The 43,871-nt window shown below is 67.7% G+C and carries 38 protein-coding genes and 1 pseudogene (1 of these 39 running past the window's edge); 22 read left to right on the forward strand and 17 right to left on the reverse strand.

The features are described from left to right. A protein-coding gene (locus BN976_RS30345; protein WP_036377128.1) for an alpha/beta fold hydrolase crosses the window boundary here: on the forward strand, window positions 1–777 show its 3' portion. Its footprint begins 45 nt before the window's first position; only the last 777 of its 822 coding nucleotides appear in the window; its start codon lies off the left edge, out of view; its stop codon occupies window positions 775–777. Between the two features lie 95 nt (window positions 778–872). Here the strand turns inward: BN976_RS30345 and BN976_RS30350 are convergent, their stop codons facing one another. The 6 genes from BN976_RS30350 to BN976_RS30375 all read right to left on the reverse strand — a co-directional run bounded on the left by BN976_RS30350 (window position 873) and on the right by BN976_RS30375 (window position 5,720). Continuing rightward, complete coding sequence (locus tag BN976_RS30350) at window positions 873–1,871, reverse strand: Rv1681 family radical SAM protein (protein ID WP_036377130.1); 999 nt, start codon at window positions 1,869–1,871, stop codon at window positions 873–875. Further along, window positions 1,865–2,689, reverse strand: a complete 825-nt coding sequence (locus BN976_RS30355) for an Rv1680 family SBP-like protein (RefSeq protein ID WP_036377132.1) — start codon at window positions 2,687–2,689, stop codon at window positions 1,865–1,867. Before BN976_RS30355 ends, BN976_RS30350 begins: the two co-directional genes overlap by 7 nt. A gap of 11 nt (window positions 2,690–2,700) precedes the next feature. Next, complete coding sequence (fadE16, locus tag BN976_RS30360) at window positions 2,701–3,828, reverse strand: Rv1679 family acyl-CoA dehydrogenase (RefSeq protein WP_036377134.1); 1,128 nt, start codon at window positions 3,826–3,828, stop codon at window positions 2,701–2,703. Window positions 3,829–3,831: 3 nt separating this feature from the next. Next, window positions 3,832–4,743, reverse strand: a complete 912-nt coding sequence (locus tag BN976_RS30365; protein WP_036377255.1) for an Rv1678 family membrane protein — start codon at window positions 4,741–4,743, stop codon at window positions 3,832–3,834. Between the two features lie 177 nt (window positions 4,744–4,920). Further along, window positions 4,921–5,388: an SRPBCC family protein gene (locus BN976_RS30370; protein WP_036377137.1), complete on the reverse strand. Its 468-nt coding sequence runs from the start codon at window positions 5,386–5,388 to the stop codon at window positions 4,921–4,923. Window positions 5,389–5,390: 2 nt separating this feature from the next. Continuing rightward, window positions 5,391–5,720, reverse strand: a complete 330-nt coding sequence (locus BN976_RS30375; protein ID WP_011783007.1) for an ArsR/SmtB family transcription factor — start codon at window positions 5,718–5,720, stop codon at window positions 5,391–5,393. A gap of 146 nt (window positions 5,721–5,866) precedes the next feature. On the opposite strand from BN976_RS30375, the gene BN976_RS30380 reads away from it, so the two are divergent. The 8 genes from BN976_RS30380 (at window position 5,867) to BN976_RS30415 (ending at window position 16,637) form a co-directional block, all read left to right on the forward strand. Then, entirely contained in the window at window positions 5,867–6,874 is a 1,008-nt protein-coding gene (locus BN976_RS30380; protein WP_051558661.1) for a molybdopterin-dependent oxidoreductase, read from the forward strand. Beyond that, the gene (locus tag BN976_RS30385) at window positions 6,865–8,106 is read left to right on the forward strand and encodes an erythromycin esterase family protein (RefSeq protein WP_051558662.1); all 1,242 of its coding nucleotides are present in this window, start codon (window positions 6,865–6,867) and stop codon (window positions 8,104–8,106) included. The genes BN976_RS30380 and BN976_RS30385 overlap by 10 nt, the downstream gene beginning before the upstream one ends. Before the next feature lie 11 nt (window positions 8,107–8,117). Beyond that, window positions 8,118–9,722: a GMC family oxidoreductase gene (locus tag BN976_RS30390; RefSeq protein ID WP_036377141.1), complete on the forward strand. Its 1,605-nt coding sequence runs from the start codon at window positions 8,118–8,120 to the stop codon at window positions 9,720–9,722. A gap of 122 nt (window positions 9,723–9,844) precedes the next feature. After that, a complete protein-coding gene (locus tag BN976_RS30395; RefSeq protein WP_036377144.1) occupies window positions 9,845–11,347 on the forward strand; it encodes a serine hydrolase domain-containing protein in 1,503 nt (500 codons plus the stop codon). A 149-nt stretch (window positions 11,348–11,496) separates the two neighbouring features. After that, window positions 11,497–11,850: a VOC family protein gene (locus BN976_RS30400; protein WP_036377147.1), complete on the forward strand. Its 354-nt coding sequence runs from the start codon at window positions 11,497–11,499 to the stop codon at window positions 11,848–11,850. A gap of 176 nt (window positions 11,851–12,026) precedes the next feature. Then, window positions 12,027–14,069 carry a toprim domain-containing protein gene (locus tag BN976_RS30405; protein ID WP_036377150.1) on the forward strand — a complete coding sequence of 681 codons (2,043 nt, stop codon included), beginning with the start codon at window positions 12,027–12,029 and terminating at the stop codon, window positions 14,067–14,069. 20 nt (window positions 14,070–14,089) lie between these two features. Beyond that, window positions 14,090–16,234, forward strand: coding sequence for a DNA gyrase subunit A (locus BN976_RS30410; protein WP_036377153.1), 2,145 nt, complete (start codon window positions 14,090–14,092; stop codon window positions 16,232–16,234). A gap of 52 nt (window positions 16,235–16,286) precedes the next feature. Continuing rightward, window positions 16,287–16,637: a cupin domain-containing protein gene (locus BN976_RS30415; protein WP_011783015.1), complete on the forward strand. Its 351-nt coding sequence runs from the start codon at window positions 16,287–16,289 to the stop codon at window positions 16,635–16,637. Here BN976_RS30415 and BN976_RS30420 read toward each other — a convergent pair. Next, window positions 16,634–18,082, reverse strand: coding sequence for an MFS transporter (locus BN976_RS30420; protein ID WP_109489693.1), 1,449 nt, complete (start codon window positions 18,080–18,082; stop codon window positions 16,634–16,636). The genes BN976_RS30415 and BN976_RS30420 overlap by 4 nt on opposite strands. Beyond that, a complete protein-coding gene (locus tag BN976_RS30425; RefSeq protein ID WP_109489694.1) occupies window positions 18,079–19,416 on the reverse strand; it encodes an FAD-dependent monooxygenase in 1,338 nt (445 codons plus the stop codon). Before BN976_RS30425 ends, BN976_RS30420 begins: the two co-directional genes overlap by 4 nt. A gap of 60 nt (window positions 19,417–19,476) precedes the next feature. Here BN976_RS30425 and BN976_RS30430 point away from each other — a divergent pair, with 60 nt between their 5' ends. Continuing rightward, window positions 19,477–20,118: a TetR/AcrR family transcriptional regulator gene (locus BN976_RS30430; protein ID WP_235622185.1), complete on the forward strand. Its 642-nt coding sequence runs from the start codon at window positions 19,477–19,479 to the stop codon at window positions 20,116–20,118. Window positions 20,119–20,175: 57 nt separating this feature from the next. Here BN976_RS30430 and BN976_RS30435 read toward each other — a convergent pair whose 3' ends face one another. The 4 genes from BN976_RS30435 to BN976_RS30450 form a co-directional block, all read right to left on the reverse strand. Beyond that, the gene (locus BN976_RS30435) at window positions 20,176–20,613 is read right to left on the reverse strand and encodes a hypothetical protein (RefSeq protein WP_036377160.1); all 438 of its coding nucleotides are present in this window, start codon (window positions 20,611–20,613) and stop codon (window positions 20,176–20,178) included. A gap of 31 nt (window positions 20,614–20,644) precedes the next feature. Next, window positions 20,645–21,124, reverse strand: coding sequence for a glucose-6-phosphate dehydrogenase (locus BN976_RS30440; protein ID WP_036377163.1), 480 nt, complete (start codon window positions 21,122–21,124; stop codon window positions 20,645–20,647). 70 nt (window positions 21,125–21,194) lie between these two features. Further along, complete coding sequence (gene trxA, locus BN976_RS30445) at window positions 21,195–21,629, reverse strand: thioredoxin (protein WP_036377166.1); 435 nt, start codon at window positions 21,627–21,629, stop codon at window positions 21,195–21,197. Window positions 21,630–21,842: 213 nt separating this feature from the next. Further along, window positions 21,843–22,559 (reverse strand): FadR/GntR family transcriptional regulator, encoded by a 717-nt coding sequence (locus tag BN976_RS30450; protein ID WP_036377169.1) that lies wholly within the window; start codon window positions 22,557–22,559, stop codon window positions 21,843–21,845. A 122-nt stretch (window positions 22,560–22,681) separates the two neighbouring features. On the opposite strand from BN976_RS30450, the gene BN976_RS30455 reads away from it, so the two are divergent. Both BN976_RS30455 and BN976_RS30460 read left to right on the forward strand, forming a co-directional pair. Beyond that, window positions 22,682–23,191 carry a gluconokinase gene (locus BN976_RS30455; protein ID WP_036377172.1) on the forward strand — a complete coding sequence of 170 codons (510 nt, stop codon included), beginning with the start codon at window positions 22,682–22,684 and terminating at the stop codon, window positions 23,189–23,191. Between the two features lie 39 nt (window positions 23,192–23,230). After that, on the forward strand, window positions 23,231–24,655 hold the full coding sequence (locus tag BN976_RS30460; protein ID WP_011783027.1) for a GntP family permease: 1,425 nt from the start codon (window positions 23,231–23,233) through the stop codon (window positions 24,653–24,655). Between the two features lie 7 nt (window positions 24,656–24,662). On the opposite strand, the gene BN976_RS32270 is transcribed toward BN976_RS30460, so the two are convergent. Further along, window positions 24,663–27,854 (reverse strand): cadherin-like domain-containing protein, encoded by a 3,192-nt coding sequence (locus BN976_RS32270; protein WP_051558663.1) that lies wholly within the window; start codon window positions 27,852–27,854, stop codon window positions 24,663–24,665. A gap of 166 nt (window positions 27,855–28,020) precedes the next feature. Between BN976_RS32270 and BN976_RS30470 the strand changes: the two genes are divergently transcribed. Next, window positions 28,021–29,211 (forward strand): lycopene cyclase family protein, encoded by a 1,191-nt coding sequence (locus BN976_RS30470; protein WP_235622187.1) that lies wholly within the window; start codon window positions 28,021–28,023, stop codon window positions 29,209–29,211. A 604-nt stretch (window positions 29,212–29,815) separates the two neighbouring features. Continuing rightward, window positions 29,816–30,748, forward strand: a complete 933-nt coding sequence (locus tag BN976_RS30475; protein ID WP_036377177.1) for a serine hydrolase — start codon at window positions 29,816–29,818, stop codon at window positions 30,746–30,748. A 10-nt stretch (window positions 30,749–30,758) separates the two neighbouring features. Here BN976_RS30475 and BN976_RS30480 read toward each other — a convergent pair whose 3' ends face one another. Then, the gene (locus tag BN976_RS30480; RefSeq protein ID WP_011783031.1) at window positions 30,759–31,379 is read right to left on the reverse strand and encodes a TetR/AcrR family transcriptional regulator; all 621 of its coding nucleotides are present in this window, start codon (window positions 31,377–31,379) and stop codon (window positions 30,759–30,761) included. Window positions 31,380–31,579: 200 nt separating this feature from the next. Here BN976_RS30480 and BN976_RS30485 point away from each other — a divergent pair, with 200 nt between their 5' ends. The 7 genes from BN976_RS30485 (at window position 31,580) to BN976_RS30515 (ending at window position 40,461) form a co-directional block, all read left to right on the forward strand. Continuing rightward, the gene (locus tag BN976_RS30485; RefSeq protein WP_011783032.1) at window positions 31,580–32,374 is read left to right on the forward strand and encodes an SDR family oxidoreductase; all 795 of its coding nucleotides are present in this window, start codon (window positions 31,580–31,582) and stop codon (window positions 32,372–32,374) included. 499 nt (window positions 32,375–32,873) lie between these two features. Then, entirely contained in the window at window positions 32,874–33,146 is a 273-nt protein-coding gene (locus BN976_RS30490) for a hypothetical protein (protein ID WP_036377180.1), read from the forward strand. Window positions 33,147–33,194: 48 nt separating this feature from the next. Further along, a complete protein-coding gene (locus BN976_RS30495; RefSeq protein WP_036377183.1) occupies window positions 33,195–34,799 on the forward strand; it encodes a S53 family peptidase in 1,605 nt (534 codons plus the stop codon). A gap of 63 nt (window positions 34,800–34,862) precedes the next feature. After that, window positions 34,863–36,782, forward strand: coding sequence for a GumC domain-containing protein (locus tag BN976_RS30500; RefSeq protein ID WP_036377186.1), 1,920 nt, complete (start codon window positions 34,863–34,865; stop codon window positions 36,780–36,782). Window positions 36,783–36,865: 83 nt separating this feature from the next. Further along, on the forward strand, window positions 36,866–37,540 hold the full coding sequence (locus BN976_RS30505) for a TetR/AcrR family transcriptional regulator (protein WP_445739065.1): 675 nt from the start codon (window positions 36,866–36,868) through the stop codon (window positions 37,538–37,540). Window positions 37,541–37,664: 124 nt separating this feature from the next. Next, entirely contained in the window at window positions 37,665–39,545 is a 1,881-nt protein-coding gene (locus tag BN976_RS30510; RefSeq protein WP_036377189.1) for a S9 family peptidase, read from the forward strand. A gap of 154 nt (window positions 39,546–39,699) precedes the next feature. Further along, window positions 39,700–40,461: a DUF1906 domain-containing protein gene (locus BN976_RS30515; protein ID WP_199559036.1), complete on the forward strand. Its 762-nt coding sequence runs from the start codon at window positions 39,700–39,702 to the stop codon at window positions 40,459–40,461. A gap of 16 nt (window positions 40,462–40,477) precedes the next feature. Here BN976_RS30515 and BN976_RS30520 read toward each other — a convergent pair whose 3' ends face one another. Both BN976_RS30520 and BN976_RS34535 read right to left on the reverse strand, forming a co-directional pair. Then, window positions 40,478–41,590: a coiled-coil domain-containing protein gene (locus BN976_RS30520; RefSeq protein WP_011783038.1), complete on the reverse strand. Its 1,113-nt coding sequence runs from the start codon at window positions 41,588–41,590 to the stop codon at window positions 40,478–40,480. A gap of 121 nt (window positions 41,591–41,711) precedes the next feature. Next, complete coding sequence (locus BN976_RS34535) at window positions 41,712–43,319, reverse strand: carboxypeptidase-like regulatory domain-containing protein (protein WP_036377195.1); 1,608 nt, start codon at window positions 43,317–43,319, stop codon at window positions 41,712–41,714. A gap of 10 nt (window positions 43,320–43,329) precedes the next feature. Here BN976_RS34535 and BN976_RS34540 point away from each other — a divergent pair, with 10 nt between their 5' ends. Next, a complete protein-coding gene (locus BN976_RS34540) occupies window positions 43,330–43,587 on the forward strand; it encodes a hypothetical protein (protein ID WP_036377198.1) in 258 nt (85 codons plus the stop codon). Between the two features lie 27 nt (window positions 43,588–43,614). Here the strand turns inward: BN976_RS34540 and BN976_RS34825 are convergent. Next, a pseudogene (locus BN976_RS34825) lies at window positions 43,615–43,788 on the reverse strand (Ig-like domain-containing protein); the annotation flags it as partial. Window positions 43,789–43,871 lie beyond the last annotated feature (83 nt).

Here is a 43,871-nt window from a genome sequence, read left to right on the forward strand (position 1 = left end):
CGCGGTTCAGGACCCACGGTGGTGCTGCTGCCCGCTGCCCTGCACGACCATCACGATTTCGACGCGGTCTCGGCCGATTTGGCGCGGCACCACCGGGTCGTGGCCGTGGACTGGCCCGGCTGCGGCGACTCGCCCCCGGCGCCCGACCCGCACGCGGTGACCGCACCGGTGCTCGCCGACGGACTCGAAGACCTGGTGGCCGGCCTCGGCGAGGAGCCTGTCGTCCTGATCGGCAACTCCGTCGGCGGATTCGCCGCCGCTCGGTTGGCGATCCGCCGGCCGCACCGGGTTGCGGGACTGGTGCTGGTCAACACGGGTGGCTTCCTTCCGATGAATCCGATCATGAGGCTGTTCTGTCGCACGCTGGGCACGCCGCAGGTGGCCCGCCGGATCCTCCCGGCCTTCATCAGGCTCTACATGCAGGCAGACAACGACCTGGCCCGCGCGGCGCGCGACCGCGCCGTGACCCGGGCGAAAACGACGAGCGGTGTGGCCATGACCGCAGCGCTGTGGCGCAGCTTCGCCACCGACGCACACGACCTACGCCGTGACGCCGACAAGCTGACCGCCCCGGCACTCATCGTGTGGGGAAGCCGCGACACCGCCATCCCGCTCCCAATCGGCCGCGCCACCCACACAGCGTTGCCACGAGCCCGGTTCGAGACACTGCCGGCCGGTCACGTGCCCTTCGCCTCCGCACCCCAGGACTTTCTCGCGATATTGCGCCCCTTTTTGACCCGAACCCTTGGCACCACCGAGAGTTCCCCGCACCAATGAGCCGGACGCACCGCCACTGTGGGGCCCAGGAGCCTGTCAGAGCTCCGACGTCACCGGCGGACATCGTGAGCCGATCAGGTCTCGCCGAATCTCTGTCAGGCGCAGGGAAACAGCTGCGCGGCGTTTGCTTTTCGCGCCCAGAGCTCGGCAAAGGCGTGCGCGATTTCGTCCAGCGCCGGCGCGAGGGGTTCGATCTGGCGGGTGACCAGCGCGTCGTCGTCGATCGCTGCCACTGGATGCCAGTAGACCCCGTCGGCGGTGACCGCGACCTCGGGCACCAGGGATGCCCGCGTTATCTGCACGCCATCGGCGGCCGAGCCCTCCCGGGCGACCGGCCGCACCACCTGATCGTCCTGCGCGATGCCGAGTTCGTCGAGGAACTCATGGAAGGCCTTGAGCTCGCCCGGAACGGGCGCCGCAACCGTGGCTGCGACCCGCACGCGGAAGCCCAGGCCACGCGCCACCCGAATTCCTTCCACCGCCCTGGCCCAGCTCCCGTGTCCGCGATGTGAGTCGTGCAGTTCCGGCGTCGCGGAATCCAGGCTGATCTGCAGCGCCACGTTGTCCCGCGGGATGGTGTCGAGCTCGCGTAGCCCCCTGCCCCGGAACACCATTCCATTGGTCAGCACGGTCGTCGGGAGGAGCGCGGCGCAGCTGCGAACGATGGTGCCGATGTCCGAGAGCAGGAACGGCTCGCCGCCGGTGAGAAAGACCTCGCGCACCCCCCAGTCCGCTGCCTCCCTGGCCAGTCGGGCGATGCGGTCGGCGCCCAACTCCCGTCGCGGGGCCTGCGGCGAGGACTCCACGCAGCAGTAGTCACAGGCAAGGTTGCAGTGGAAGTTGGTGTACATCCACAGCCGCGCGCCCGGCATTCGCTCCGGGCCCAGAACCAGAAGCGGATCGGGCGGGCGGCCGCGCCGCACCGTCAACGTGCCCGCCCCCGTCTCGTCGAGATCGGCCTGCACCACGGTGTTTCCGCTTCGCGCGCACCACTTTTCGGCAGTCTCCCGCTCGGCGACGGACGCCACGGCGATCTCGCCGATGGCACCGTCGGCCAGGGTGGCCATCAACCTCATCAGGTCGAGGATCACCACCGAGGGTCGACCCCCTGCTCCTCCACCGCGGCGAACAGTGGCTCGTACCCGTCCAGGTGCGGCCTCACCCAGCGCCGCAGTCCTTCGAGTTCCAGAATTCTGCGGTGCTCAGGGTTGTCCCAGTCCATCGCCAACAGCTTGTCCACCCATGGGGTGTAACGCTGGGCCGGCAGGGTGTCGAGCGCGGTGAACATACAGTGGCAGTATCCGTCGGTCCGCCACACCTCCTCCAGGGTGCCGGCCATCAGCTCGTCGCGCCCCATCGCCTCCCAGGTGCTGCTGCCGATCGCGGCGACGTCGACCTCACCGGCCAACATTGCTTCGATCGCGTCGAGCTCGCTGCGGCCGGTGTCGCCGTGCTTACCGATATCTGTGTCGAACCGGATGACCTGCAGATCCGATGGGGGCACACCGGCGCGGGTCAGGTAATGCAGTGGCAGGATCGCCGCATGCGCGGAATCGGCCGAGCCGAGCGCGAGGCGCTTGCCGGCGATCGACGTGGGGCCCGACAGTCCGCTGCCGGACGGCGCGACGAAGACGGTGGTGAAGCCCACGTCGGTGTCGCGCTGTGCCAGAGCGACGCAGTGCCCGTCGGTCTGCATCACCGTCCGTACGTAGGCCAGGTTGGTATTCCACGCGACATCGATGTGCCCGGCGATCAACGAGGTGACCAGTCGCCCGTAGTTCGAGTAGAGGACGAAATCCATGGCGGTATCGGGTTCGCCTGCGCTGTCGAAGTATTCACGAATGCCCTCCCAAATCGGGACCACATTCGGGGTGTAGGCCACAGCACCGACGATCAGTGGGTCGCTCATCATGTCCTCCCGCGTCAGAACAGGGGAAGGCCGGTGACGGCCTTGCCGTAGAAGTCGTAGAGCACGTCGGCGGTGGGGGCCATCACCGCGCCCGCCCGCGCGTCCCTGAAGTTCCGCTCGATGGGCAGGTGCTTGGAGAAGGCAGCGCCACCACACACCCGCATGGCGGACTCGGTGATGGTCAGCGCGGCGTCGTTGGCGGACGCCTTGATACCGAGCACATGGTTGAGCGTCTCCTCGTCGGGAGCACTGACACTGGCGGCGGCACTGCGCAGGTAGGCCCGTTGAGCCGCGAGAGTCGTTCCCATTTTCGCGATCTGCGCGCGAATCGTCGGCAGGGCCGACAACGCCTCGTCGCGATGTTCCAGCCGGGCACCGCTGACGTGCGCGATGGTTGCGACGTACGCGGAGCCGGCGAGCCCCAGTGACACGGCGGCATTGCCGAGGTTGAACCACGGCAGGACCGTCTCCATCAGAAGCCCGAATCCGGCGGCCTGTGCCCCCAGTCGGGACACAACTGGGATCGTCGCATCGACAGTCATCGGCGAGGAGGCGTTGCCGCGCAGACCCATGCCGGCGAACGGCGCCACGACGGAGAGGCCTTCCCCAGACCTGGGGAGCGCGTAGAGATCCACCTCGCCGGCGACTCCGGAGGTGGATCCGGCGGACACGATGTAGATGTCGGCGTAACCCGCTGAGGTCACCCAGCTCTTGTCGGCCCGCAGCTTCACCGTGTCACCGTCGTCGGACAACGCGGCCGTGGACACCGGCGCCCAGAAGTGCGAACGTGAGCCCTTCTCGCTGAACGCCAACGTGCCCAGTGCATTCCCGGAAGCCATGGCGGACAACATCTCCGGCATGCCCGGCGGCGGCGCCGCGGCGACGGTGACCGCCGCGGCGGTGTGCATCAGGTAGACCATCGCGGTCGACCCACACGCGGCAGCCAACCCGCCGACGACGTCCACGAACTGCTGCGGGCCTGCGCCAAGGCCGCCGGCCTCCTCGGGCACGACCAGACCCAGCAAACCGCTGCCACGCAGCGCGTCCACCGCTGCCGCGGGGTAGGCACCCTCGGCGTCGACCTGATCGGCGCTCGCGGCGGCGACAGAGATGACGTGATTCAACGCCTCCGTCGAATACATGGCTCAAGACGATACGCGAAGAGGGCGCGCCCCGACGGCGATTACCGCGGCGCACACGAAAACCGCGGCAGTACTTGGATTTCCGCCTAGCCAGACCTCCCCGCGGCCGAGTTGCACGTAGATGGACAGCGCCGCCAACGCAGCGATTGCCGCCGAAGTCACAGCGAGTGCCCGGATGCGCACGGCGGCTGCGGCAAGCATCAGGCCCGCCACGATCAGCAGCACCAGCGCGGCAAGCATGTTGTAGTCGCCGAGAAACAACTGCAGCGGCGGATACCCGACGCCGCTGCCGCGCGGCGCCACGAACGGGTCACCGAGTGACTTGACGGCTGCGACGATCGCGACGAGCGCCAGGAGCAGCCCCCATCCGCCGAGCAGCCGTCTGGCGATCGGCGCGGGTTCTCCGTCTCTGCGGGCGGCCCGGATCGCGTCCACCGCTGCGTACTGCGCACTCGGCGCGAGCAACAGCACCAGGTGGATGCCGAGCATCATCGCGTACGCCCACGGCCATTCGTTGGGCGCCTGCGCCACCGACATCCCGATTGCCAGGGACTGGCCGATGCCGATCAACGCGGCCAACCGAACAGCGGTTCCGGTGAGCAACAGCACCGGCAGCAGTGTCTCCACCACGAGGACCAACCACCCGAACGGCGTGAAGTTCGGCAGCACAACGTGTTCGACCAGCCAGCTGTACGGCGGGAACACCGGGTGATCCACCGCCAGATGCGTCCAGAACCAGAGGCCGGTGCGGCGCGCTTCACCGAAGTCGGGCGGCACCTTCCACCACACGTGCGCCAACCACAACAACCCCGCCACGATCCGCAGCACCGTAAGGCTGATGCCGCCCGCCCTCGCCGGTGCGGGCGCCGGCGAGAGGACAAGGTCGATGGCCCTGCGCGGGCTCGCCGTAGTCATGAGATCAGTCTCACCTCCATCGACGGCCCGCACCCGGGTTTCGGCATTGATACCCCGGGTGACCACTGAACCGGACAAGCGGTGCCGCCGAGCGCCAGACTGTCAGCGCGATGACAGTGTCGGCGCCGTGTCGTCGGGCTTCTGTGCCGACGGCGCGGTGCGGCGACAGGAACGAGGTCAACGTGCGCCACGCTCCTCCTGCGCATCAGCACCTACGGCCAATTCCGCTGCCAGAGTGTCCAGTTGCTGCGCGGTTCCGTGTTCCCGCCACTCGGGCTGCTCCTGGCCGGGTAGGTAGATTCCGTGCTCGGTCAGCACCACCCGGGTGTCGGCATCTTCTGCCCGGAACTCGACGCTGGTGACCGATACCGTCGACAGTCGGTCCTCGGCGCGCAGCGTCGACGTGGTGAGAATTCGTTCATTGAGCACGATTTCGGCGTAGCGCGCCTCATAGGTGAGAGCACGTCCCTCTCCATCGAAACCCTTGACCGTCTCGAAGCCGCCGACCACGAAGTTCTGAGAGTGATCGGCCCCTTGGGCCATCCAGCGTCGCCGCGCTTCCGGATTCGCCCAGGCCTGAAAGACCCGCTCGACCGAGGCGGGGAAGCGACGTTCCAACGTGAAAGTCGAGTGCGTTATCTCCATGATCAGTTTCCCTTCAGATAGTCGTCGAGTTGATCGAGCTGCCGTTCCCAATCCGTGCGCTGACGGCCGAGCCACTGCTCGGCTTCCCGCAGCGCCTCGGGTTGGATCCGGCAGCTGCGCACTCGGCCGACCTTCTCGGTGACGATCACGCCGGCTGCCTCCAGCACCTGCAGATGCTGCATCACCGCAGGCAACGACATCGTCAGCGGCTCGGCCAGCGCCTTCACCGTCGCCGGCCGGCGCACCAGCCGCTCGACGATCGCCCGCCGGGTCGGATCGGCGAGCGCCTGGAACACGCGGCCGATTCCGTCGGACCCGGATTGGTTAGGCATGTACTTAACTATTGCGATCGGTCCGTGGAAAGTCAAGTAACTGGTTAACCATGTAAACGCGCGACGTAGACAGGCCAGATCCCCGGCCCCGGTCCGGCCAGAAATCTGGGATGGCTGTCCGTCGCCCGGCGAGCGACGCTGGCGGTATGGACTTGCGGGGCAGAACGCATCTGGATCCGGCCGGACCCTACAAGCGGGATCCGCCGGCGCCGCACGCGCTCACCGAGCGCTGCACCTCGACCGCTGACCTGATTGTCTTATGCCACTTCGGAGTGCCACGAGTGGATCGCGGCAGTTGGTCGCTGCGCATCGAGGGGCTGGTACACCACCCCACCACGTTGACGTTCGACGAGCTGCTGCGCTACCCGCGCACCGAAATCACGGCGGTCCACCAGTGCAGCGGCAGCCCGTTCGACCCCGCGGTGCCGACACGCAGGGTCGGCACCGCGACCTGGGCGGGCGCCCGACTGGCCGATGTGCTGGCCGACTGCCGACCCATGCCGCAGGCGCGGTACATCTGGTCCTATGGCGCCGACGGCGGCACTTTCGCCGGCGCCGCGGTCGATTCCTACTGCAAGGACCTTCCGCTGTCACGGGTCGATGCCGATGTGCTGCTGTGCTACGAAGTCAACGGCGAGGATCTTCCCGCCGAACACGGCTTCCCTGTGCGACTCCTGATACCGGGCTTCTACGGCACCAACAGCGTCAAATGGCTGACCACCATCACACTCGCGGATCGGCGCGCGCCCGGACCGTTCACCGCGCAGTGGTATCAGGACCCACCGGCAGCGGGCTCGGAAGACCCTCGCCCGGTGTGGTCGCTCGCCCCGGAATCCTTGATTGTGGCCCCCGCCGCCGGGCAATCGCTGCATCGAGACGCCGAAGTCGCGATCTGGGGGTGGGCGTGGGCCGATGGTGGGGTATCCCAGGTGGACGTGGGCATCGGCGGATCGTGGCATGCCGCCGAGGTCGAAGGTTGCCGGGGTTGGCAGTGGCAACGGTTCAGCACCGCCTGGACCCCCTCTCAACCCGGCACGGTGGAGGTGGCGGCACGTGCCACCTCGTCACTCGGGCAGGTGCAGCCGACCTCCGGACACCGCAATGCCGTCCACAGCGTGCTGGTCGACGTTCGAGATGAGGAGCCATGGACCTGAGTCGGATACAAGCTCTCGGTGACCGTGACCGGACACTCGCCGCGCTGCTCGATATCGTCGGCGACAGCCACGTCGTGGCGATCGGTGAGGGCGCCCATTTCGTCGCCGAGTACTGGCAGTGCCGACGCCACCTCGTCGAGTTGCTCCATCGGCACGCGGGTTTTCAGGTGGTGGCAATGGAATTCGGTGTCGGGGAAGCGTTACAGCTGACCAGCTGGCTCAGCGGCGACGCCGGGGACGACGGAGACGCCGACCTGTCGTCGATCAGTCCGGCCGCCGTCGAGTGGGGCGCCGGCGACACCATGGTGTGGCTGCGTCATTTCAACGCCGCGGCGGCGGCCCGGGGGGTACCCCCGCTACGTTTCGCCGGGATCGACCTGCCCAGTGCCGGAGGGGCGTTCACGCCGGCCCTGACACCGCTCGAAACGTATCTACACGACTGTGATCCGGAACTGGTGTCGACGCTGGACGACGTGCGGGCGATCACCGGCGTCGTCGAGGGCGGCTCCGGGGTGAGCGCTGCCCGGCGCTGGTCGGAGCTCGACCAATCCACCCGCGACGCGGCGATTGCCGGGCTGGCCCGCATCGTGCTGCGCATGACCGCGCTGCGACAACGGTACGAAACCCGCGATGCCGGGCGCGACCACCGCACCGCGCTGTTGCTCGGGCACTCCGCGCTGGCCACGGCGTATATGCTGCAGGCCACTGCCGAAGCCGTCGCCGGTGACGGCATGCCGCTCGACTCCAGTGTGAGAGAACGCTTCCTGGCGGACGCCGTGCTGGCGCTGCGGGAAACCGGCGACGACAAGGTGGTGGTACTGGCCCACAACAACCACGTGCAGAAAACCCCGGTGGTATTCGCGGGCACCACCTACACCCTGCCGATGGGGTCATACCTGGCGGGCACCCTGGGCGACGACTACCGCGTCATCGCGCAGACCACCACCGACGACCACGTTCCCGACATGGTGCTCGACCCCGCCGGCAGCGTCGGGTTTCGCGTGATCGACGCGCAGCTGCCGGAGCCGGCCGCGGGAACATTCGAGCATGCGCTCCTCACCGCCGCGGCGGCGCAGCAGCCGACGTTGACCGACGTCCGCCCCTGCCCGAAATACGCTCCGACACAAGGGATTAGATCACAGTCAGCGGTGGTCGACACTGACGTCAGTGCCGCGTTCGACGCAGTGGTCAATCACCCGCGGGTTACTCGCCAACCCGACGTGCACTTCTGAGCGAGGCCAGCGTGACTGATTTCGACTACATCATTGTGGGGGCCGGTTCGGCAGGCTGCGTCCTGGCCCACCGGCTTTCCGAAGACCCCCGCGTCAACGTTCTTCTCATCGAGGCCGGCGGAAGAGACCGCGGCCCGATGATCCGGATACCGAAAGGCGTCGGCAAGATCCTGGGCGACCCGAAACTCACCTGGCATTTTCCGGTCCGGCCCATCGGCCCCTCCCAGATCGTCGAGCAATGGGTGCGGGGAAAAACCCTGGGCGGTTCGAGTTCGGTCAATGGAATGGTCTACAACAGGGGCAGTGCTCCCGACTACGACGCGTTGGCAGCGCTGGGAAACCCGGCCTGGGGCTGGGACCACATCCTTCCGGCGTTCCGCGCCATCGAGAACCACGAACTCGGCCCGGATCCGACGCGGGGAACCGGAGGGCCTCTTGAGATCTCGATCGATGCCCACCTACCCCGGATCTGCCACGACGTCATCGCGGCCGGCGAAAAGTTGGGTTGGTCGGCGACTGACGACGTCAACGGCAGCGACGCCGCACGGATCGGCCCCGCGCCCCGAACCATCAGGAACGGCCAGCGCGTCAGCGCTGCGCGCGCGTTCCTCCATCCGGTTGCTCACCGCCCGAACCTCACGATCGCGACCGACACCACCGTCAATCGAATTCTGTTCAAGGCAGACAAAGCGATCGGCGTGCAGGCGACCACTTCCAAGGGCGGCGCAGCCGTCTGCACCGCCGGTCGCGAAGTCCTTCTTTCCCTGGGCAGCATCTCGACACCGAGACTGCTTCAGCTGTCAGGCATCGGCGATCGTTCGCTGCTCCGCGGCTTGGGTATCGACACCCTCGCGGACAGTCCCAACGTCGGCCGCCGCATGCGAGAACATCGCTGTTTTGCCCTACAGTTCCGACTCGACCGGCCCGTCGGCTACAACCGACAGCTCAGCACGCCGCTTCGTCAAGCATTCACTGCCGCACGCTATTTGGCGACCCGCCGCGGTCCGCTCGCCGGGGCGGCCTTCGACGTCATCGGCTTCTTCAAGACGTCACCGGAACTTGAGCGGCCGGACGCCCAGATTCTGATGGCGCCCTTCTCACTGGCGCCATACGAGCAGGGCAAAGAAGCGACCGTCGAACGCGACCCGGGAATTCAGGCGATCGGATACCTCCTTCGCCCCGACAGCGAAGGCTCGGTGGCCATCACCTCGTCCGATCCGGAAGCACCCCTGGACATCGACCCCGGTTTTCTCATCACCACGCACGACCGCGAGAACGGCGCAGCTCTTTTCCGCACCATGCGCCGGCTGTTCAGCCAGTCCCCCGTCGCCGACCACCTTGTCGCCGAAACCCGCCCCGGCGCCGACGTTTCCAGCGACCAGGCGATCATCGATTCCGCGCTCACACAGGGCTACTGCGGTTACCACGCCATCGGAACGTGCGCGATGGGACCGGAAGACGACGACGTGGTGGATTCCGCACTCCGCGTGCGCGGAGTCCGCAATCTCCGGATCATGGATTGCTCGGTGATGCCGACGATGGTCTCGGGAAATCTCAACGGACCCGTGATGGCGATGGCGTGGCGCGCATCCGACCTCATCCTCTCGGGCGGGTAGCCGCGCGAAGTCCTCTCGGGCGGCCAGCCTCGCGACCCAGCGGGCTCTCCCGGCGCGGTGGCGAAGTACCGAGTACGACAAATCGGGTGCCGTCCGGCCGGGGTCTCACTACCGTCGAGAGGATGACGGTGCCGGGCTCGCGCGTCGCGCGGCTCTGCGCCGCCGGAAGTCTCCTGCTCACCCTCGCTACCGCCCCGTCGTGCGGGCAGCCTGGGCATCCGACGGACCCACCACCACCGAATACGGGCACGCCGACTGCGACTGCGACTGCGACTGCGACGGAGGTTGATCCCGTAGCGGATTTCGCAGCCGTCTCCCAACTGATGCACGATGCGATCGCCGCACATCGGCTGCCGGGCGCGGTGGTCCAGATCGGGCACGCCGGAAAGATCGTCTTCCGTCAGGCGTTCGGCTCGCGCAAGCTCGCCGGCGAACCCGGACTGGACGGGTCGCCCGCCCCGGCCGAACCGATGACCGAGGACACGATCTTCGACCTGGCGTCGTTGAGCAAAAGCCTCGCGACCGCACCAGCGTTCCTGCAGCTGTACGAGCGGGGTCTGGTCCGGATCGACGAGCCGGTGCAGACCTACCTTCCCGAGTTCAACCCGGCGGGCGATCCACGCCGCGCCCAGGTGACGCTGCGCATGCTGCTCACCCACACGTCGGGGTTGGCGGGCGACCTGAGCCTGGACGGTCCGTGGGGGTTGGACAAGCCGGACAAAGCAGACGGCATTCGCCGTGCCCTCGCCGCGTGGGTGGTGTTCGATCCCGGCGAGATCTTCCACTACTCCGACATCAACTTCATCCTGGTCGGCGCGATCATCGAGAAGCTCACCGGCGAACAGTTGGACAGCTACGTGCGGGACCGTGTCTTCGCTCCGCTCGGTATGACCGACACCCGCTACCTTCCGGCGGCGAAAACTTGTGGACCACACGAGATCCGGGGGACGACCGTCGCGCTCGGTCACTATCCACCCTGGATCGGACAGTGTCCGGCCGGGATGTGGAGTACCGCACTCCTGCCGCGCATCGCCCCGACCGCGCGCGACGGAGACACCCCGGGCCTCAACCCCGACTACGGGCACCTCCTCCGCGGAACGGTGCACGACCCGACGGCGCGTCGGATGGGCGGAGTGACCGGCAGCGCCGGGGTGTTCTCGACGGTCGGCGACGTCGGCCGGTTCGCCCAGGCGCTGCTCGATGGCCTCGCCGGCCGGCCGAGCGCATTCCCGCTGACCCGCTCCACCCTGGAGATGATGACGACTCCGCAGCAGCCCGGGCACACCCCCGGACAACTCGAGGCGGCGAACGACGCCATCCGGACGGCCACCGAGAATGACCCCGACAGCACAGCCCGGAACTACCCGGCGGTTCCGGGACAAGATCTCCGCGGCTTCGGCTGGGACATCGATACGGCACATTCCCGGCCACGCGGCACGCTCTTCCCCGTCGGCAGCTTCGGCCACGCCGGCTTTACCGGCGTGACGCTGTGGATGGACCCGGGGTCGGACACCTACGTGGTGGTCCTGGCGAACGTGATCCATCAACCGGGCGGCCCGCCGATTGTGAACCTGAGCGGCGAGGTGGCCACTGCGACCGCGCAGGCCCTGGGCCTCTACCGGTAGCAGCCGGAGTCGAGTCGCCGAAATTGCGCTGACGGCTGTGGATGTTCGCTTCCCGCGGCCGTCACCGCAGTCTCGGCGTGCTCCGACTCGCTGACGCCTGAGTAAAGTCCAGTCCTGACCGGGGAGAATCTCCGTCGCAGGAGGAATACGTGAGCGAACACGAAGTTCGGATGATCGTCTTGTCAACCGACGATCTGGACGAATCAATCAAGTTCTACAGCGAAACCCTGGGCATGCCGCTGAAGTTTCGTGACGGGGCGCATTTCGCGGCCCTCGACGGCGGGTCCATCACTCTGGCGCTGGCGACCCCGGTGGACCACCCCATTCCGGGACAGGTCGTCGTCGGCATCAAGACCGACGACGTCGACGCCGCGGCGAAGGCCATCGAGGCCAGCGGTGGTGGCATCGTGAGGGCTCCGTACGACGACGCACACGAGCGCCGTGCTGTGGTCTACGACAACAAAGGCAACGGCCTGGTCTTCTACAAGCCGCTGGCGCGCTGACGTCCCGACCTGCGTGACCACTGAGAACTCGGCTCTCTGACGGAGGTAATCGGAGTCGCGAGTTCTGCCAGGCGGGTTGGCCTGCCGCACTCACCGCCGCGGATGCGCGACGATGTCGGGTCGGCCGTCTACCATTCCTCGGGCACACCACCCGGCCCTGACGGAGAGAACGAGCAGTGAGTTACAACGCCGCGGACATCACCGAACTCGATGATGTCCAGCACACGCGCCTGCGGCCGGCGGTGAACCTGGGCCTCGACGTGCTCAACACGGCGCTGCGCGAACTGGTGGACAACGCGGTCGAAGAGGTCGCCGATCCCAGCCACGGCGGATCCACCGTCACCATCACCCTGCACGCCGACGGATCGGTCAGCGTCGCCGACGACGGCCGCGGCCTGCCCGTCGACTCCGACCCGGTCACCGGGAAGAACGGGATCGTCAAGACCCTGGGCACCGCCCGGGCGGGCGGCAAGTTCTCCGCCCACACCGACGCTGCCAGCACCGGTGCCGGACTGAACGGAATCGGCGCCGCGGCAGCGGTGTTCATCTCCGCGCGCACCGACGTGACCGTGCGTCGGGCCGGAAAGACCTACCTGCAGAGCTTCGGCGGCGGCTACCCCGGGGTGTTCGACGACGCCGGGGGCCGGGGGTTCGACCCGAACGCCCCGTTCACCCGCGCCGACACGCAGAAACTGCGCGGTTCCGGCAACCGCAAGCCCGACGCGCACGGCACCACGGTCCGCATCCTGTTCGACGCGGCCGTCGTCCCCGATTCCACCATCGATGTCGGCGAGGTGCTGCTGCGGGCACACGCCGCCGCGCGGATGTCACCCGGCGTGCACCTGGTCGTCGTCGACGAAGGCTGGCCCGGTGAGGAGATTCCGCCGGCGTTGATCGAGCCGTTCAGCGGTCCGTGGGGCACGGATACCCTGCTGGACCTCATGTGCACCGCGGCAGGCACTCCGCTGCCCGGCGTGCGCGCGGTCGTGGAGGGCCGCGGCGAGTACACCACCGGCCGCGGCCCGACCCCGTTCCGCTGGTCGTTGACCGCGGGTCCGGCCGAACCGGCGACGGTGGCGGCGTTCTGCAACACCGTGCGCACCCCCGGCGGCGGATCGCACCTGACCGCCGCGGTGAAGGGGCTGTCCGAAGCCCTGGCCGACCGCGCTTCCCGCATCCGTGACCTGGGCCTGGCCAAAGGTGAGGACGGTCCGGAGCCACAGGATTTCGCCGCGGTCACCGCGCTGGCCGTCGACACCCGCGCCCCCGACGTGGCATGGGACTCCCAGGCCAAGACCGCAGTGTCCTCGCGGTCGCTGAACCTGGCCATGGCACCGGACGTGGCGCGCAGCGTCACCATCTGGGCGGCCAACCCGGCCAACAACGACGCCGTGTCGCTGTGGACCAAGCTGGCGCTCGAGGCCGCCCGGGCCCGGCGCAGCGCCGAGGGCGCCAAGGCCCGGTCCCGCGCGGCGTCGAAGGCCAAAGGCCTCGGAACGAACCTGTCCCTTCCGCCGAAGCTGCTGCCCAGCAGGGAAACCGGCCGCGGGTCCGGTGCCGAGCTGTTCCTGTGCGAGGGCGACTCGGCGCTCGGCACCATCAAAGCCGCGCGCGACGCCACCTTTCAGGCTGCCTTCCCGCTGAAAGGCAAGCCGCCCAACGTCTACGGGTTCGCCTTGAGCAAGGCCCGGGTCAAGGACGAGTTCGACTCGATCGAGCGCATCCTGGGCTGCGGGGTGCGTGACCACTGTGACCCGGAACTGTGCCGATACGACCGGATCCTGTTCGCCTCCGATGCCGACCCCGACGGCGGCAACATCAACTCCAGCCTGATCTCGATGTTCCTGGACTTCTACCGTCCCCTGGTCGAGGCCGGGATGGTGTACGTGACGCTGCCGCCCCTGTTCGTGGTCAAGAACGGTGACGAGCGGATCTACTGCCAGGACGAGTCCGAGCGTGACGCCGCGGTGGCCCAGCTGAAGGCGACCTCCAAGAAGCGGGTGGAGGTGCAGCGCAACAAGGGCCTCGGCGAGATGGATGCCGACGACTTCTGGACCACCGTGCTGGATCCGCAGCGGCGCACCGTGATTCGGGTTCATCCGGACGATGGTGAGAAGAAGCTGCATCACACGTTGTTCGGCGGACCGCCGGAGGGCCGACGCACGTGGATGGCCGACGTGGCCTCCCGCATCGACACCTCCGCGCTGGATCTGACTTGAGAGATCGTAGGTAGAAGACTGTGACCGCCACCCTGGACGTTCCCGAGCAGAACCCCGACCTGGTGCTGGACCAGAGCGCCGACGACTACTGGAACCAGTACCAGCTCACGTTCGCGCTCTACAGCGTCAGTGACCGCGCCATCCCGTCCGCGTTCGACGGGCTCAAGCCTGGTCAGCGACGACTGCTCTACCAGATGCACGACTCCAAACTGCTGCCCGGTAACAAGCCGCAGAAGTCCTCGAAGATCTGCTCCGCGGTCACCGGCAATCTGCACCCGCACGGCGGCGCGTCGATGTACGGGGCCGCGGCGCTGATGGCCGCCGAGTTCCAACGCGTGAAGGTCATTGACGGACAGGGCGCTTTCCCGCGCATCCAAGGTGACATTCCCGCGGCCGACCGCTACACCGAGATGCGGCTGTCCGCCCCGGGGGCGGCGCTGACCGCCGAACTCGACAATCATGCGGTGCCGATGGTCCCGACGTTCGACGGCGAGTGGACCGAGCCGACGTGGCTGCCGGCCAGGTGGCCGGTGCTGCTGTGCAACGGCGCGGTCGGCATCGCCGAGGGGTGGGCCACCAAGGTGCCCGCGCACAATCCCCGCGAGGTGATGGCGGCCTGCCGGGCGCTGCTGAAAACCCCGAACATGACCGACGACAGGTTGGTGAAACTCATCCCGGGTCCCGACTGGGGCTGCGGGGCCACCGTGGTCGGGGAGACCGGGCTGCGGGAGTACATCACCACGGGTCGCGGCCAGTTCACGGTGCGCGGCACGGTGTCCGTCGACGGGAAGAACTGCATCGTCACCGAGCTGCCGCCCGGTGTCGCGAGCAACACTGTCCAGGACAGGATCCGGGCGCTGGTCGAGTCCGGGGAACTGTCCGGTGTGGCGGACATGTCGGACCTGACCGACCGCCGCAACGGGCTGCGCATCGTGGTCACCGCCAAACGCGGCCACAGCGCCGAGCAGATCCGCGAGCAACTGCTGGCCCTGACACCGCTGGAGTCGACGTTCGCCGCCAGCCTGGTGGCACTCGACGAAAACCGGGTACCGCGCTGGTGGTCGGTGCGGGAGCTGATCTCCGCATTCCTGCACCTGCGCGACTCGGTGGTGGTCCGGCGCAGCGAGTACCGACTGGAGAAGGTCACCGCGCGAAGGCATTTGGTGGCCGGTCTGATGACCATCCACCTGGACATCGACGCCGCCGTCGCGGTGATCCGCGGATCCGAGACCGTCGACGAGGCCCGGCAGGGGTTGCAGGAACGGTTCGGGATCGACGCCGAACAGGCCGATTACGTGCTGGCGCTGCAGCTGCGCCGGCTCACCAAGCTCGACGTGATCGAGTTGCAGGCCGAGGCTGAGAAGCTGGACGCCGAGTTCGCCGAGCTGACCGAACTGGTGGCCAACCCCGACGCGCGCCGGAAGGTGATCGACGAGGAGCTCGTGGAGACCGCGAAGCTGTTCAAAGGCCCCGAGTTCGACCGGCGCACGGTGCTGGACTTCGACGCCACCCCGGTGTCAGCCGGCGCCGACGAGGACGGGCCGCGCGAGCGCAAGGTCAACGCCGCCTGGCGTCTCGACGACCGGGGGGTGTTCTCCGACAGCCACGGCGACCTGCTCACCTCGGGTCTGGGTTGGGCGGTGTGGACCGACGGGCGCGTGAAGTTCACCACCGGCAACGGGCTGCCGTTCAAGATCCGCGACATCCCGGTGGCCCCGGACATCACCGGGCTGCTGTGCTCCGGCGTGCTGGCGCCCGGCTACCACCTGGCGCTGGTGACGCGGCGCGGCAAGATTCTGCGTATCGACCCCGCCGCGGTGAATCCGCAGGGCGCGGCAGGCAACGGGGTGGCCGGGGTGAAGCTTGCGGCCGGTGACCCGGAGGACGCAGTCATCGCCGCATTGCCGGTGTCGTGTGCGAACGGCGAGGCCCTCCTGTCGATCTCCGAAAAGAGTTGGAAGGTCACCGAAGTCGCCGACATCCCGGTGAAGGGCCGTGGTGGCGTCGGCGTCGGGTTCCATCCGTTCGTCAAGGGTGAGGATGCCGTGTTGGCGGCGACGATCTCGGCGACCGGATACGTGCGCGGCAAGAAGGCGGTGCGCGCCGAGAATCGGGCGAAGGCGTCGATCAAGGGTTCCGGCGTTGACGTGACACCCGCCGGCTAGGCCGCGATCACGGTCCAGATGCGTCTTTCCCCAGACTCAGGAGGATTGCGACATGAATGATTTCACGGCCAACTCGGCCGTCAGCGCCGTTGCGGCGCCTCTGGAGATGACCCCGGTCCCGGACACCGAATCTGCCGGTGGACAGCCGCACACCGGGACCGCCGTCCTGGGTATGTTCGCCGGTCTGGAAGTCGGCGTCTGGGAGATGACCGAAGGCGTCATGGCCGACACGGAGGTCGACGAACTGTTCGTCGTCATATCCGGTTCGGCACGTGTCGATTTCGCCGACGGCACTTCGTCTTTGGAGCTGAGCGCCGGCGACGTGGTGCGACTGGCGGCGGGTACGCAAACGGTGTGGACAGTGCGGACCCCGTTGCGCAAGGTCTACCTCACCGCACACTAGCTCCCCCGCAGGTCGCGAGTCGTCGTCGCACGCGCCAGGATGAGCGCGGGCACCGCAGCGACAACGAAGAGTGATCCCGCCATCGCCACGTAGAGGTACACACCTGTCACCGTGCTGGCCGGGGCGCCGCCGGCGAAGACGCCCGGTATCTGCGTCCCCTTCAGCACCTCGGCCCCGACCACATTGACGATCACCGATCCGAGGGCCAGCACCACCGAGACCAGGCCGGCGATCGCGCCCTGGCGCTCAGGCACTTCGAGGCTGATGGCCAGGTTGTATCCGGAGGCCCCGATCGCGCCGGCGGCCATCCCGAGCAAGGCGCCGCACGCGACGGCCACCGGCAGCACGGATACACCGGCCAACATCGCGAAAGTGCCGACCGCCCCGACGGCGATGGCGACGAGCAGGGGCAGCGCCGGGCCGACCCGCCCGGCGAGCCACCCGGCGCACACCCCGCCGATGACGATGCCGAGATTGGGCGCGGCGAGTAGCACTGCCACCGCCTCACCATTGCCCAACCCGTATCCGAGCCCCAGGTCCGGTGGTACCTGGGCGATGATGCCGGTCAGTTGCAACACGCTCCGGAACGCTCCTGCGGCCAGGACCAGGGCCAGCAGAGTCAACAGGATCGGGCGCGTCAAGGCCCGGATGTCGATGACGGGTTGGTCGACGCGTAGCGCCAGCAACACCCAGCCGGCCAACGCCACACCGCCGGCCGCCAGCAGCAGGATCATTGTCCCGGACAACCATCCGAGGTCTCTGCCGAGGCTGATGTAGGCGAGCACCGCACCAAGGCCGCCGCCGAGCAGAAGCGCTCCGCCAATGTCGACCCGGCCGGTACTGCGAATCGGCGACTCCGGGATGAAGATCCGCACGCACGACGCGGCTCCGACGGCGAGCAGCGCCGCCGCCACGAAAACACCTCGGTAGCCGAACATGTCGATGACCGGCTTCATCAGGAACGGCTCGATGATTCCGACGAGCGACGAGCCGGACGTCACGACACCGACGATGGCCATCGCCAGCCGCGGGGAGCAGATCTGGCGCGCGAGGGCCACCGTGAGGAAGACCGCCGCGAACGCCGCGCCCTGCAGGAAACGGCCCACCAGGAAGATCCACAGGGTCGGGGCAACGAGACAGACCACGGCTCCCACGCCTGCGAGCAGCAGTGTGCCGGTGAGGATGCGGCGCTTGCCGAAGATGTCGGAGCTTTTCGCCAGCAGCGGCGACCAGATGGCGCCGGCCAGCATCGCACCTGCATTCAGCCAGCCGGCCTGGTCGGTGTCGAAGTGGTCCAGCAGCAGGGGAAGGACCATCAGGGGTGAACCGACGACCACGTCGGCCAGGACATTGGCAAGTGTCAGAACGGCCGCCCACAGGACGAGCCGCTTGCGCCCCAGCTGCTGCAGGGGGCCGGGGGCGGGCGTGTCCAGAGTCTTTGTCACGATGCATCTCCTGGTGCCGTGCGGCGCGCTTCGGGAATTCCCGAGACCGACGGCAGATCGTGCTGAGTCAGCGCCAGATCGACGGCGGCGGTCCGGAGCTCGGACTGCAGCAGGTGCAGGAGGCCGAGCCGATGTAGCCACGGCACTGCAGACAGTTTGACGTTGCGGCGCAACAGTTGTCCGATGGTGCGGGACAGCACGGTAGAGCTCGTGCGCAATGCCAGGTTCTGGTTCTTCTCCACGTAACCGCGCAGTCGGTGCTCGTACGCCGCGAAGGCCTGCTCCGGCTGTCGATGCCTTGCCAACTCACCGGCCAGCACGTACGCACCGGCGATCGCGATGCTGGTGCCCTGCCCCGATAGGAACGCCGGCGCGTAGCCGGCGTCGCCGACGAGTGCCACACGACCGGCACTCCAGCAATCCATGCGGACCTGGCTGACGGAATCGAAGTAGACGTCGTCGGCGTCCGGCAGGGTCTCGATGATGTCGTGGGTGCGCCAGTTGTCCTCGGCGAACGCCTCGCGCAGGGCGGCAAGGATCTGGTCGGCGTCGCGCAGGTTCACGGTGCCCGGCGCCCGGTGGACGAAGGTGAGGAACGCGCGGGCGGCGCCACCGTCGGCCGGGCGCTCGACCACGACCGTGCGCCCTGCATGCGAATAGAGGAACCCCGTTCCCGGGGCGAACATGTCGGTCGGCACATCCCAGACCGCGGCGTACGGGCCCAAGTGGCGGATGAAACTTTGTTCGGCGCCGAATGTCAGCCTGCGCACGGCGGAGTGGATACCGTCGGCGCCGATCACGACGTCGAAGGTCCGGGGTGCACCGCGGTCGAAGGCGACGTCGACACACCGGCCCGCCTGGGTCACCGCCGCGGTCGAGTCACCGAAGACGTAGGAGACCTGATCCGCCGTTGCCCGGTAAAGGATTTCGCTCAGCGCGCCCTTGGCAAGCTCCACGTCTGCGCTGCCGGCGCTGCTCAGCAGATTGCCGTAGTCCAGTGTGCACAGCCGGCGTCCGCCGGGCGTCAGCAGCACCACCGGTACGTGTCGGTAACGCTGCGCCGAGATCTGCTCGTAAAGGCCCATTCGGCGGACGACATCGATTGCGGTGCCGCGGATGTCGACCGGGTAGCCGCCGGTGCGCAGGCGGTCGGCGCGTTCGACGACGGTGACGTCCCAGCCGGCCTCTGCCAGCCAATAGGCCAGTACGGGGCCGGCGATGCTTGCACCGGAGATCAGGGCGGTGGGAATGGTGATCAGATCCTCCGATCGTGGAGCACGAACGTCGCCGCCGTGTGACTCAACGCTGGGCCGCCCCGGACGCGGGAGACACATCCGATTAGCAACACGCGCGTTGCTTAAGCCGACGGTAACCGCGCGCGATAAGCTACGCAAGTGTCCTCTACGAATTCGGAAGTGCAGCGGCGGCGCGGCGCCGCGCTGGAGTCCGCGATCCTGGACGCAGGTTGGGAGCAACTCATCGAGGCCGGCTATGAGCGATTCACCATCGACGCGGTGGCCTCGAGGTCGGGGTCGGCGCGTTCGGTGCTGTACCGGCGCTGGCCGTCCCGGTTGGACCTACTCAAGGCGGTGATCCGTCACCGCGGCGAGGTCGACATGATCCCGACGCCCGACACCGGGACCCTGCGCGGCGACGTGTTGGCGATCCTGACCGCCTTCAACGACCGGCGATCCCGGACCATCGGCCTGCTCGCCGCGCGACTCGGCGCCTACTTCGACGAGGCCGGCGGCTCACCGCACGAGCTTCGCTCCTTGTTCGTTCCGCAGGGGCCGAGTTCCATGGAGAAGATCGTCGAGCGTGCCGTCCTCCGCGGCGAACTCGCGGCCATGCCACCGGCCCGCGTCGTCTCGCTGCCGGCGGACCTCCTGCGACACGAACTGCTCATGACCATGACGGCGGTGTCACCGCAGACCATCCTCGGGATCGTTGATGACATATTTCTGCCGCTGGCAACGCATTTCGGCACCAACATCACCCGAGGCGAACCATCCGCGCCGCCCAGATCCGAGCCGTGAGCCGCTACTGGGCCGGAGCGCAGGTGCCGCCCGCCGCCCTCCAGACCGCGGCACCTTTTATGCGGTGACCCGCATCTGGGCGCCCGGGTGCGAACTGACCGTGACGACCACCGTGCCGCTGCCCGTCTGGAACGTGGTGTTGGCGTAGCCGATGAAGCCGTAATGCCCATCGATCGTGGAGACCGCGGCGATGTCACCGCCTCCGGAGGCTCCGGTGTCGAGGTTGGTCCACGTGGCAGCCACGGTGAGGGAGCAGGATCCGTCGTAGACGCCCGCGTCGTAGTGGATCGCCACCCGGACGCCGCCGTCGACCCGGTCGTAGGTCTGCACCGGCGCCACCTGGGCCTCGGCGCTGACGCTGCCCCCGCACGTCGGGGACGCCACCACCGGAACCGGTGGGAGCTGTACGAAGGTCTCGGCGTGCGCCGTCGGCACCCACAACCACGGCGCGGTCAGCGAGGCCGCGAGCGCGGTGACATTACGGAACCGACCCATGCACCTGTTATCGGCGCGGAGGACGGCGCCGTTAGCGCAGCGCCGGGGAGCAGAGGTCCACCCGCAGCGCCCAGTGTTCGTCGAGGATGTGGCGCAGCGCGGCGTCCATCGGACGCGCGGTGGCCAGGTCGCGGCCGAACCGGTTGTCGACGACGACCACCGCGTCCTCACGCAGCTCGGCCCTCTCGACCTGGTCGACGAACGGATCGAACAGCGACGGCGGCGTGGCCAGGTAGTACAGCGACCGGCGCGGGTTGTTCAACTCGGCGGCATAGATCAACCCCTGCTGGGTGATGACGAACAGCTCCGTGGCGAACCGCGCGCCGCCCACCTCGGTGTGGCCCCACACCAACGCTGCGCGCCGGCTCTGCTCCAGCGGATCCTGAACGGCGTCTGTCAGCCTGAACATTCTCTCGACCGGTCCCCCGCCCCGTGGCGGATACGCGTCCATCGCGGGTCGGAAGTACCGCTGAAAGACCTCACCGAAGAAGTCGTACAGTTGCGCGACCATCGCAACCCCCTACGTTCGACGACACCTCAAGTGTGCGCGCCGAACCGCCGGCTGACCAGAGGTCCGTCGACTATCTCGGGGGTGTGAGTGTTTGGTCCAGCCAGGTACGCAGGGTGGCCACCGGCGCGGCGCCCGCCCGACGGGCAAGCACCGTCCCGCCGGCGATGACGAGCAGGGTGGGCACCGCCTGGACGGAGAACCGCGCCGCGGTCTGCCGCGCGGAATCCACGTCGACCTTCACCAGCTTCAGCTGGCCCGCGCGCTCGGCGGCGAGCTGCTCGAGGGCGGGGCTGACCATCCGGCAGGGCCCGCACCACGTCGCCCACAGATCCACCAGCACAGGCACTTTGGAGCGCTCCGCGACCTCGGCGAAGTCGTCGTCACCGGCGACGGCGATCCACGGCAGCGGGTTCTTGCATTTGGGGCAGCGGGGGGTGCCGTTCGCGGCGGCGGGCAACCGGTTGACCGTCCCACAGTGCCGGCACTTCACGTTGGTGGTTGTCATCGCGCTCCACCATCCTCGACGACGGATTGAGTCACTGCGACTCACCCTAGGCGCCGCCACGGACCCCTGTCCCGATCGCGGTGCGGTTCGGTGATCAGGATTCGTTGAGGTAGGTGAGCACCGCGAGCACGCGGCGGTCGCCGTCGTCGGCGAGCGGCAGTTTCGCGAAGATGCCGCCGACGTGTTTGCGCCTCCGATGTTGCGCGCGTCGGGCTACTCGGACGGCGGAGAATCCTCGACGATGGCCGATGCCGATTCATCGATGATCGCGCGCATCGCCCGCTCGGCCTGCTGCTCCTCGCCCATCCTGATCGCCCGGGCGACCTCGTCGTGTAAAGCGATCGCCGCGATGTTGGGCTTCTCCGGCATCAAGCCGTGATGGGTTCGCCCGGTGAGCACCTCGGCGACCACACCGTTCAAAGCCCTGAACATCTCGTTTCCGCTGGCTTCCAGCAACGTCTGATGAAACAGCTTGTCCGCCAGCAGGTAGGCGTCAAGATCACCGGTTCGCCCGTGCACCACCATGTCTGACACCGCGGTCGCCATGATTCGGCACTGATGCGGGCTGGCCCGCCGAGCGGCCAACGCCGCGGCCGCCGGTTCGAACCCCAGCCGCAACTCCGAGAGGGACACCAGTTGTGCCGTACGGTCGCCCACTTCCAGGCGCCACCGGATCACCACGGGGTCGAAGACGTTCCAGCTCTCCGCGGGCTGGACGGTGATTCCGACCCGGCGCCGAGATTCCAGCATGCCCATGGATTCCAGTACGCGCACCGCCTCACGCGCGACGCTGCGGGACACGCCGTGCTCCGTGCTCACTGCCTCAAGGGTGAGAACGTGGCCCGGCGGGTACTGACCCGACACGATGCCCGTCCCCAACGCAGTCAACAGACTGCCGTGGAGAGCGCCAGGGTTCGGCCGATCGAGCACTGGTTGATCATGCCAGAGAGGAATCTGCCCAGGAAAGAACTACTGATATGGCCTCCAGTATTGCAATCGTATGATGATTGCGGCACTCTATGTGATGTCACACACACTGATAGGCAGAGGGCATGGCAATACCGATCGTCGTCATGGGGGTCTCCGGGTCCGGAAAGTCGACCGTAGGCGCCGCGCTGGCACAGCGGCTGCGCGTCCCCTTCGCCGACGCCGACGACTTCCATCCACCGGCCAACATCGCGAAGATGTCGGCCGGACATCCGCTCGACGACGAGGACCGGTATCCGTGGCTGGAATCCATCGGCGGGTGGTTGGCCCGGCACCCCCACGGCGGAGTGATGAGCTGTTCGGCTCTGAAACGCTCGTATCGGGACCAGCTTCGCCGGCACTGCCCGGACATCGAATTCCTTCACCTGGAGGGATCGATCGAGACCATCGGCCGACGCCAGGCCAGCAGGCCAGGGCACTTCATGCCGGCCGCGCTCCTGGAGTCGCAGTTCGAGACGCTGGAGCCACTGGAACCCGGTGAGCGCGGTGTCACCGTCGACGTCGACCAGAGCATCGACGGCATCGTCGAAAACTACATCAGCACAACAGATTCCCTGACAGCCGAGGAGGACTGATGATTCGAGGCACCGACATCGCTGTGGTGAGGGGGCGTCGTGGAGGCGATTGACCCGGCATACGGAACCGGCACACTGCTGCTGATCGCCGCAGGTGCCGTCGCGCTACTGCTGTTCCTGATCATCAAGGTGAAACTGCACGCCTTCATCGCGTTGGTGCTGGTGAGTCTCCTGACGGCACTGGCCGCCGGGATCCCCGTCGCCGACGTCCCGAGCGCCCTGTCCTTCGGGTTCTCCAACACGCTCGGCTCGGTGGCGCTGCTCGTCGGGTTCGGTGTGATGATCGGCAGGCTCCTCGAGATCACGGGTGGCGCACAGGTTCTCGCCGACACCCTCATCGGCCGGTTCGGCGAAAAGAGAGCGCCGTTCGCTCTCGGTGTCGCGGCGTTGCTGTTCGGTTTCCCGATTTTCTTCGACGCCGGGCTGGTGGTCTTCCTGCCCATCATCATGACCGTCGCGCGGCGCTTCGGCGGATCGCTTCTGTTGTACGCGTTCCCCGCCGCCGGCGCCTTCGCGGCCATGCATGCCCTGGTCCCGCCACATCCCGGTCCGGTGGCTGCGGCCGAACTGCTCGGCGCCAACATCGGTCTCACCTTGCTCATCGGCGCCCCGGTCGCCGTCGCCTCCTGGTACGTCGGTGCTTTCCTGGTGTCCCAGTTCATCGGCAGACGGGTGCACGTCGACATTCCGACGTCGCTGTTCGGTGAGATCAACGGCGGCCGTGACACCGACACCGGCGAAACCTCGGGGGCGGCCACCACCACGACTGCTACCCGCACCGCCCCGGCCTTCATCACGGTGCTCGGCGTGCTGCTGCTGCCGTTCGTGTTGATCTCGTTCAACACCGTGGTCGACACCCTCATGACCGCCGGGGTGATCGAGGAGGGCGCGACCTGGGCCGAGTACCTCAAGTTGATCGGCACCACCTCGATCGCGTTGCTGATCACCGTCATCGTGGCGACCCTGGCGCTCGGACTGCGCGGCCGGTCGATGGCCACCGTGACCGACATCCTCGACCAGGCGCTCGGACCGATCTGCGCGATCATCCTCATCACCGGCGCTGGCGGAATGTTCGGCGGCGTGCTGCGGCTCAGCGGCATCGGCGACGCGCTGAGCGGTTCGCTGTCGAATCTCGGGATCTCGCTGATCCTGCAGGCGTTCGTCATCTCCACACTGCTGCGTGTCGCGCAGGGATCGGCGACCGTCGCGCTGACGACGACCGCCGGGCTGCTCAGTGCGGCGGTCGCCGCGGCCCAGCTGAGCAACCTCCAACTCACAGCGTTGGTGATGGCGATCGCGGCCGGTGCCACGGTGCTGTCGCACGTCAACGACTCCGGGTTCTGGCTGGTCAGCCGGTTCTTCGGCATGGACGTCAAGACCACCCTCAAGACCTGGACGGTGATGGAGACGACGTTGGGGCTCAGCGCCTTCGCGATCAGCCTCGGGTTGTGGGCCATCGCCTGACCCGGCCTCACCCGAGGGCGCGGGCAGGGTCTACGAGACTCGCGGACAGCTCGTGGAGGTAGACCTCCAGGTCCGTGTAGCCCAGCAGCGAGAGTGTCGTGGCGTTGTGGTTGGCGGACAGGGGATTCAACCCTTTGCCGACTTCCCAGGCGTCGGGCATGCCGTCGCCGTCGGTGTCCGGCGGGGCCGCGGGGGCGGCGCCGGTGTACGGCGGCAGGAGGGCGTCACCGGCGGGATTGGTGGCGGGGTCGGCCGGAGAAATGGTGTCGCCGGCGACGGACTCGAGGAGACGGATGTCCATGGGGTCGCGGGGCCAGGCGCCGGCGCGGTCCCGCAGGACGGCCCGCAGCATCTCGGTCGGGGTGTAGGTGATGGCGGGGAACGGATGCCGCGCGGCGAGCTTCTGGGCCCGGTGCGAGGAGTCGTCGGGGTTGCTGACCGAGGCAAAGTCGTTGCAGCAGTAGAACAGGTCGTAGTCCGAACGGCTCGGATAGCTGCTCATCCGGTTGCCGCTGACGTAGAGCGTGTTGCCGGCGACACGCAGGATCTGGTCGTCGAACATGCCGTAGGGGAACTGTGGTCCGGTTCGGAAGTAGTTGTTGACGGCGTTGAGATTCCAGTAGATCGGATAGGGGTTGCCGCTGCTGTCGGTGACGATGTTGGTGTTCGGGCCCAACGCGATGAAGAAGCGCGGATCCCAGTAGAGATTGTTGGACAGCTCCAGATTCATGGTGGAGTACGCCGCGGCAAGCGACTCCCGGCTGCCTTCGGGCAGGCGGCCCTCGATGCGGTTGATGACGTTGTGGTGCAGCGCGATGTTGTCCAGTCCGAAGCCGTGCGCCGGGTTGGAGTAGTTCATCAGCACGCCGCCGTAGAAGGAGTGGCCGCCAAGCGTTTCCGCGATGATCGAGTTCTGGATCGTGACGTTGTTCGAGTAGGAGATCTCCACCGCTTCGTCGGTGGCGTTGCCGATCGATACGTGGTCGACGACGGCATTGCGGGTGTAGCGGATGCGCAACCCGTCATCGCTGGGTCCGTTCAGTCCCGGACGGATACGGATGTGCTGGAGAATCCAGTTCTCGGCGAAGTCGGCCGGGGCCCGGACCGCCTGGTCCTGATAGGGACTCTCGTCGGTGACCAGTCCGCGGATGGTGATGCCACCCGGCGAGGTCTGGCCGGCGATGGTCACGTCACCGTTGCTCAGGTGGATCTGGGTGTCGATCAGCCCGCTGACCTTGAACAGGATGTACTTCGCCCCGGGTTGGTCGATCGCCCACTGGAGCGAGCCCGGCCCGGCGGCATTGGTGTTCGTCACGTAGACCACGCTGCCGCCACGGCCACCGGTGGCAAGGCTGCCGAACCCTTCCGCGCCGGGAAAGGCGGGAAGCGCTCCGGGAGGTGGCGGGGGGTCGGGCGGATCCGGGACCGGCACGGACCCGATGGCCACGGTGACCGGCAGCGTGGCCATCCCGCCGTGACCGTCGTCGACGGTGACGACGAACGAGTCGGCGCGGTCGGCCGCCGTGGCGTCGGGCGCCTGCGCGTTCTGACGCGCGTTGGCGGTCGGCGTGTAGACGAACGTTCCGGCGGCGGCCACGCTCACCGCGCCCTTCACCGTCACCGTGGAACCGCTGTAGGTCAGCGGATCGCCATCGGCGTCGTCGGCGGTGACGGCGCCGGTCACAACTCCGGTGGTCGAATCCGGCTGCCCCACAGTGGCTCTCAGGCTGGTTGGGACCGAATTGGCGGGCAGGATCGTGAAGGTCAGCGGAATCGAGGTCAGCGCTCCGAGGCTGTCGCCGGCCTCCACGGTGGCAGCATCCGTCGTCGAATCGACGCGGCCCGTCGCGGCGGCGTGCCGGGCCACCGGGGTCGGCGTGTAGGTGAACCGTCCGTCCCCGGTGACCACCAGGGCGCCCCTATGCGGCGGGGCGGAGAGACGGTAGGTGATCCTGTCGCCATCGGGATCGGTCGCCGTGACCGAACCGCCGATGGCGCCGGTGGACGGGTCGGGTGGGCCGTACGTCGGGGTGCCCGACACCGGGGCGGAGTTGTGCGGCGCGATGCGCACCCGGACGGTGATCGCCCGGGTTGCGCCGTGACCGTCGTCGAGCAGGACTCTGAAACTGTCGGTGTCGGTGTACCAGGTCGACGCGGCCCGCCGGCGCGCCGCGTCGGACGGGTGGTAGGTGAAGGAGCCGTCGGCATGGACCGTGACCGCCCCCTCGGACGGCGCGGCGGCGGTGTAGGTGAAGACGTCCCCGTCACGGTCCGTGGCGGTGACCCGGCCGGTCACCTGCCCGGTGGCCGGATCAGGCGCTGCCACCGTGGATCTGAGCCAGGCGGGCGCGCTGTTGGCCGGGCGGATCCGCACGGTCACCGGGACTGCGACGATGCCGCCCCACCCGTCGCTGACGGTGATGTCGAAGGTGTCGGTGGCCCTGACCGGCGTGACGTCGGAGGCCGCGGCGGCATGGCGGGCGGCGGCGCTCGGGGTGTAGGTGAACGATCCCCACGACGTGACGGCCACCGTCCCCGTGGTGGCGGTGCCTGCATAGGTGAGACGGTCGCCGTCGGGGTCCGCCGCGCGGATTCGACCCGTGACCCTGCCCGTCAACCAGCCGGGTGAACTCTGCCAGCTCAGTACCGCCGTCGGCTCCGTGTTCGCCGCCGCTGATCCGCCGACGTCGGTCGGCAGGTCGACGGTGGCGGCGTCGTCGTCCTGAAGGTCCTCGACCGCCGCTGCACGCGATTCGGCGTCGGAACCCGGGTGCGCGCGGCGGCCTCCGCCGTCGACAATGTCTGTCTCCGTTGCTGTTTCCTCGGGGACTGCCGCTTCCGCTGTCGCGCTGTCATCCGTGTCGGCCTGCGACTCAGGGGCCTCGGATTCCGGCGGGTCTCGGTCCTCGGTCGCGTCGTCGGGGTCCGCGCCGGAGGACACAGCTCTGGACTCGTTCGCGTCCTCGCTCGAGGAGACCGACGACGCGGAGGACGACGACGGGTCTGCGGCGCTCTCGTCGGCGTGGGCGGAGCCCGCACCGGTCAATGCGGCGGCGCCAAGACCGAACCCGACCGCTCCGGCACCCAGCCAGGCATAGGGTTGCAGCCTGCGTGGCCGGCCCCTGCGGTGCCGGCCGCGACGCGGCAGCCCGGCCGCGGTGGAGTCTTCCAGCATTCCGGAGCGCCTGTTGGTGACCATATCGGGATATCCCTCATCCGGTCGGCTCTGCGGTGACCGCAGCAAGCAGGCCCTCGGCTGTGACGTGCAGCGATTCTACTGCGGCAACCGAGCGGCCGAGGGTCGAATCGTCGGATGGCCGCCCTCCGGCGGAGGTTCTCGTCGGGGAGAAGGCACGATGAGATGCATGGACGTTCTGGTCGTCGGCGGTGGGCCTGCCGGGTTGGCGTTGGCAGGGGCGTGCGGGCGGCTCGGACTGGTCACCGGGCTGCTCGACCCGGCCCCGGAGCGGCCGTGGTTGGCGACCTACGGCATGTGGAGCCGGGAACTTCCGGCCGATCTGCCGGCTTCGGTGATCGCGGCCCGAGCCGCCGGCCGGGCGATCGCGCTGACGGAGCACCGGCTGGGATGGGAGTACGCCGTCCTCGACGTGCCCGCTCTTCGTGCCCACCTGGTCGGCCGGCTGACCGGGGTGCGAGTCCACACCGGGCGCGCCGTCGGGTCACCGGAGCGGGGCGTGGTCGCCTTGGCCGACGGGGGCGAGCTGCGCGCGGCGGTCGTCGTGGACGCCGCGGGCCTGTGGCGCCCCCTGGCCCGCACCTCGTCGGGAAGCACACCTGCGGAACAGACCGCGTACGGGTTGATCGTCGACGAAGCCGTGGCGGCGCCGTTGGTCTCCCCCGGCGAGGCGCTGTTCATGGACTGGCGGGCCGATCACGGCGAGTCCGGCTGGCCGACATTCCTCTATGCAGTCCCGCTGGGCGGTGGCCGGGTGCTGTTGGAGGAGACCTCACTGGCACGTCGGCCTGGGCTGCCGTTGTCGACGCTGCGGCGAAGGCTTCACGCCCGGCTGACGCGCCACGGCATCGCGGTGCCGAAAGATGCACGCAGCGAGAAGGTTTCGTTTCGGGTCGACCATCCACGGCATCGCGGGCGGGGTGTGCTCGGGTTCGGTGCCGCCGCACCACTGATCCACCCGGCGACCGGTTTCAGCGTGGCGGCCTCGTTGGCGCTCGCCCCGCGGGTGGCCGACGCTCTTGCGGCCCGCCTGCCGGACGGTCCGGACAAAGCGCTTGCTGCGGCCCAGGACACGGTCTGGCCGCTCGGCGCGCGTGTGGTCCACCGGCTTCGGCGGATCGGTCTGGAGGCGCTGCTGCGGATGCCTCCGGACGAGGTGCCCGGCTTCTTCGAACAGTTCTTCGCCCTGCCCGATTCCGACCGCTGGACCTATCTGACCGCGCGCGACGATCTGCGCGGCAATGTCGCCACGCATGGTCACCTCTTTCGGGTGGCGAGCGGCCGGTTGCGTCGCCGCCTCGTCCTGCCGGCCGTACTCCCGCCGCTGCGCACCAATGACCCGGTGACCTCGGATCGATGACGTCCAGGCACGTCAAGCGAGGAGGCGTCACCGGACGACGCGGTACCTCAGGTGAGCGACGCCCGCCCTTGAGTTCGGTCGGCTCATGCCCGCAATCGGTGAGCACGAACACCGGACAGTGGTGCGGCGGCTCGTCGCCCCACCACCATTGCCACCGCGAGGCACCCCACTCGCCGCGGAGGGGGACCGAACATGTTGCGGCCCACGAACGTCGCCTTCATCCCGTCCCACATCTCCGAGGCGACCTGCCGGTTGACCGGGTGCTCACTGGCTGGTCCGATGTGCCACCGGTGAACCGCCTCGCCACCCACTCCCAGCGGATGCTCCCTGGATTGATCGGGCCGGCCGCGTAGCCGTCCGCCGAGATGGACATCGACAGATTTGTTCTGCTCGCAGCGCCTCCGCGTGATCCGGCCGATTCGATCCTGTCATCTGTGCGGACTGCGATGCGCCGCAATGCTCATTGCGGTGCATCGGGCGCAGAAACGTCTCGCAGGCGATCGGAGCGGGATTCACATCGTCCGAGCGAGCCGATTAGGCTGGTCGGCTGGTGGGTACAGCGTTGTCCCAGGCTCATACTCCAGGATCTGCTCGAAGGAGAATTATGCGTCGGCGGCGACGGCTGAATCGGGCGAAAGTGGCCACGGCGATCGTCTCTGTGGCGCTGCTCGTCAACGGCTGTGAGGCACGGGTCTTCGGGACGCCGCCGGCCGCTGAGAACAGCCCCCAGGCACCGGTCGTGGCGCCGCAGGCCTCACTGCCTGCGCTGCCCGAAGCGCCACCCAATCAGCCGACGGAGCCACTGGCCGGACTCGACGCCCGCGTTCGGCAAGCCACCGCCGATGCTGCCGCGTCCGGAGCCGACATCGAGACCGTCGTGTTGGACCGCAACACTGGTCAGATCATCTCCAACGGCGCCAACAAGCCCTTCCCCATCGCCTCTGTGGTGAAGCTGTTCATCGCCGACGACCTGCTGCTGCAGGAGTCCGAGGGCAAGACGCAACTGTCCGCCGCCGACCGTAAGTCTCTTGACGTCATGCTGCGCTCCTCCGACGACAGCGCGGCTCAGATCTTCTGGGACCGCAGCGGTCAGAACGCCGTCATCGCGCGCGTCGTGGCGCGGTACGGGTTGACGGGCACGACGGCGCCCCACAACGGACACTGGGACGTAACCACCAGCACTGCAAGCGATCTCGTCCGCTACTACGACATGCTGCTGGACGGCAGCGGCGGGCTGCCACGCGAGCAGGCCGACATCATCATCGGCAACCTCGCGCGATTCACTCCGACGGGAGTCGACGGGTACCCGCAGCGGTTCGGCATCCCCGACGGGCTCAACGCCGAACCGGTTGCGGTCAAGCAGGGGTGGTTCTGCTGCTGGAACGGCGGCAACCAACTGCATGTGTCCACCGGCATCATCGGACCCGACCGCCGCTACGTGATGGCGATCAGCTCCCTGGACCCCACCGGTGACGCCGCCGCCCGCGAGAACATCACCCGGGCCGTCAGGACGATGTTCCCGGGCGGCAAGATCTAGGCCGGAAACGTCAAGCCATCGACGGTGTTGGGGGAGTGCCCGGCTGAACCCCGAGCAGTGCGATGGCCTGTTCGGCGGCCGACTTGATCGTTGCCGCGGACGCGCCGCCCTTGCGCAGCGCCTCCATCCCCCGCAGCACGGCCAACAGCAGGCTGGCCATCGACTTGGCGTCGGTCTCCGAAGGGATGTCGCCGTCGGCCTGGGCGGCGCTGATGGTGGCCGTGAGCTCACGTAGCCACGCGTCCAACGTACGTTTGACGTGCCTGGCCACCACCGGGTCGGTCGAGGACAGTTCGGCCGCGCTCTTGGCCAGAAGGCAGCCGCGGCGGTCGGTGTCAGAGGCCACGCTGTCGGCCGCACCTCGGATATGCGCAACCAGACGGTCGTAGGCCGACAGGTCCGGGTTGCGGAGTTCGGCGCGGATGCCGTCGACGGCCTCGGTGCAGTACAACTCAAGACCGCGCACGAACATACTGTGCTTGTCGCCGAAGGCCTTGTAGAAGCTGCCGCGACCCAATCCGGTGGCGGCACTGAGGTCGTCAATGCTTGTCGCGGCGTATCCCTGATCCCAGAACAGGTCGCGACTGGCCTCGACGACCGCAGCTTCATCGAACGCGCGTGGACGGGCCATGTCGCCCATGGTACCAATTAGCGACACTTCGGTACATAACCATGTCCCGAGCTTGCCCTGGTACGTATTTTGTACTATATAGTCAATAACTGGAGCGCCGGCTGGCGACGCGCGAAAGACCTTGTTGAGCAATTCAGTTCACTCATAGCCACAGGAGATCGCCGCCGCCGGTGACCATAACCTCTACAAGGAGACGTCTCATGAATTCCGCCATCGTGGCTCCAGAAGTACCTACCGCACCGATCCACGACCTCACCGGCAAGAACGCCGTGATCACCGGTGGCAGTAAGGGCATCGGCGCGGCCACCGTGGCCCGGTTCGTCGCTGGGGGCGCCCGCGTCGTCACCTCCGGACGGTCCCAGCCGGACTCGCTGCCGACGGGGGTGGAATACGTGGTCGCCGACGTCGCCACTCTCGACGGTGTCGACCTGTTGGCCCGGCGAGCCCGGGAAATCCTCGGCGACATCGACATCATCGTCAACAACGCCGGCGCAACAGTGCCCCACCTCGGCGGTGTCCTGGACATCGAGGACGCGGAATGGGTGAACGATCTCAACATCAACTTTCTGGCCGCCGTTCGGCTCAACGCCGCGCTGCTACCCGCGCTGTACGCCCGCGGCAAGGGCTCGATCATCAACGTCTCCTCGGCAGTGACATTGAGTCCGCCGTCACCGATGTTGCACTACGCCACCGCTAAAGCGGCCTTGGCGACCTACACCACAGGTCTGGCTGCAGAGGCCGGGCCACGCGGCGTGCGGGTCAACACCCTCACTCCCGGCACCGTCGGCTCCCCGGGGGCCGATGCCATTCGACGAGCGATCATCGACGGGGTAGGTGCCGACAGGCCGGAGGCCGGTGGGATCCCGATCCCGCTCGGCCGAAAAGGCGAAGCATCCGACATCGCCGAAGCGATTGCGTTCCTCGCCTCCGACAGGGCCGCATGGATCACCGGCAGCAACCTCATCGTGGATGGCGGCCAGATCCAAACCAGATAGCTACCGCGCACCGGCGCAACGCAGAGAGCGCAGGTCAGGCGCCCCTCTGACCGCCTGGAGCCGCGACGCCGAGCCCCGCGGACGGTACCGCGCCGCCGCTGACGATTCGCAGTTCCGGCCCGATTGGCGCCCCCGAGCGATAGCTCGCCGGCAGACGGACCCGACCGGCCGTGCCGACACCATGCCCAGTCTTCCTTGCCTATTGCCTCTGAGCCACAGCCACTTTCACGGCGATCAAGTCATGAACGGCCTGTCGGATCGATCCTGTGGCGCACTGGACGCCGAGTGACGGAATAGGCGGTTGCCCGTCCTCGAGCCTTCCCGACGGTTGATCAACCAGCGCGCCGCTCCGAGCAACGTCGGTGAGGGAATGGAGTGGGCAGGCGCTGCGTTACACCCCCGGATCTCGATCTTGAACTTAGGATGAGAAGGTCCCACAGGGCTGTGCGGGCCACGCGCTGACCAGATACATCACGAGACAACAAGTAAAGGACCGAACATGGCATCGAATCGTCTGGGTCGTCGCATCTCGGTAGCGGTGGGCGGTGCCGCCGTCCTCGCGATGATCGGTTTCACCGCGTCGTGCAGCACTGAGAGCGAGACCCCCGAAGAGTCGACCACCACGACCACGACCACCACGACGACCACGACGCCGCCGCTCAGCCCGACCGAGAAGGCCCCCAACCCCGGCGCCCCCGGCATCTTCACGCCCCCGGTCACGGCGCCTCAGCCGACGAACAACCCGGATGACAGCTACGGCCCCGGCCGGTAGCGAGGCGTGCCCGGACACCCGGGCACGCACTGAGTTCGTGCCGAAGCCATGACGACGGCAACCGTTCGCTGGCTGACCGTCCTGCTTCTCGTCGGTGCAGTGCTGGCGGGAGTCGGCCGGTCGGCCAGCGAGCACCGCCCTGATGACAAGCTCATCGAGGGTCCCTATGCGTCTCTGCTGGATGCGTCCACCGATCTCGGGCCGGCACGAGAGCAGAGCATCGAGTTCACCGCCAGCCTCACCGACCGGTCTCGGCCCACGGCGCTCATCGACTGGGCCCGGGACCGGTCGCTGTCGGTCCGGTGGCGACCCGGCGACGACTGGGTGGTCGTCGAGGGATCGCCCGATGCCGTCACGCAGGTGTTCGACGTCTCCGTGCGCGACTACCGCGGGCGGATGGGTCAACTCTTCTATGCCTCACCGCACCAGCCCGCGGTGCCCGAGCACCTGCGGGCCGAGGTGTCTGAGATGGGTCGGATCCTCAGCTTCATCCCGCACCGGATGTCGCGACCCGACCACATCCCGCTCAATGTCCCCGACCGGGGTTTGGGTCCCGATGCGCTGCTGAACGCCTACAACGCCGACGATCTGGCCAGAGCCGGCTTCACCGGGAAGGGGATCACCATCGTGGTCTTCGCCTTCGACGGTTTCCGGCAATCCGACCTCGACACGTTCACCACCATGTTCGGCCTGCCGCAGTTCACCCCGGAGATCGTCGGCGGCTCGCCTGGCGAACCTCGGGGCGAGCTGTCGATGGATCTTCAAGTGGCACATGCCATTGCACCCGACGCCCGCAAGGTCGTGGTGAACGCCCGCCCGACCGTCGAAGATGGCGGCGGCTATCGCAAGATCGGCGAGATGCTCGAGGACACCGACCGCCGGTTCCCCGGCGCGGTGTGGAGCTTCTCGATCGGCTGGGGCTGCGACAAGCTCATCACCGCCGCCGACCTGGCCCCGGTACGGTCTGCGCTGCGCACCGCCCAATCGCACGGCACCACCGCGTACAACGCCAGCGGTGACCTGGCCGGCATGGAATGCCGTGGCGGACAAGACTGGTCGTCGCCCCCGAGCGAACAGGACATCGGGCTCGACTCGATCGCCTCGCTGCCCGAGATGACCAGTGTCGGCGGCACCACCCTGTCCACCGACGCGGACGGGACGTGGGTATCCGAACAGACCTGGTACGACGTCCCGCTGTCCCAGGGCACCGGCGGCGGCGTCTCGGCACTGTTCGATATGCCCGCCTGGCAGCGGACGGCCGCAGGTGCGGTACCGCCCGAGCGCAACACCGGAAAGCGCATGACACCGGACGTCGCCGCGGTGGCCGACCCGTTCACCGGCGTGAAGATCGTGCTCGACGATCAGGTCCTCGTCGGCGGTGGCACCTCACAGTCCGCACCCATCTGGGCCGGCCTGACCGCGGTGATGAACCAGTATCTGCTGGAGCACAACGGAACGCTGATCGGCGACATCAACCCGCTGCTGTATCGCATCGCCGAGGGCGCACCACGACCCGCCTACCGTGATGTCACGTTGGGCGGCAACGCCGTCGACAATGCCGGCCCCGGCTACGACCTGGTCACCGGACTCGGCACCCCGGATATCGACAATCTCGTCCGCAACCTCCAGCTCGCCCAGAAGGTGCAGGCCTGATGAGCGCTGGCGCGAAGAAGCGACGGCACCGATGAGCGCTGGCGCGAAGAAGCGACGGCACCGATGAGCGCGCCTACCGGCATGGTGGAATGCCCGGTCTGCCAGATCGACGTTCCCGCAGGCGAATACTGCGGACTCTGCGGCGTGCCGCTGGCCGAACACAGCGGCGACGGGCCGCACTGGCTGCGCGCGCGAGCCTTCAGCGCCGCCCCCGGACAGCGATTGCTCACGCCGGCGCTGACCAGCTCGCTCTTCCCGCACCTCACGCCGCGATCGCGCAAAGTGTTTCTGATGGGCCTCGGGCTGCTCGCGGCAGCCCTGGCCGTCGCCACGTTTCTGCGGATGCCTGCCGCGCTCATCGCCGTCGCCTCGCTCGGCCTTCCGCTGCTGTTCGTCCTCTACCTTCGGGAATCCGATGTGTTCCGGGACCTTCCACGCAGCGCGCTGGCACTGACCGCGACGCTGGGCCTGATCCTGGGCGCCGGGTGGGCACTGCTGACCGGGGCCGCCGTCGCCCGTGCCTACGGTGTCCCGCTCGGCGCGGGCATCGCCGGTGAACGGATCCTGCGCGACGGAATCGGGGTGCCGGTTGCCAGCATGCTGCTCATGGTGGTCCCGGCACTGGTGACTCGCCTGTCGTGGCGAGGCACCCGGGCATCCCTGGACGGCTACGTCATCGGGGCACTCGGTGCTTTGACGTTCACCGCGGCGGCCACCCTGACCCGGCTGGCACCCCAGTTCACCACCGGACTGGTCAACCGCGTCCGTCCGATGGACGGGCTGCTCGTCGAAGCCGGGGTTCGAGGAATCGCCATGCCGCTGACCGCCGCAGCTGTGGGCGGTCTCATCGGCACCGCACTCTGGTTCACCCGACCGCCTGCCAAGGCGCACGACCACCGCGGCTTCGTGCGGGCCACCCTGATCCTGATCGCGGTCGTGGTGGTCGTCATCTACGCCTCGCTGGGTCTGGTCGACGTCGCCCGACTTCCCCAGTTGTGGCAGCTGGCACTGCACCTGACTTTGACGGGGATTGCGTTGTTCGCGCTACGGGTCGGCCTGCACCTGGCCCTGCTGCACGAGGCACAGGACGGGGCCCACATCGACGAGCCCATTCTGTGCGTCGAGTGCAACCACGTCGTGCCGGACGCGCCGTTCTGCGCCATGTGCGGTGCCGCCATGCAGGCGTGCTCACACCGGTCGCGGCAGGCCCGGCGTGCCGATCGGCCGATTCGGCTCGCCGAGAACCCGGTGGCCGGGGAGATCGTCGTAGGACTACTGCCCGGCTACTCAATACACTCCGGCACGTTCGAGGCGACCCAGCCACCGACGACGTCGTTCCGCACGGTGGCGCTGGCGCTCGGAATCACCGTCGTGGTGCTGGCCGGTGGGCTGGTCGGGCTGTCCGGGCTGATCTCCCGTCCCGCACCCAAGTATGTCTGCCCGCCGGACTGCGGTAGCCCCCCGATGAACCGGGCAGTGGAGATCAACCCGCGATTCACGTCCGCCGACGGGGCGTTCTCGGTGTCCTACCCGGTCGAGGGCGCGGCCTACGAGATCTCCAAACACGCCGACGGGGTGACCGCGGTGCTGCAGGCCGGTGACGGCGGGACGATGCGGTTGTTCAGCCGGCCCGCGGGCGGGCACAGCGCCGAGCAGATTGCCGTCGACCTGCTGAACGAGACCTTCCCGGACACCCGGACCGCCTACGAGATACCGAACACGATGGTCGGCTACCAACCTGGATACGGGTTGGCCGCCGATCTCTGGCCGCAGGGTGCGATGAGCAATTCCACCAGGATGCGCGTCATCGTCATGGTCGCCGTCAAAGACGATCTGGCGCTGATCGCGGGAGCGGTGGGGCCGTACCGCGCCTTCGGACCCGACTTCGGTTCCGGCAAGCCTTCAGCTGCTTCCCTGCAGTTGGCACTGGACATGGGCAAGTACGTCAACAGCTTCAGCTGGCGCGGCGACCCGCCCCGGTAGCACGCGACGCCCACCCCGCGGTCTCTGATGTTCGTGGCCGCTGCCGTGGAGACCGCTTGACCAGGATGTCACTTAGTGACACAGTGGACCTGTCACTAAGTGACAGGAGGACCGACATCATCCGCGACCACGGCATCGAGGTGACCGTCGACAAGCAGGCGCAGGCACGTCTCCGAGTCTCTCGTCATGCCTGCGAGCTGTTCTGGGAGAAGGGTGTCGCCGCGACCACGGGTGATGACATCGCTGCTGCGGCTGGGCTGTCGACCAGAACCATCTGGCGCTACTTCCGCACCAAGGAGAGTTGTGTGGAGCCGGTACTGGCGTTGTCGGCGAAGCGCTTCATCGCGCTGGCCAACCGCTGGCCCGCCGAGCTGTCGTTGGCCGACCACATGGCGGCCGACATGGCCCAGAACCCGCTCACCGAGACGGAGATCGCCGACGAAGTGGCGGCGCTACGGATCGCGACCGTGTCGGCCTCCGAGCCGGCACTGCGGACGGCTTATCTGATGGTGCACGACGAGATGGAGCGCGGCTTCATTCCCGTCGTCGCCAGGCGGTTGCGGCTGCCAGAGGACGACCTCACCGTGCGCCTGTGCGCGGCGGCGGTCACCGGGGCGTTTCGGGTTGTGGACGAGGACGTAGGACGCCGCACCATCATCGAAAAGGAGAAGGTCACTCAGCAGGAGGCTCTGGCATTGATCGACCGGGCCATCCGGGACGCCACCAACGGCCGCTTGGGCGGCCCGGTGGAACCCTGACGCGACTGAAATACCGCTCAGTACAACGGAATAGAAACGCACTCGCGATCGCCTCAGACCACGACGGTCTCCAGGCGGGTTCGCTCACACCTGCCTGCATCACACCGAAGGCGAAAGGACTGTAATGGCATTACCCGGCTTGATCTCTGTGGAGGACTTCTTCAACCCGCCGACCCGCGCGGCCGCGACGATCTCCCCGGACGGCACCAGGATGGCCTTCCTTGCCCCCTGGAAGGATCGCCTCAATGTCTGGGTCCAGGGCCTCGAACCCGACGCAGACGAACCCCGATGCGTCACGGCCGACGACCACCGCAGTGTCATGCATTTCGAGTGGACTGACGACCCCCGATGGCTTATCTATCTGCAGGACACCAACGGCGACGAGAACTGGCACATTCACCGGGTCGATCTCGATGACCCCGACGCCGCCGCCGTCGACCTCACCCCGTTCCCGGGTGCGATGGCCGCACCTCTGCGGGAAGTCAGGAACGGCACGACAACGGTCATGCTGAACAACCGGGACGCGACCCTGCTCGACGTCCACCGACTCGACATCGCGACCGGGCATCTGACGCTGATCGCGACGAATCCGGGCCACGTGAACGGTTGGTTGTGCAGCGACAACGGGGACGTGTTCGCCACGTCGCTGACACCTGACGGCGACGTCGAGTTGTCCCGATGGGACAGCGCCACCGACACCCTGCAGCCCATCGTCCGATTCGATGGCAGCGACTATCCCGTCGGTATCCACCCATTGGTGATCACGCCCGACGGTACGGGCGTGTGGTTGGGCTCCCATCGCGACACCGACCGCAGCCGTCTGGTACGTGTCGACCTGGTTACCGGTGAGGAGACCGAAGTCGACAGCCACCCTGAGCTCGACATCGACCCGCGCGCGATCGTCAGCCCCGTCATCCCGGCGCCGCTGATCCAGGATCGCCGTACCGGTGAGTTGCTCGGTGTGCGCTATTTCGGTGAGCGCCAGGTGATTCGAGCCCTCGACCCAGGATTCGGTGCCATCCTGACCAACCTGGAGAACCTGTCCGACGGAGACGTCGGACGCCTCTCGTCGGACGAGTCCGGCTTGCGCTGGGTGGTCGGTTTCAATCACGACCGCGATCCCGGAGCCACCTACCTGTACGACCACAGCACCGGCGAGAGCCGACTGTTGTTCCGGCCGATGCCGCACCTGGACCCCGAGCAATTGGCACCCATGCGGCCGGTCACGATCACCTCACGCGACGGACTGGCATTGCACTCGTATCTGACGCTGCCGGTCGGGGTGCAACCGGAGGGTTTGCCGCTGGTGCTCGTCGTGCACGGCGGACCGTGGTACCGCGACAGCTGGGGTTTCGATGCCGGGGTGCAGATGCTGGCCAACCGCGGATATGCGGTGCTGCAGGTGAACTTCCGCGGTTCCTTGGGATACGGCAAGGCCTTCCTGAAGGCGGCGGTCGGCGAGTTCGCGGGCAAGATGCACGACGACCTGATCGACGGGGTGCACTGGGCGGTGGAGCAGGGCTACGCCGATCCTGACCGCATCGCGATCCTGGGTGGCTCCTACGGCGGGTATGCCGCTCTGGTCGGCGTGACGTTCACGCCCGATGTCTTCACCGCCGCAGTGGATTACGTCGGAATCTCGGACCTGGCGAACTTCATGCGGACGCTGCCCCCGATCGCGCGCCCGCACCTGGCCAACAACTGGCACGCCTACGTCGGCGACCCCGACGACCCAGAGCAACTCGCCGACATGATGGCGCGCTCCCCGATCACGAAGGTGGACCGGATTCGTACGCCATTGCTGGTGATCCAAGGCGCCAACGACGTGCGCGTCGTCCAGGCCGAGTCCGACAACCTGGTCGCCGCGTTACGCGCCCGCGGCGTCGAGGTGGATTACCTCATCCAAGCCGACGAAGGCCACGGCGCGGTCAACCCGGAGAACGTCATCGAGATGTGGGACGCGGTCGCCCGCTTCCTCGCACGCCACCTCGGCGGACGCGCATGACCGGCGTCCGGGGCGGGTAGCGTTCGACCGCTTCGGCCAAGGGTTCCGGCAGCGACGCGACACCGGCGGGGTAACAGTGCGGCAACGAAACTGACGGCGTCGTTGGAGATCACCCTGGCCACATCCGCCACATTGCTAACATCACCTGGTGCCCATGTCCCGGCGTGACGCGCTGCGCTACGCCACCGCAGCGTCGGCGCTGGCCGTGCTCAGTGCGGCAACCGGTGCCCGCACGCCCACGGCTTCGGCGGCCGCTCCAACGCTGATCGACTACGCGATGCGCCAGATTCCGGCCCAGGACATCCGAGCCGCCGGCCATGCCGGGGTGATCAACTACGTATCGACGTCGCGGCCCGGCTCGTCCTTCGGCGCCAAGCCGATCACCTTGCCCTACGCGAAGTCACTGGTCGCCGCCGGTTTGGTGATCGTCAGCAACTACCAGTACGGCAAACCGGGCGGGACGGCGCCGTCGGACTTCACCCGCGGGTACGCCGGTGGCGTCGCCGACGCCCGCACCGGATGGGCGCTGCACACCGCGGCCGGTGGCGGCCAGAGCGCTCCGATCTTCTTCAGCGTCGACGACGACATCGACCGCGAGACGTGGAACCGCCTCGCGCTGCCCTGGTTTCGCGGAATCAATTCGGTGATCGGTGTGCAGCGCACCGGGATCTACGCCGGCATCCGGCCGTGCCAGTGGGCGACGGCTGACGGCGTCATCGGGCGGTCACGTACGCCCGGCAAGGTGTGGGCCTGGCAGACCCGGTCCTGGTCCAACGGACAGATCTACCCGGGCGCTGTCCTCTACCAGCGCATCATCGACACCGCCTCGAATCCCGGACCGGTGGTCGGCGGCATCCGGGTGGACGTCAACGACGTCCTGGCCCAGGATTGCGGCCAGTGGAACCTGCATCCGTGAGCGCAGGACGGGCTGCTCAGCGGCGTGGCGTCACGGTGATGTGCACGTGGTCGTAGTGTCCGTAGCCCGACCCCTGCGGACCGGCCGGCGTGTAATAGGTGCCTCGCCAGATCACGTCCTGTAGCCCGAATCGGGCGGCATTGGCCATCGCGTACGCCATGATCTGGTCGCCAAGCGCGATGCCTTCGGGGCTGTCGGAGTTGGGGATCATGATGTCGATGGCCAGACCGCTGGGATGCCACGGCTTCGAGTCCGGTCGCACCCCGCCGATGTTGGCGATCTGCGGGAACTGCCGGCTGACGGCCCTGGCGGCCAGGATGGCGTTGGGTTGCAGCCCGACCTCGGATGCGACACCCATGGGCAGCGCCTCCGGAATATCCGCGATAGCAGCTGCCAGGGGCGGCGGCGCAATGTCGCCGGGCGGCAGGCCGGGCATCGCGACGATCGCCGGATCTTGCGGTGCGGGCGCAGCCAGTGGTGGCGGCGGGACCGCGTTGTCGACCACCGCTTGTTGCTGCGGGGTCAACGCCGCGTACTGCGCCTCTGCGGCGGCGATCTGACGGAGCAGTTCACTCCACTTGGCCTGCAGGTCAGCGCGCACCGCGGCGGCCCGTTCGGCCGCGGCGCGGGCGTCGGCGGCCGATCTCTCCGAGGCCGCGGCGGCGGCGGCCGCGCGTTCCCGCGTGGATCGGTACTCCTTCATCTGATCGGCCGTCGTGGCGGCGACCACCCGCTGCAGTGACAGCCGATCGATCAGTTGTTGCGGCGAGGCCGCGGTCAGGACCGCCGCCATCGGACCGTCACGGCCACTCATGTACGTCATGGCCGCCACCCGGTTGGCCACGTCCTGAAGGGGCGCAAGCTGGGCGTTGGCGGCGTCGACGGCGGCCAGGTCGGCGCGGTGGCGGTCTTCGGCGGCCGTCTGCTCAGCCAGTCGGGCGTCGGCGTCGCGCTGTGCAGCTGTGACCGCCTCGCGCGTCTGCACCGCCTGAGCGGACAGATCGTTGAGCTTGGACAGCGCATCGGCAGCCGGGTCCGCGTTCACGTCGCCCATCGACACCGCCAGCACCAGAACCGCAGCCGCCGAACCGTACGCCGCTCGCCGAAGCAACTGGCGCACCGCGGTCATTCGGATGGCACGATCCTTCGCTACGGGGACCGATCACGGCCCGGCTAGTGAGTCGTGGCAAGGCTACGAACTGGCACCGACGATGTCCACCCAGGCAGGTGTACGCCCGGCGGGCTCGACCTCAGACGAACGGCACCTGGTGACTGGCCGAACGGAAGCCGCCGGCGTTCGCCGTGACGGTGTCGCCGGGGGCGAACGGTAGCTGGACGTAGCCCTGCTCGTCGGTGGTCGCCGTGACCGACCCAATGGTCACGGTCGCACCGCGCACCGGTCGGGCCTGGCTGTCCTCAGCCACCGTCGCGGTCACCCGCAGTCTGTCACCGGATGCCGAGACCGCGAGTTGAGGCTGCTCGATGGTCGGGAAGTCCGCCTGAGTCGGTACGCCGCTGTAGGTGATGCCATTGATCTCGGAGGCCACCTCGCCCGAAAACGCGTTGCCCTTGCCGATGTTGATCTTGCCCTTCAGATAGCCGGTGCGTTCACCGGTGCTGGTCAGATCGGCGCTCCATACGGAGTCACCCATCGGATTTTTGATCTTGACCTTCTCGGTGCCGTTGATGAAGGTCTTGCCGTCGTCCGAGTAATTCTTGTAGGTCACCGAGTACGTGCCGAAGGCGAAGATCCCGCTGTATCGCAGAGTCGCGGTTCCGGAATGCGTGCCCTTGAGGACCCGGGTGTCCTGGCGGCCCATCATCGGCTTGTACTCCTTGACCGGTACCGACCACTCGGCGATGGCGTCGGGATCCTGGTGCACGGGCGGGAGCGGGGTCGTTGCTTCCCGAGAGGGGAAGCTGATGATGCTGACGCGCCAGGGGGTATCGGGTGCTCCTCCCCCGGTCACGGTGTCCGGACGCTGCTGCTCGTTGATCAGGGCACGCGTCGAATCGGGGAACCAGCTCCACCCGCGAATCGTCCAGTCTGGGTCGATGACGATGGGCTGACCCGAGTAGCCGCCCTGCTGCTGGCCGGCGTCGAGGTTCATCAACCAGGGCTCGTTCATGGAGCGCCGGTTGTTCCACAGGCTCACGCGCCCGATCTGAGGGAACGCCGCGCTGTCGATCAACGACGGCCGCTCCAGGGCGGTGAACACGTCCATCCGGTCGAGGCCGCGCGCCGAGCTGAAGTAGACCGATCGGCCGTCGGGAGAGATGTCACCGGATTCGTTGTAGTCGAGGTCGGTGGTGAGTTGACGCCGCTCACCGGTGGCGGTGTCCAGCAGGTAGATGTCGTAATTCAGGCCGGTGGTGGTGGTCTGGTACTTCAGATATCGCCCGCCCGCGTGCCAACTTGCCCCCTCGTAGAATCGCGTGGCGTTGCCGAAGTCCGTGGCGTAGTCGGTGCCCTCGTACCACTGCGGACTGAAGATCCGTTGCTCGACGAGTCTGTATCCGTCGGCGGTGGCGACCAGCTTGGCGATGCTCATCCGCGGGCCGTTGAAAATCGTGTTCTCGGTCCACGTCACGTACTCGCCGTACGGGTCGGGCTTGGCCTCTCGATTCTGCACGGGCAGCAGCCCCGACAGGCCTCGATCTGATGGGAACTTCACCTTCTTGACGGTGGGGTTCTGACAGGCGTGGATCGATCCCTCGCACTCCAGCACCATGTAGGTGATGGCTCCGGCTCCCCCGAGCGGATCGTCGGCGGATTGCTGCCCGTTGGTGCTTGCGAACCAGATTCTCTGGTTGTCGTAAAGCGCCTTGGCTTTGGTGGCGTTTAGGGACCAAACCACAGGAAATGCATTGGTAGTCAGCGCCATCGAGGTTGGTCACGGCAATCTGGGTGCTGCCGTCGGCGACTTCGACCTCGAGGATGAGGTGCTCGCCGTCCGGGCTCAGATCCGCGCCGGTGACCTTGACACCGTCCGGCAGGTCGAACTCGATCACCTTCTCGACCTCGAATGCCTCCAAGGGCGGCGACGACGCGGGGTCAGACAACGGCTCGACGTTGACGGCGATCCGGGCTGTCGGGCTGCCGCGATCCGGAGAGAACAGGAATGACAGCAGATGGGGCCGGTGGTCACTGACCCTGACAGTGAACCCGACAGCGCCGCCGCGCTGGGCGAAGTACGAGGTTGGCGTGTAGGTGAAGTTCCCTGTGAGTGGGTCGATGACCACGGTGCCGTACTGCGGACCCGCAATGAGCTTGTAGGTCAGGCGATCGCCATCGGGATCGACGGCGCCGATGTTGCCGGTGATCACGCCTGGCAATGTCAACTTGAATTGGCCCCGGTGTGACGACGTGATTTGGCTCCACCTCGGTCGGGTTGGGGCTGTCGCGTTGG

Origin of the sequence: Mycolicibacterium austroafricanum, from assembly GCF_000612725.1 — a bacterium.
Taxonomy (GTDB): Bacteria; Actinomycetota; Actinomycetes; order Mycobacteriales; family Mycobacteriaceae; genus Mycobacterium; species Mycobacterium austroafricanum.

What these genes read in the sequence shown, in the direction of transcription:
- BN976_RS30425 (WP_109489694.1), bottom strand. Translation starts at nt 19,416, where the DNA reads ATGTGTCTCCCGCGTCCGGGGCGGCCCAGCGTTGAGTCACACGGCGGC.
- BN976_RS30480 (WP_011783031.1), bottom strand. Translation starts at nt 31,379, where the DNA reads ATGGCCCGTCCACGCGCGTTCGATGAAGCTGCGGTCGTCGAGGCCAGT.
- BN976_RS30520 (WP_011783038.1), bottom strand. Translation starts at nt 41,590, where the DNA reads ATGACCGCGGTGCGCCAGTTGCTTCGGCGAGCGGCGTACGGTTCGGCG.
- BN976_RS30380 (WP_051558661.1), top strand. Translation starts at nt 5,867, where the DNA reads ATGGACTTGCGGGGCAGAACGCATCTGGATCCGGCCGGACCCTACAAG.
- BN976_RS30475 (WP_036377177.1), top strand. Translation starts at nt 29,816, where the DNA reads ATGCGTCGGCGGCGACGGCTGAATCGGGCGAAAGTGGCCACGGCGATC.
- BN976_RS30365 (WP_036377255.1), bottom strand. Translation starts at nt 4,743, where the DNA reads ATGACTACGGCGAGCCCGCGCAGGGCCATCGACCTTGTCCTCTCGCCG.
- BN976_RS30490 (WP_036377180.1), top strand. Translation starts at nt 32,874, where the DNA reads ATGGCATCGAATCGTCTGGGTCGTCGCATCTCGGTAGCGGTGGGCGGT.
- BN976_RS30470 (WP_235622187.1), top strand. Translation starts at nt 28,021, where the DNA reads ATGGACGTTCTGGTCGTCGGCGGTGGGCCTGCCGGGTTGGCGTTGGCA.
- BN976_RS30500 (WP_036377186.1), top strand. Translation starts at nt 34,863, where the DNA reads ATGAGCGCGCCTACCGGCATGGTGGAATGCCCGGTCTGCCAGATCGAC.
- BN976_RS30510 (WP_036377189.1), top strand. Translation starts at nt 37,665, where the DNA reads ATGGCATTACCCGGCTTGATCTCTGTGGAGGACTTCTTCAACCCGCCG.
- BN976_RS30395 (WP_036377144.1), top strand. Translation starts at nt 9,845, where the DNA reads ATGACGGTGCCGGGCTCGCGCGTCGCGCGGCTCTGCGCCGCCGGAAGT.
- BN976_RS32270 (WP_051558663.1), bottom strand. Translation starts at nt 27,854, where the DNA reads ATGGTCACCAACAGGCGCTCCGGAATGCTGGAAGACTCCACCGCGGCC.
- BN976_RS30485 (WP_011783032.1), top strand. Translation starts at nt 31,580, where the DNA reads ATGAATTCCGCCATCGTGGCTCCAGAAGTACCTACCGCACCGATCCAC.
- BN976_RS30455 (WP_036377172.1), top strand. Translation starts at nt 22,682, where the DNA reads ATGGCAATACCGATCGTCGTCATGGGGGTCTCCGGGTCCGGAAAGTCG.
- BN976_RS30435 (WP_036377160.1), bottom strand. Translation starts at nt 20,613, where the DNA reads ATGGGTCGGTTCCGTAATGTCACCGCGCTCGCGGCCTCGCTGACCGCG.
- trxA (WP_036377166.1), bottom strand. Translation starts at nt 21,629, where the DNA reads ATGACAACCACCAACGTGAAGTGCCGGCACTGTGGGACGGTCAACCGG.
- BN976_RS30415 (WP_011783015.1), top strand. Translation starts at nt 16,287, where the DNA reads ATGAATGATTTCACGGCCAACTCGGCCGTCAGCGCCGTTGCGGCGCCT.
- BN976_RS30385 (WP_051558662.1), top strand. Translation starts at nt 6,865, where the DNA reads ATGGACCTGAGTCGGATACAAGCTCTCGGTGACCGTGACCGGACACTC.
- BN976_RS30495 (WP_036377183.1), top strand. Translation starts at nt 33,195, where the DNA reads ATGACGACGGCAACCGTTCGCTGGCTGACCGTCCTGCTTCTCGTCGGT.
- BN976_RS30370 (WP_036377137.1), bottom strand. Translation starts at nt 5,388, where the DNA reads ATGGAGATAACGCACTCGACTTTCACGTTGGAACGTCGCTTCCCCGCC.
- BN976_RS30515 (WP_199559036.1), top strand. Translation starts at nt 39,700, where the DNA reads ATGTCCCGGCGTGACGCGCTGCGCTACGCCACCGCAGCGTCGGCGCTG.
- BN976_RS30440 (WP_036377163.1), bottom strand. Translation starts at nt 21,124, where the DNA reads ATGGTCGCGCAACTGTACGACTTCTTCGGTGAGGTCTTTCAGCGGTAC.
- fadE16 (WP_036377134.1), bottom strand. Translation starts at nt 3,828, where the DNA reads ATGTATTCGACGGAGGCGTTGAATCACGTCATCTCTGTCGCCGCCGCG.
- BN976_RS30375 (WP_011783007.1), bottom strand. Translation starts at nt 5,720, where the DNA reads ATGCCTAACCAATCCGGGTCCGACGGAATCGGCCGCGTGTTCCAGGCG.
- BN976_RS30355 (WP_036377132.1), bottom strand. Translation starts at nt 2,689, where the DNA reads ATGATGAGCGACCCACTGATCGTCGGTGCTGTGGCCTACACCCCGAAT.